The following is a 57,671-nucleotide window of genomic DNA, read 5'->3' on the forward strand; positions in this document are numbered from 1 at the left end:
TGCGTCGCGTCTCGGGCGAGCAGCTGTCAAACATCCAAGTCTTGGCACGGTTGAACTGCCATTCGCATGCCCATTTCCATCGCAGCAACAACCCCGTGAGCCACAGGGCAAGCAGTCCGCTCGCAAACAGCAACCCGTATTTCGGGTGAGCCTGCGCCCACGCGATATGTGCTCCCATCCACTCGTTAATTTTCTCGTATATATCAGTAACCATAGCGCAATGATTTAGCGGGGGTCAAATGCAAAAATAGTACTTTACACCCAATCAACCAACACTTTACGCAAAAAACATCTTATCGAAGGCTCACTTTATGCCATAAAACAGTATTTTTGCAGAAAAAGGAAAGGCAAGTTCAGTATAACACCCGTGAGTTGCGCAACTCGTTTCTGTAAAGTAGGCGGTGTTCCTGTCTCCACCCCGGATGTGGCACACCAAGCGACGGTTACTTCTTGCGACTTTGCCTGATTACAGTGGCAGACCCTGTTGCAGTGAATGATGAAAGATTCTCTCCGATACAAGACAGTCCTTTGGATGGTGTGGGTGCAGATTGCGCTCCTGCCTGTAAAATTTGCATTGCAGGTGCTATACAATGTCGGGAGACTCCATATAATAGCCGAGGATGGCTACTACGTGCACCAAGTCGCCGAAACGCGATTAAAAATCGCGTCCGCCGACCGGGGTTAATGCATAACGGAGAAGCGACTTGACACAGTTGAGTTGACTAACCCTTGAGTGACTAACCCTCTTTTTATTTAACTCGGTCACGATTTTTACGAACGCTACGTTTAATATCTGTTGCTGTTCGCGTTGAAACAATAATCGGCTTTTTTCTAACTAAATTTCTGATGTTGGAATATTTATATCTGCTATCGTGTAGCGATTTTGTAGAAATATATTGTAGAAAAGAAAACCAAGAATAACTCCAATGGACATCCAAAGAGCTATGTAACAAACTCGGTTCTTCCGTTTATCAACTGCCGACATCTTCTTTTTCATTCGTACTCGCTTTGCGAAACTGTTTAAGGCGTGCGTTGAGCAATTCGCAAAGCTCTTTTCCGTTCGTGTCCAGATTCTGAACCGTTATAAATGCAATGGCTCCATTTTGATGAAAACTAAATATCATCAGCGCCTGCATCCATCGTGACGAATGCTCCATCTTATCAATCATCGGAGCCGTTTTATAATCGATAGCCACCATCTTTACCCCACGACTTTTTATCATTCTAAACCTCCGTAAATTAGCAAAATGCAAAGTGTGGTATACACCTTTAAGCAGGAGATAATGTTCCAATCGGTCGTCATAAATTCTCAACAAAGGAATACGGAAAATTTTACTATACAGCGTAACGAGAAAGAGAAACAAGCCACCCCCTCCGAAAAAAAGAATGGCCAACCAGCCGAATAACACCTTCTTCACCGGGTCGGCAGACGGATTGTCCTGTATCCAATAGCCTATCACAGCAAAAGCCATACAGCCAATGACAAACAACAGGCTCTTCCACAAGCTGGGGTAAATGTTTATCGGTACGGCATATTCGTTCTCGGATCGTTTCATAAGCGTCTGGGTATTATAATTGCACATAGCAGTTTCACGGTATTACAACCGATATACAAAGTTACTAAAAAAAATGAGTTTAGCAGATTGTCATAGCGGCATTTCTGTTGGCTGCTCATAAGTAGGTGTTCAAAATTAATTGCCATCAAATTGTGCGCTATTTCTGAGATGCATGCCACAGTCCGAAGAGAGAGCGTAGCGGGCTACGCGACCGATGAGACTTTGGCATGCGGCCCGAAAGAGCACACAAGATGGTGGCAAAGATATAGAGGACACCTGCAAGGTCTATTGTATCGGTTAATTTTGAACAGCTACTTATTATAATTATAATACCTCACCAAATTGTGTGTTCTTGCCCGGAATGTGGCTGTAATGTTTTCATATTTACATATCAATTGTTCAGTATTTCTTAATCTTTATTTATATTAAAAATACCAAAGTCTGTTTTCCCGTTAGCTTATTTATATTAATTTTGTAGACAAAACTAAAACGCTTACAATTATCATGATTTGTCAATGACATGCCTTCTGTCGTGAAGGCGATGCATATAACTGTTGTTTGGGCAGGTTGTGTTAGTGTTGATTGTATCTTGGTAGAGTGGAATAAAACAAAACAAAAAATAAGTATAGATGAATAAAAAAGTGAAATGGGGGCTTGTGGCCTTTATTGTTTGTGCTTTGGTATGCTGGGGAATATATTCGCAGATGCCGAAACAAAATTCCGAATTGTCCCAGGCAGATAAGGTTGAAGCGGGCAGTAAGGGCAAGAAAAAGGTTCTCAACGTCAACGGAATGAGGGTTAAAAAGGGAGTGCTGTCTGATGAAATAATGGTGACAGGAACGCTTCTGCCAGACGAGGAGGTTGATTTATCGTTTGAGACTTCCGGACAAGTTGTCGAGATTATGTTCAAGGAAGGAGCCCATGTAAAAAAAGGCCAATTGTTGGCCAGGGTTAATGACAAGGTGCTGAGGGCAGAGCTGCGCCGTTTGTCGTCACAATTGAAACTTGCAAACGACCGCGTTTACAGACAGCGCACGCTGCTCCAGCATGATGCGGTGAGCCAGGAGGCCTATGAGCAGGTCAAGACCGAGTTGGCAACGCTTAAGGCAGAGATTGATGCAGTCAAGGCACAGATAGAGCAGACAGAATTGCGTGCGCCTTTCGATGGTGTGATAGGCCTGCGTCAGATAAGCGTGGGTGCTTATGCTTCTCCTACGACCGTTGTCAGCAAGCTGACCAGATATGTTCCCCTCAAGGTCGAATTTGCCGTTCCAGAGCGCTATGCCAAGGACATGAAGCCGGGCATCTCGTTGAATTTCACGGTCGACGGCTTCTTGCAGACCTTCCCTGCCAAGGTCTATGCAAAAGAGTCTGTGATAGACATGAATACCCATACCCTTACTGTCAGGGCCTTGTATGCCAATGCCAACGGTTTGCTTTCACCAGGCCGTTATGCCAGCATCAACCTCAAGAAGCAGGAAATAAAAGACGCTATAGCCATACCTGCAGAGGCAGTAGTGCCAGAGATGGGTAAAGACAAGGTGTATCTCTACAAGTCTGGCAAGGCCCAGCCTGTCGAACTGAAGCTGGGTTTGCGTACGGAAGACAGGGTACAGGTGCTTTCCGGATTGGAAGTGGGCGACACACTGATAACATCAGGAACATTGCAGTTGCGTACCGACCTGCCGGTCGTGCTCGACAGGGTCGACTAAATATAAGGGTGTCAGTATTATGAATATTTCAGAGTTAAGTATACGAAGGCCGGTGCTTGCCACCGTGATGACCGTAATCATCTTGCTTTTTGGCGTCATAGGTTATTTTTATCTTGGTGTACGCGAGTATCCTTCGGTAGACAACCCGATAATCTCGGTTCAATGTTCTTATGCCGGAGCCAATGCAGACGTCATAGAGAACCAGATAACCGAGCCGCTTGAACAAAACATAAACGGCATACCTGGCATACGGTCGCTTACCAGCGTGAGCCAGCAAGGCAGCAGCCGCATAACGGTAGAGTTTGATCTGTCGGTTGATTTGGAGACGGCTGCAAATGACGTGCGCGATAAGGTCTCGAGGGCGCAGAGGTATTTGCCTCGCGACTGTGACCCGCCAACTGTTTCGAAGGCAGACGCCGATGCATCTCCGATTCTAATGGTGGCATTGCAGAGCGAGAAGCGCCCTTTGTTGGAGTTGAGCGAGATAGCAGACTTGACCGTCAAGGAGCAGTTGCAGACCATCCCCGATGTCAGCAGCGTTTCCATCTGGGGTGAGAAGAAGTATTCTATGCGCTTGTGGCTCGACCCGATAAAAATGGCCGGGTATGGCATAACGCCCATGGATGTGAAAAATGCGGTAGACAACGAGAACGTAGAACTGCCGTCGGGTAGCATCGAGGGAAATACCATCGAGCTGGAAATACGCACTATGGGCCTTATGAACACGGCCAAGATGTTTGACGACCTTATCATTAAGCATGAGGGCAACCAGATTATCAGGTTCAGTGACATAGGGCGGGCAGAGCTTGGCGCTGCCGACATCAAGAGCTACATGAAGATGAATGGGGTGCCGATGGTTGGCGTTGTGGTTATCCCACAGCCGGGAGCAAACCACATAGACATTGCCGATGCGGTTTACGAGCGCATGGAGAAGATGAAAAAAGACCTGCCCGATGACGTGCATTATAGTTATGGCTTTGACAACACCAAGTTCATACGTGCTTCTATCAGCGAGGTTGAAAAGACGGTCTACGAGGCTTTCGTGCTCGTGATCATCATCATCTTCCTGTTTTTGCGCGATTGGCGCGTCACTCTCATTCCGTGCATCGTCATACCTGTATCGCTGATAGGCTCGTTCTTTGTCATGTATCTGATGGGCTTTTCTATCAATGTCTTGACCATGCTTGCTGTGGTGCTTGCCGTCGGACTGGTTGTCGACGATGCCATTGTGATGACCGAGAACATATACATACGCATAGAGCGTGGCATGCCCCCCATGCAGGCAGGCATAGAAGGCGCCAAAGAGATATTCTTTGCCGTGGTGTCCACCACGATAACCTTGGTGGCCGTGTTCTTCCCGATAGTGTTCATGGAGGGCACTACGGGGCGCCTGTTCCGTGAGTTCAGCATGGTCATCTCTGGTTCAATAATCATCTCTGCCTTTGCGGCCCTGACGTTTACGCCTATGCTGGCCACCAAGATGCTTAAGCAGCAGAAGCGCAAGAATGCGTTTTACCGCATGACCGAGCCGTTTTTCGACGGCATGAACAACGCCTACTCGCGCTCGTTGGACTTTGTCTTGCGCCACCGCGTGTGGGTTATTCCTGTGATGGCGGTTATGATTGGGCTCATTTTCTTCTTGTGGGGGAAGATACCTTCGGAGATGGCCCCGCTGGAAGACCGTTCGATGATAACCATCAACACAAGGGGGGCCGATGGCGTTACTTACGAGTATTTGCGTGATTACACCGAAGACATCAACCAGGTGGTCGACTCTATCGTGCCCGACGCGCAAGCCGTAGTGGCCCGTGTGTCCGACGGTAGCGGCAACATACAGGTCATGCTCAAAGACATGGCCGAGCGTGACTATACGCAGATGGAGGTGGCGGAGAAGCTCTCGAAGGCCGTGCAGAAAAAGACCAAGGCCAGGGCGTTTGTCCAGCAGCAATCGTCTTTTGGCGGACGCAGGTCGAAGATGCCTATCCAATATGTGCTCCAGGCCACCAACATAGAGAAACTTGAGAAGGTGCTGCCCGAGTTTATGGAGAAAGTATACGAGAATCCGACTTTCCAAATGGCAGATGTCGACTTGAAGTTCAGCAAGCCCGAGGCGCGAATACACATCAACCGCGACAAGGCCAACGTCATGGACGTGAGCACCCGTGACTTGGCAGAGACGCTGCAGTACGGCCTGAGCGGCCAGCGCATGGGCTATTTCTACATGAACGGCAAGCAGTATGAGATATTGGGCGAAATAAACAGGCAACAGCGCAACAAGCCTGCCGACCTAAGGTCGATATATCTGAGGAGCAGCGACGGGCGCATGATACAGATGGACAACCTCATCGAACTGGAATACAGCACTGCACCCTCTAAGCTCTACCGTTACAACCGTTTCGTCTCGGCAACCATTTCTGCCGGCCTTGCCGACGGCAAGACCATAGGCGAGGGGCTTGACGAGATGGACAAGATTGCGGCTGATGTGCTCGACGACACATTCAGGACATCGTTGGCCGGAGATTCCAAGGACTTCCGCGAGAGTGCCTCGAGCCTGATGTTTGCTTTCATACTGGCTTTGGTGCTCATCTACCTGATACTCGCGGCCCAGTTTGAAAGTTTCAAAGACCCCATGGTCATAATGCTCACTGTGCCGTTGGCCATCACCGGGGCTCTGATATTCATGTATTTCGGCGACATAACGATGAACATATTCAGCCAGATAGGTATAATCATGCTGATTGGCCTTGTGGCCAAGAACGGCATCCTCATCGTTGAGTTTGCCAACCAGAAGCAGCATGGCGGAATAGACAAGATGCAGGCCGTGCGTGAGGCGGCCTTGCAGCGACTGAGGCCAATCCTCATGACGAGCGCCGCCACTGTGTTGGGCCTGGTTCCGCTGGCTTTTGCCACGGGCGAGGGGTGCAACCAGCGCATTGCCATGGGTGTGGCCGTGGTGGGCGGAATGCTTGTGTCTACATTCCTGACAATGTATGTCGTGCCGGCTGTATATAGCTACATCTCAACCAACCAGAGTGCTAAAAACAAGAAAAAATGAAGAACAAGATAGTAATTGCATTGATGTTGTGTATGTCCGTGCCGGTTGTTGCCCAGCAGAAAGAGGGCTCAAAACAGGCCACGGTAACATTGCAGGATTGCATAGCAAGGGGATTGGAAAACAATTTCTCCATACGCATGGTCAAGAACAGGCAGCAGGTGAGCGACAACAACGCCACCCCTGCAAACGCAGGGCTGCTGCCCACCGTCGACCTGAGTGCGTCGTATGGCGGCGACTTCCACACTTCGCGGTCTACATCGCGTGCCACCGGGATTGCCACGACTGAAAAAAATGCTTACGACGGCACCCTCGACGTAGGGGTAGACCTAAACTGGACTGTGTTCGACGGCTTCAGCGTGTGGACCAATTACAAGCAACTGCAGCTGATGAAGCAGCAGGGTGAGCTCGAGACGCGGATGACTGTCGAGGACTATGTGGCATCTGTCATCACGGAATACTATAATTTCATTCAGCAGAAAATACGCCTTGAGAATTTCCGCAAGAACATGGAGCTGTCGCGTGAGCGTTTCCGCAACGTGCAGATAAGCTACAGCATCGGAACGTATTCGCTTGCCGACTACCTGCAGGCCAAGGTGTATTTCAATGCCGACAGCGCACAGTATATGAAGCAACTCGAGGCATTGAACACTTCGAGAATCAATCTCAACGAACTGTTGTCGAACGATGACGTCACGGCTTTCATAAATGTGCATGACACTCTTATCGACGTCAATCCCAACCTGCAATACGAAGACTTGTGGAGGTCGACGCTGGCCACCAACTCCTCGCTGCTGCTGGCCGACAACAATTCGGCTGTTGTGCAGGCTGAATACAAGAAAGTGATGTCGCGCGACTACCCCTATGTCAACCTGAATGTGGGCTATGGGTATACCATGAACCGCTACGAGCTGGCCGCAACGAAGAAGCGCGACAACTGGGGGCTCAGTGCCGGCGTCACCGTTGGCTTCAACATCTTCGACGGAAAACGCCGAATGCAGAAAAACAACGCACAGCTCGACATTGAGTATGCCAACCTCGAGCGCGAAAACCTCAAGCTGTCGCTGAAGGCTTCGCTCAACAATTACTGGCAGGCTTACAAAAACAACTTGCAGATATTGCAGAAAGAGCGTGAAAACCACGAGACGGCCGTTGCCAACTATGGCCTGTCGTATTACATATTCTCTGAGGGGCAGCTCTCGGGCTTTGAGCTCCGTGAGGCCCAGAACAGCCTTCTCGAGTCTGAAGAAAGCATACTTACCGCTGAGTATGACACCAAGATGTGTGAAGTGTCGCTAATGTTGCTCAGCGGCAAGGTGATGGAATACCTCGCAGGCAACTGACCTGCCTGCTGTGCCTACTGTATATTTGGGGTTTGTGTGGGGTGGATGCCTGTGGGCCGTCGCGGCCTTGCCGGGCGTCCGCCCTTCTTTTTTCGCGTGCCCCGAAAGCGGCTGCGCCTCATGGCTTCAGGGCGCCATGCCCGCCGGTGGCCCGTGGCGGCGTTTTTGTGTGCATGCGCCGGCAATGCTTCATGGGGCGGATGGTTTTCGCAAATATTTCATAATGTTAGCTTTAGAGCGCTTTATTTTATTCTGCTCACGGGGCCATTCTCGGATTTTTTGCCTACTTTTGCATCTAAAAATTTACGGTTGATGAATAGATTGGTTTTGTTTGTTGTTTTGCTGCTGTCGTTAGGCGCGAGAGCCCAGGATGCCTTTGAGCAATGTGAAGACACATGTGCCCATATCCACGGCATAGACTTGAGCCATTACCAGGGCGAGGTGTTCTGGGAGACGGTGGGGCAGAACACAAAGATGGCATACGTCTACCTGAAGGCAACCGAGGGGGGCGACTGGATAGACAAGAGATATGAGAGCAACATTGTGCTCGCCCACCAGTACGGCCTGAAGGTTGGAAGCTACCATTTCTACCGCCCAAAGACCGACCAGGCGCAGCAACTTGAGAACTTCAAGGTGCAATGCAGGCCGGGAGAGCAAGACCTCATACCGATGATAGACATTGAGACAACGAGCGGGCTGTCTACCGATGAGTTCTGTGACTCGCTATTCAAGTTTCTCGAACTTGTCGAGAAGGCCTACAAGCAGAAACCGCTGTTGTATACATTCACCAATTTCTACAACCGCCACCTTGTGGGCAAGATTGACGATTACCAGTTGATGATTGCCCAGTATACCGACGAAGAGCCGGTGCTTGCCGATGAGCGCGACATCACCATGTGGCAGTATACGGGCAAGGGGCGCATCGTCGGCGTCAGCGGATATATAGACAAGAGCCGGTTCATGGGGCAGCACGGGCTGCGGGAAATACGCTACAGGCACTGACCGACAGCGATAGTAAGAGTGATAACATAAAAAATATTCAATCAGTAATGGCAATTATTAAGTGTCCGGAGTGCGGCCACCAGGTCAGCGACCACGCAAAGACCTGTCCGAACTGCGGTATTGAGATTGAGGGCAACATAAAAAAATGCCCGGAGTGTGGAGAGATTGTGTTCAAGGAAGCTGACAGCTGTCAGGCTTGCCATCATCAGTTTGCCGGCCACGCCGTGGCCCCGGCCGGCAGTCAGGCTGATGGTTCGGAGGTGGTGCAGGTGGTGGCGCAGTATGAGTCTGACGGCCGTGAAGACGCCGGCAGGCCGCGTGGTTCCAATGGACGGGGCCGACGGGTGACCACCATCGTGGCCGTAGCGTTTGTCATAGCCCTGCTCGTGGTGTTCGGGGGCATGTATTTCTATCAGAACACGCAAGAGAAGAACGAGATAGAGGCTTACCAAAACGCCATGGCAAGCGACGAGCCGGCAGTGTTGGCCAACTTCCTCGACATATATACCGACGCCCCCGCCGCACACCGCGATTCGGTGTCGGCCAGGCTCGACAACCTGAAGAGGGTTGACACCGAGTGGGACAACGCCGTTGCCAGTGGTTCGAAGGCTGCAATAGAGCGTTATGTCAAGATGCATCCCAACAGCGTTCACCTGGTTGAGGCCAAGTTGAAGATTGACTCTCTCGACTGGGTTGCCGCCACCGAGGACAATACCGTCGAGGCATACAAGGCCTATATGGAGAACCACGCTGAGGGGCTCTATGTCTACGAGGCGCAGAAACGCTTTGAGGAACTTGACGCCCAGCAGGTTACCGACAAGGACAAGCAAGACGTTAGCAGTCTTTTCTCCGGGTATTTCACGGCGTTGGCAGCCAACGATGAAGACGGTGTGACCGCGTGTCTGGCAAACATAATGACCAGTTTCCTGCATAAGGCCGATGCCACCAAGGTGGATGTGATAGAATACATGAAGCGCATGCACTCTCAGGCCGACATCACGCGGATGTCGTTCAGGATGAATAACGACTGGAAGATAGAGAAGATTCCGGCGGCCGACGGTGCTTACGGCTATAGCGTCACGTTCTCTGTTGACCAAAAGTTGGAGCACACCGACCCGGCCAACAATGCGTTTACCACTCTGAAGGTAGAGGCGAAGGTGTCGCCCGACATGAAGATTTCAGAGCTTAACATGAAGAAGATTGTGCAGTGACGGTTTTTTCGGGCCGTCAGCCCAATGGCCCTTGTGGCTTGTCGTCCCCCGGTGTGGCCTGGCGTTTCTGCCGGCCGCACCGGGGGATGCCTTTTGTTGGGCTTGCCAGTGTGGCTGCGGCATAGACAGAAATGGCTTTCATGTATAGACGTGCCGCGCTTTATTCCGTGTTGTTGTGGCGTTGCTGTGGTACGTTTCCAGCCGTACCGGTGGCGGCCTGAGCCATTGGCGCGTGTTGCTCAGGCCTGATGGTGCCATTTTTCGCGGCCTGATGTGGGGCGGGGCTGTGGTGGGCCGGTTGGCACGACTTGGGTCGGGGCGCGTGCCCGCGTCAGTCCCGGCATGTCGGCATTGCCCCGTCGGCCACTATGTGTTGTTGCGTGACAGTTGTTTCCATGGTTTTCCTGTTGGTGCCAGGACTATACTTCCAAGCCTGTTTGCCTGTCTTGTGCTTTGCTGTTGAGGCTTCGCGTAATCTGTTGGCAGCCAGACGGTTGGGCTTTTGTGCTGTTTGGCGTTGCCGTATGGGCCGTTCGGTATGCCGTTTCGGCCTGTTTTGAGTTCCCAAACGGCCCGTTCTGTGGTGGCGAATAAATCGCAGTGACAGTTAGTGCCGCTTTTGACGGCAATCCCCAATATGCCGTCGGAGCCACAAAGCGGTTCAATTGTGTTGTTGTTATGGCAGTCCTTAGGCTTAGCCGGAGTCGTTGCCGGCAGTTAGGGGGCAGGGCGATAGCCATGCTTCCGCCTGTGTGATGCCGGTGTATTGCCGTCATTACATGTATGTCAGAGCGGGCACCCGGAGCCAAGCGGACGTTTTGGGTGAAATATGCTGTGGTGGCCTTTGTGCATCACGGTTGCACAAACCAGTGTGAAGATGCCGGGGGCAGGGGCGTGCGCACGCTTGAAAGCCGCCCGGCGCATGCCGTCCGGATGTTTGCCATGCCACTGCTTTGCAGCCTTGCAGCCATGACAAACATCCCAACCATTGGTCATTGGGCCGGTGTGGCGTGTGGCCTTTGGCATTGTTTGCATGCAGTGTGCATGCAAACAATGGGTTTATGAATTTTTTAATGTGCGCCTGTTGTTGGCCGGCACCACAATGGCGCGCGAGCATCCGGGAGCCTTGCGGCCGTTGTTTTTTCGTGCCCGACGGGCCTGGTCGCGCAGGGCGCATCCCTTGCAACCGTGGCACGGGTCGCCGGCATTCCTGATTGCCGTGTAAGCGCGCCAACCGAGGTAGGCCGTGGCGCACGATATTATGATGGCTACTATTATTGTTTGCATAGGAAAAATCGTTTGTATTCTGATTCAAAATTTGGGGTCAGCACACCTTTCCCCATGGCTTCGGCTATCTCGTCGGCCGACCAGAAGCGCCCGCCGTCCAGTTCGTTGGCGTCGGGTGTTACCGGGCCGTCGTACAGTGTGCGGAAAACATGCACCAGTTCGCGTTCCACATCGCTCTCAAAGGTGTAGCGACCGAGGAACACGGGGGCGAATCCTGTTATCCCGAGTTCTTCGGCCACCTCGCGCACCAAGGCGTTCTCGATGCTCTCGCCGTAGCCTACATGCCCGCCGGTGGCAGTGTCCCATTTTCCCGGCTGCACGTCTTTCCATTGAGGTCGCTTCTGCAGGTACAGTTCGCCCCGGCTGTTGAACACGTGCAGGTGTACCACAGGGTGTAGGGGCCTGAGTTTGCCGTGGGCCTCCTTCCTTGTTGTCTTGCCGGTCACCTCGCCCTGTTCGTTTACCACGGGCAGCATCTCACTGTAGTCGGTAGTGTCCATACGTTGCTTGTCAGTTTCTGGTCAGCCTCTTTAGCAAGGCCTTGTTGATGGCGTGTATCCTCTTGCTTTGTTTCTCAAGGTCTTCCCTTACGTTGTTGAGATTGTTGAAGAAGTCAGAGAACACGTTGAGTATCACGTTTGGCAACCTCTCGCCTTCGGTGGCGTCGGGGTTGGTTATCATTTTTATTCCCCGTTCCTCAATGTGCACGTCAATGTCAGTTCCTGTCATTATTGGGTCGCCGTCATAGTGTATAGCGCCCGGTTGGCTTCTGTGAATGTGTATGCGCTTTGCCTTGAACGTCTTTATCTTTGAGTTTTTGTCGAGCGTCCCGTTAAACATGTCGATGCTTATTTGCGGAGCGTCGAATGCCGTAAACGGTTCCATTATGATTACGTCCATCAGCCCGTCGGTCATGGTGGCCTTCGGCGCTATGTATGCATTGTTGCCGTATTGCGACGCGTTGGCACATGCAATGAGGAACGCTTTGTGCCTCGTTGCCTGCGTGTCGTCTTCCACTTCGTAGATTTCGGGTTTGTACTTCAAGCCCTCCTTGAGCACGTTCTCCATGTATGTTATCGGGCCCCGCTTGCCTGCCTCAGCAAATTTCTGGCTTATGAATGCGTCAAACCCCATGCCGCATGTGCAGAAAAAGGGCATGCTGTTTATCATACCGTAATCAAGCGCCTCGATGTTGCACCTGTTTATTATCGCAATGGCTTTCTTTATGTCCATGGGTATGCTCAGGTGGCGGGCCAGGCCGTTGCCCGAACCGCACGGCACTATGCCGAGCGCCGTGTCCGAATGCACCAGTGAGCGGGCCACCTCGTTCACAGTGCCGTCTCCGCCTACGGCCACTGCTATGTCGGTCTTCTCCGCCACGCAACGGCTGGCAATCTCGGCCGCGTGGCCGGCGTATTCTGTGAATATGACTTGGCTGTTGAACGCGCCCTTGTCAATGGACTCCCCTATTATGCGTGGAATCTCATTCTTTCCGTGCGTTCCTGAGCGCGGGTTGACTATGAATACTATCTCTTTCTTCTGAACCATCTCTATGCAAAGTTACATATTTACCTTGTAATAATACTGCTTCGCGGTATAAAAAATCACTAAATACTGGTTTTTTTTACTCAAAACAGGCATTCATTGATAAAAAATATGTAATTTTGCAGCCTGTGTAAAAAAGAAAGAATTCATAACCAAAGATGGGACAATTACAAGAAAGGTACAAGAATTATCGTGAGCCCCAGAAGTTTATGGCGGCAGGCGTGTATCCTTATTTCCGCGCAATAACCAGCAAGCAGGGCACGGAAGTTGAGATGGAAGGGCATAAGGTTCTTATGTTCGGCTCAAATGCTTATACAGGCCTTACCGGCGACCAGCGAATAATCGACGCAGCCAAGGATGCGCTCGACAAGTATGGCTCAGGGTGTGCGGGAAGCCGTTTCCTCAATGGCACCCTCGATTTGCACATACAGCTGGAAAAGGAGCTGGCCGAGTTTGAGGGCAAAGATGACTGCCTGTGCCTGTCGACCGGTTTCTCTGTCAATGCCGGTGTCATTCCTGCTGTAGTAGGCCGTGGAGATTATATAATATGTGACGATCGTGACCATGCGAGCATTGTAGATGGCCGTCGCTTGTCGTTTGCCAAGCAGCTGCATTATAAGCATAATGACATGGAAGATCTTGAGAATCTGCTCAAGACCTTGCCATACGAGGCTGTGAAGCTGATTGTTGTTGACGGCGTGTTCTCAATGGAAGGCGACCTTTGCAAATTGCCTGAGATTGTTGAGCTTAAGCATAAGTACAACTGTTCGGTGATGGTTGACGAGGCTCATGGCCTTGGCGTGTTTGGCAAAGAGGGTCGGGGAGTGTGCGATTATTTCGGGCTTACCGATGAGGTTGACCTCATTATGGGCACTTTCTCCAAGTCGCTTGCAAGCATCGGGGGCTTCATCGCCTCTGACAGTGACACGATAAACTTCCTCAGGCATACTTGCCGCACTTATATATTCAGCGCGTCCAATACGCCGGCTGCAACTGCCGCCGCCCTCGAAGCCTTGCACATACTCAAGCAGGAGCCCGAGAGGATTGAGGCATTGTGGAAGGTCACTAATTACGCTCTGCGCCGTTTCCGTGAGGAAGGCTTTGAAATAGGTGACACAGAGAGTCCTATCATTCCTTTGTATGTGCACGATGTAGACAAGACTTTCCTTGTTACTAAGCTGGCATTCGACGCCGGCGTGTTCATCAATCCTGTCATTCCGCCGGCTTGCGCACCGCAAGATACGCTGGTGAGGTTTGCCTTGATGGCTACGCATACGGAAGAACAGGTTGAACGCGGCGTCCAGGCTTTGGCTAAAATCTTTAGGGAACAAAATATAATAAAATAAATTACCCGATAATTTGCGTATTAAAGAAAATATATATACCTTTGCACTCGCAAAAGCAAATGCATTGTTTTAGTAACTAAGGTGTTCGGGGTGTAGCGCAGCCCGGTAGCGCTCCTGGTTTGGGACCAGGCGGCCGCAGGTTCGAATCCTGTCGCCCCGACATTCTAAGATAGGTGGAAGTTTAGCATGGCTTCCACCTTATTTATATATCGTTATCCCAAGTCCCAGGTGCTTTTTATGTTTTCTTTGTTATGTTTTGTTGCAAGTTTCTTTATTGGGCGGCGGATGTTATTTATAATGATGGCGACGTGGCAGTGTGCTTAACCGTGTGCCGCGGCCTCGGTGGATTGTTCATACCGGGCGGTGGAAGGAGCATTGCCAGTGTCTTCAAGTCAGGTTTTGTTATTCCATCGGCATTCTGTCGTTAATTAAACCTTAAATTGAAGCTGGCCTGTATGCTTGGCTTTGTTTATCAATATGGATTAAACGTAAATCCTGTTTAGCCTGTTTCTTGTTTCGCAGAATACAATCTCATTGCCTTGACGTACATTTTTGGTCATATCATGACATGCGTTTTTCGTTGTGTCGGTATCTGGTTGGATTCTCCCAACAACAGGTGCTGTGTTTTGTTAACGTATTTGTTGATTTCTCGTATTTGCCCACTTCAATTAAAGAAGCGTTGCGCTTGATTCACTAAGTTTTACAAAAATTTCCATAGAAATGAAGTTTTTGCTTGTTTTGTTTTCCCATTTGAGAAAATAATACTATTTTTGTGGGCGGAAACAGAAACACATATATTGAACAATCATCATAAAAATTATTGAGATGGCTAAAGTTGTAACATTAGGCGAGATTATGCTCCGCCTGTCTTCTCCTGGTCAGAAGAGATTCGTACAGAGTGATGTTTTTGATGTCGTTTATGGTGGAGGCGAGGCCAATGTGGCAGTAAGCTGCGCCAACTATGGTCATGATGCGTATTTCGTGTCCAAGTTGCCGAAGCATGAGATAGGCCAGTGCGCAGTCAATGCCTTGCGCCGTTATGGTGTCCACACAGATTTTATAGCTCGCGGGGGCAACCGTGTCGGAATCTACTATCTTGAGACAGGAGCATCAATGCGCCCCTCAAAGGTGATATACGACCGTGCCGGCAGCTCTATTGCCGAGGCCGATCCTCAGGACTTTGATTTCGATAAGATTATGGAAGGGGCCGATTGGTTCCATTGGAGCGGCATAACCCCGGCCATCAGCGACAAGGCCGCTGAGCTAACCAAGCTTGCATGCGAGGCTGCCAAGCGCCATGGTGTGACCGTTTCTGTTGACCTTAATTTCCGCAAGAAGCTTTGGACGTCGGAAAAAGCCCAAAGCATCATGAAACCATTGATGAAGTATGTTGATGTTTGCATTGGCAATGAGGAAGACGCCCAGTTGTGTCTTGGCTTCAAGCCAGACGCAGATGTCGAGGGCGGAAAGACCGATGCCGAGGGCTACTACGGCATTTTCAAGGGCATGATGCAAGAGTTTGGCTTCAAGTATGTCGTTTCTACATTGCGTGAATCGCTGTCTGCCACACACAACGGATGGAAGGCTCTGATTTACAACGGCAAGGAGTTCTATCAGAGCAAGCACTATGACATTATGCCAATAATCGACCGTGTCGGTGGTGGTGACTCTTTCTCGGGTGGTCTCATCCACGGTTTGCTTACCTACCCTGACAACCAAGGCAAGGCATTGGAGTTTGCCGTGGCTGCATCGGCCTTGAAGCATACCATACCCGGCGACTTCAACATGGTCAGCAAGGAAGAGGTTGAGGCACTTGCAGGTGGCGATGCCAGTGGCCGTGTTCAGCGTTAATGGATTAAGAAGTTTCAAAACTATATAGAAATGGCAAGATTTGATAAGATGGCAGTTCTGGCAAAGATGGGCCAGACAGGCATGGTGCCGGTGTTTTACCACAAAGATGCCGAGGTGGCAAAGAAGGTGATAAAGGCTTGCTACGATGGTGGTGTACGTGCTTTTGAGTTTACCAACCGTGGTGACTTTGCCCAGGACGTATTTGCCGAAGTGGTGAAGTATGCGGCTGTTGAGTGCCCAGAGCTTGCTCTCGGTGTCGGTTCGGTTGTCGACCCGGCCACTGCCGCACTTTACATCCAGCTTGGAGCTTGCTTCGTGGTAGGCCCGTTGTTCAACCCGGAAGTGTCGAAGATATGCAACCGCCGCCTGATTCCTTATACCCCCGGTTGCGGCAGCGTGTCGGAGATCGGTGCCGCCCAGGAGACCGGATGCGACCTTTGCAAGGTGTTCCCCGGCGACGTGCTCGGGCCGAAGCTCGTTAAAGGTTTGCTCGCGCCCATGCCATGGTCGAAGCTGATGGTAACGGGAGGCGTGTCGCCCGACGAAGCCAACCTGACATCGTGGATAGAAGCAGGTGTGTTCTGCGTTGGCATGGGGTCAAAGTTGTTCCCGAAAGACGTGGTGGCTGCCGGCAATTGGCAGGCCATAACAGACAAGTGCGTGGAGGCTCTTGGTTATATTGCTAAGGCACGCGCATAATATTGTTACGACAAAAGGCTCCGTGTGGCTGTTGTGCCTATGGAGCCTTTTGCTTTTCTCAGCTTGTTCATGTGTCGATAGGCAGCAGGTAGACAGGCTGAATGATGCTTCTTATGCCTATCACTATCGAAATCTTGATTCAGCAGAGGTATACGCACGCAGGGCATACGGCTTGTCTGGCAAGTATGGCGACGGCAAGGCCGAAGCCATTAACAACCTGGCTTTTGTCCATATCATGCGCATGGAGTATGCCGAGGCGACAGAATTGCTCGACGGAGTAGAGAAGTGTACCGACAACCAGGTAGAACTGCTTGTCTCCGACGTGTTGCGTATGCGTATACGCCAGCGAAAGTCAGACAACCGAAGCTTTTATGACAGCAGGGAGAGTGCCAGGGCGCGGCTGCTCAGAATCAACGAAGAGCGAGGCCAGTTGGATTCGCGCCTGCAGCGCCGTTTGCTGTATGCCGAGGTAGAGTATGCCATAGTCAGTTCGGCATATTACTATTATGTAGGCTTGGACAGCCTTGCTGCCAATGCCTTGCTATACGTGGATGCAGACGAGGTGATGCACAACGACACTGCCCAATACCTGAACTACCTGTACAACATAGGTTCGGGCGGAATCATTGTGGAGCCAACGGCAGAGCAGACTCGCAGCAAGGAGTTCGACTGCCTTTGGGAGTGCTACGTCATAGCGTCGCAGAACGGTTATGATTTCTTTGTGGCAAATTCGCTCGAAGCAATGTCGGAGCTGATGTTGGAGTCGGAGTCAAATGCCGACTCGCCGTCGGTAGGACAGTTGTTTGCCGAATATATTGGGTCTGACGACGACATAATGCCTGTTGAACTGGCCGAAGAGTCGCAGCGGTTGTTTGCTTCTTACGGAGATGTTTACCAGGTTGCGGGGGCTTATCGTACCATGGCATCGTGCTATATTGCCGATGACGACTACCAGTCGGCACTGTCCTGCCTTGAGGCATCGTTGGCCAACCAGCAAATACAGCAGGCGCCCGACCTCGTGGCGAGCATCCGCGAGCAGCTGAGCATAGTATATTCTGGCCTCGACGACAAGCCGGCAAGCGACTACAACCGCAACATCTACCTCGATTTGCAGGAGCAGACCAGGCAAGACCGGTATATGGAGTCGCGTGCCGGCATGTTAAGTCAAACGGTAGAGCAGCTAAATGTGATGATTGTTGCGGTAATCTTTGCCATTGCGCTGCTGCTGGTAATGCTATGGCTGTTTGACCATATGTATCGCAGAAAGAAGGCCCGTGGCAGTATTGACGAACTGTTGGTGCCATTGCGTGAGTGGCATGAGCGCCAGTCGGTGCAGATGGAGGAACTGCGCCGAAAGCGTGAGGCCATCGACGAGGAGAAGCAAGTGTGCCTGCTGCGCAGGAAAGAGTATGCCCGCCAGAACATAGAGAACCGTGCAAAGCTGTCGCTCGTAGGTGCCGTAGTGCCGTTCATAGACCGCATAATCAACGAGCTCGACCATCTGTCAAGCCGATGCGAGCCATTGCCCGTGCGTGAGGGGCGCTACACTTACGTGGCCGAGCTGGCCGACAAGATAAATGAATACAACGATGTGCTTACCCATTGGATACAGTTGCGGCGCGGACAGTTGAGCCTGCACATTGAAAGCTTTTCGCTGATGCCACTGTTCGCCTTGGTGGGCAAGAGCCGCACGGCCTTTGCCATGAACGGCATAGAGCTTTGCGTGAAGGATACCGATCTCGTGGTCAAGGCCGACAAGACACTCACCCTCTTCATGGTCAACACGCTGGCCGACAACGCCCGCAAGTTCACCGGGCGTGGGGGAAGGGTCGTCATTGAGGCCGCCGACCGCGGCAACCTTGTCGAAGTGTCGGTCAAGGATAACGGTTGCGGCATTGCCGAAGACAAGTTGGGGCATATATTCGACTATAAGCTGCATGAAGGCCATGGCTTCGGGCTCATGAATTGTTGGGGAATAATGGAGAAATACCGTAAGGTAAGCCAGGCCTTCCACGACTGCACTATCAAGGCCGAGAGTGAACCCGGGCGCGGGAGCCGTTTCTCCTTCCTGCTGCCCAAGGGCAAGCTGCGCCAGTTGTGCGTTCTGGCCGCCCTCTTGCCGACCGCCGTTGCCGGTGTCTGGGCCATCGGCCACCACGCCGGTAGGCCAGGTCCGAGGGCGGGGTCAGAGTTGTCTGTGGCTGCCGCATTTGCCGACAGCGCATACTTTTCAAACATCAGGGGCGACTACGCAATGGCCCTTGGCTACGCAGACTCTTGCATAAGCCACATAAACCGGCACTACAGCCAGGTAAGGCCCGACGGCAGTCAGTGGATGCAACTGGTCGGGGCAACCCATGGGCTGCCGGCAGAGATATGCTGGTACCGTGACAGCGTGCCCACCAATTACAACATTATACTCGACATACGCAACGAGAGTGCCGTGGCTTCGCTGGCGTTGCACGACTGGGAGGCTTACCATTTCAACAACCGGTCTTACACTCAGCTCTTCAAGGAAATGTCTGCCGACAGCACGCTTGCCGATTACTGCCGCATAATGTCGCAGTCGAAGGTCAACAAGACTATTGCCGTAATACTGCTGTCAATATTGCTTGCGATGATATTGCCGGCCTATTACTTCATGTACTACAGGCACAGGCTTTACTACCGCTTCTGCGTAGAGCGCATAAAGTCTATAAATGAAATACTGCTCGGCGACTCCGACACGGCCGAGAAGCTAAGCCGTATGGAGTCGCTCGTCAGGGAGTCGTATCCCGACAGCCTCCAAGCCATTGTCAGCAAGATACAGGATGCCTTGACAAAGTCTATCGAGACGGGTGAGAAGTGGCGCGCCGACATAGAACTGGCCGACGACGAGCTGCACCGCATTGAATACGAGGCAGACAATGTTTACGTGGCCAACTCGGTGCTTGACAATTGCCTCTCGACGCTGAAACACGAGACCATGTATTACCCGAGCCGCATAAGCGCGCTGGTGGCCGGGCGCGATGCCAACCTTGAAGTGATGCGCGAGCTCGTGGCCTACTATCGCGAGATATACTCTACGCTCAGCCTGCAGGCCATGCGGCAGCTGGCCCACACCGGCCTGTCCATCGGGTCGGTGAGCGTGAGGCAGCTGCTCGGCCCGTCGGTTGCCGATGTCTGCGTGCTCGGCGACGCCGGGGCACTCGAGTATATGTTCGAGATACTGCGCCGCCAGCAGGGCTTTGCTGGTGTCAGAGTCGGCGAAGATGCTGCCGACGGCCGCTACGTGGTGTTCGTAGTCAGCATATCCGGCGTCGAGCCCGGCAAGGTTGGGGCCATGTTCACACCTTCGGTAGACAACATCCCCTACCTGGTGTGCCGGCAGATAGTGAGGGAGCATTCCGAGGCCACAGGCCGCAGGCGATGCGGCATGGCGGCCTTCCCTGCAGAGGGTGGGGCCGCCATCGAAATCACACTGCCCAGGCGTTGAGCCAAGCAGGCGCTGGCGCTGCTGCACTTTTGTGCCACCATGTTGCAGGTGGCGCGGTTGAAAATAGGCTACACAGCAGGTTGCATTGGCAGAGCCGGCAATGGCCGGTGGGCGGGAAGGGCCGTTTGGCACGCCAAGACGGGCCGTATGGCGCCCTCATACGGGCGCTTTTGCAATGCAGGATGCCCCGTTTGGCAAATGGCTGTGGCCCAGACCGATAGGCATCGAGGTCGATATGGCGAATAATTTTTACATAAATGCCGGGCGCCAAGGCCTTTGGTGGCATAGCCGGCGCACAATTATCAACAAGTAATATAAATACGAAGATGGACAGATTTAGTGTTATAATAGTAGAAGACGTGCCGTTGGAGCTCAAGGGCACCGAGGGAATACTGCGTACCGACATACCCGAGGCCGACGTCATAGGCACGGCCGACAGCGAACCCGGCTACTGGCAGTTGGTGAAAAGGCAGCAGCCCGACTTGGTGTTGCTCGACCTGGGGCTCAACGGCTCTACCACCATAGGTGTGGAGATATGCCGCCGCACGAAAGAACTGTACCGCAACGTGAAGATACTCATATTTACAGGCGAGATACTCAACGAGAAACTGTGGGTCGACGTGCTCGACGCAGGGGCCGACGGCATCATACTCAAGAGCGGTGAACTGCTCACACGGTCCGATGTGCGCAGCGTCATGGAGGGCAAGCGGCTGGTGTTCAACGAGCCAATATTGCAGCGGATAGTTGAGCGTTTCAAGGAGACGGTCAGCAAGCAGGTGGCAAAGCAGGAGGCCGTGGTAGACTGCGAGATTGACGAGTACGACGAGCGCTTCCTGCGACATTTGGCTTTGGGCTACACCAAGGAGCAGATAGCGGGCCTTAGGCGCATGCCTTTTGGGGTGAAGAGCTTGGAAAAACGCCAGAACGACTTGGTGCAACGGCTCTTTCCCAACGGCAACGGCGGTGCCAATGTCAATGCCACGCGCCTGGTGGTCAGGGCCATCGAACTGGGCATTATCGACATCGACAACCTGCACCCCGATGAAGACTAAGGTGTTGCCATACGCGGCCTTGGCCCTGTTCGTGGCCGAGATGCTGCTCTGCCTAGTCTCGTGGATTGTCAGCGTGCTGCTGCCCGAGAGCGGCGTGCGCAGCGCATTCAGCGGCGAAGGGCTAAGGTGGCTGATGGGGCATTATGCCGAATTCCTGGCCTCGCCGCTCCTGGCGTGGCTCTTGCTACTGTCGATGGCTTACGGTACTTGCCGCGGCAGCGGCATCGGACGGCTGTTGGTGCCGGGCCGTGCCATCCGTTACCGCGAGCGCATAGCCGTAGTCACGGCTTTGTGCACGGCCGTGGTCTATCTGGGTGTCGTCGCTTTGCTGTCGTTGATACCCCATGCCGTGCTCCTGAGCGCCACCGGGCGGCTCTTCCCTTCTCCGTTCGCTTCGGCCCTGGTTCCGTTGGCTTGCTTCGGCACAATACTTGTCTCGGTGGTCTATGGCGTGGTGTCGGGGGCGTTTGTATCGGTGTCTGGCGTCTACAGGTCGTTGGTTTTGGGTATAAGCAAAGCCTCCGGGTTGTTCCTGTTCTATTTGTTGTTAATCCAATTGTATTATACACTGTGCTTTGCCTTCCTGCAAAACACCAACTATTGGGTATTGTGGATGTGAGCGTTTTGCCCTAACTTTGCAACCGTAAAAAGGAACATTAACCAATAGACAGAATAGAGATGAATAAGACAATTGTTATTTACGGCTCGTCTACCGGCACGTGCCAGTCTATCGCAGAGAAGATAGCAAGCAAGCTCAAGGTAGAGGCCATCGACGTGCAGACGCTGGATGCGGGCGTGGTCGATTCATACGACAACCTGATAATAGGCACGTCGACATGGGGTGCGGGCGAACTCCAGGACGATTGGTACGATGGTCTGAAATTGCTTCAAGGCGCCAACCTCTCGGGCAAGACCATCGCAATATTTGGTTGCGGCGATTGCGAGTCGTATGGCGATACATTCGTTAGTGCCATGGGCGAGTTGTATAATGGCTTGAAGGGCAGCGGTGCCGCCTTCATCGGGCGTGTGCCCACCGCCGGCTACAATTTTTCAGACAGCGAGGCGGTGGTCGACGGCGAGTTTGTGGGCCTTGCCCTCGACGACGTCAACGAAGAAGACAAGACCGACGAGCGCATTGACGCATGGATAGAAAGCATAAAAGATAAACTCTGATCTCCCTACTTTGAGATTCATAAAGTATTTGTTTAGTTTTAATGATATGGAGACAGGCTGTGAAGTCTGTCTCCGTTGTTTTCGTTAAATTATCCCCCAAGGCGATTTTCTGCCCTTAAAGGTCACCACATTGCGATATTATTATTACTTTTGTAAACCGAAACAGTGTGTAAATTTAACTGACAAGATATGCAAAACATTTGTATCGTAGCAGGTGCCCGCCCTAATTTCATAAAGGTGGCACCCATCATGTGGGCAATAAACAACGCCAGGCAGAATGGCCTTGACATCAGTTTCAAGCTCGTGTACACAGGCCGCAGCGATGACCCCACGCTCGAGCAGACGTTGTTCGCCGACCTTCAAATATCGCAGCCCGATGTGTATCTCGGAGTGGATTGCGACAGCCTCAACGAGCTCACGGGCCGGGTAATGGCCGAGTTTGAGCGGTATCTTGCCGCCAACAAGACCGATGTGGTGATAGTGGTCGACGATTTGGCCTCTACCATGGCCGTTGCCATTGTTACAAAGAAGTGTGGCGTCAGGCTTGCCCACCTCGTGGCAGGCACGCGTTCGTTTGACATCAACATGCCAAAAGAAATCAACAGGCTTGTCATCGATGGTCTGAGCGACTACCTCTTTACCGCCGGGGCCGGCTCGAGCAGCATAGTGACGCGCGAGGGAGCCGCCATGTCGCAGATTTACATGGTGGGAAACATACTCATGGACACGCTCCGCTTCAACCATTCACGCTTGCGCCGGCCAGCTGTCATAGACAGCCTGGGCATATCCGAAGGCCGGTATTTGCTGTTCACGCTGAACCGCAAGGCATTGCTTTCCGATGAAGGCAAGTTGAAACGCATGCTCGTTGCCATGGTCGATGCGGCCGGAGAGGTGCCTGTTGTTGCACCTCTGCGCAAGCCGGCGTCTGATGTTGTGGCTGGGTTTGGGCTGCCGTCAGGGTCGTTCTTTGCCATCGAGCCGTTGCCATACCTTGAGTTCGGCTATCTCTCGGCCCATGCCATGGGCATCGTAACCGACTCGGGCAATGTGGCGGAAGAGGCAACTTTCAACAACATACCGTGCGCAACGCTCAACAGTTACACCGAGCACATCGAGACGGTGAGCCAGGGTTCAAACGTGCTTGTGGGCGAAGATGCCGTCAGGCTGGGCCAGGCCGTCGGCGAAATGGTGGCCGGCAAGTGGAAGAAATGCTCACTGCCAGACCGTTGGGACGGCAGGACGGCCGAGCGCATAGTGAGGATTCTGGCAGAGATGAAATAGTGGGCGGCTGCCATGGCGGTCCGTCCTGAGCCGCCCTGCCATGCCGGCAGGGCGGCTCCTTTGTACGTTCAAATATGCTGTCGCGGCTAATGTTTTGCCCATATCATTTCATTATGTGGAATAAAATGCTTAACTTTGCCACCGCAATAGGTTCACTATAGACTGTGATTAAAATGGGAACAGGGTGTGAATCCCCGACAGTCCCGCTGCTGTGATTTGTCCTTATTGGTTACAAACAACAATGTCACTGACTGCATCTAAGCCAATCGGGAAGACGTTTGTGTCTGGACATTAAGTCAGAAGACCTGCCATTGCGGAGTTGTTCTTCATCAATGCCTCGCGGAAAAGGCTTGTGAAGAGAATCAATTATTTCCTTTTGTTGGGATGAGAATATACGTGTTGGCATTTATGAGTGCCGCCATATCTTGCTGCTATTCGCAGGAACACGCACATGGGAGGCTCGACAGCGTCCAGCATGTGCGTGAAGTGGTGGTCGTGTCAAAGCCTTCCGGGCGCGATGTCATACCCGCCCAGCGCCTCAACGGAGAGCAACTGGAGCGGCTTGGCAGCTATTCGGTGGCCGATGCCATGAGATATTTCTCCGGCATACAGATTAAAGACTATGGCGGGGTGGGCGGAATAAAGACCATAAACGTGAGGAGCATGGGCAGCAGTCACCTCGGGGTGTATTACGACGGGGTGGAGTTGGGCAATGCGCAGAACGGCCAGGTAGACCTCGGACAGTTCTCTTTGGACAACGTCGAGGAGATTGCGCTGTACAACGGGCAGAAGAGTGCCATCTTCCAACCGGCCAGTGACTTCGGCAATGCAGGCTCCGTGTACATACGCACAAAGGCCCCTAGCTTTGCCGCCGGCAAGCCCTACAACCTCAAGACGAAGGTAAAGTACGGGTCGAGCGGCGAAGTGTGGAGCTTCTCGTCGCTCTACGAGCAGCGCCTGTCGAGTGCCGTCAGCTCGTCGGTGAGCGTCGGGGCACTGACGGCGACGGGCAAATACAAGTTCCGTTACAGGCGCAGCAACACCGACGGGACAACGGCCTACGACACCACTGCCGTGCGCCAGAACGGCGACATGTGGGCCATCAGGGCCGAGGCCAACCTGTATGGGGTGATCAATGGCGGCAACTGGATGTTCAAGGCCTACACATACAACTCGGAAAGAGGCATACCCGGCGCCATTGTAAACAACGTATGGCGGCGCGGGGAGCGCCAGTGGGACCACAACACCTTCTTTCAGGGTAGCCTGCGGAAGGAATTCTCTGAGCGGTTCAGTTCGCGCCTGACGGCAAAATACGCTTATTATGATACGCACTATGTAAACAACGACACTACGACCATGCTCATAGACAACTATTACAAGCAGCAGGAGGCGTATGTGTCGCTGGCCAATGTGTATGAGATACTGAAGGGTTGGAGCGCTTCGGTGAGCTATGATTTCAAGTGGAACAAGCTCAATTCCGACCTGCGCAACTTTGTTTTCCCCCGCCGATACTCACATTACGTATCTGTGGCAACGGCCTACGACGGCAAGGTGGTGAAGGTGCAGGGCAGCCTGCTGGGCACGTTTGTGAAAGACAACGCCACAAACCAGGCCGGGCGTTCGGCCGTCAGCATGGTCACCCCGGCTGCGTTCGTTAGCGTTTACCCCTTTTCTTCGCCTGCGTTCGCATTGCGGGCGTTTGCAAAGAAAAGTTTCCGCATGCCCACGTTCAACGAACTCTACTATACCGAAGTGGGCAACGCGTCGCTCAAGCCCGAGACGGCAATACAGTACAACCTTGGCTTTGTGCTCTCAACAGACTCGGGGCCATCGTGGCTTGGCAGCCTCAGCTTGCAGGCCGACGGATATTACAACACCGTCCACGACAAGGTAGTGGCCTATCCCAAGGGCCAGCAGTTCCGGTGGACTATGCTAAACCTCGGGCGGGTTCATATAGCGGGAGTCGACGTGCAGGCTCAGGCCGACATCCGGCCGGCGCGCCATCTGGGCCTGTCTGCCCGTTTGCAGTACACATTCCAGCAAGCGCGCGACGTCACTTCGCCATCGCTGTCATATTACGAAGACCAGATTCCATATATACCAAGGCACAGCGGGTCGGCCATAATAGCCTTGAGCTACAAGGGGTTCGACTTTAATTACAGTTTCATTTACGTTGGCGAGCGTTACAGCCAGCAGGAAAACATACCCGTAAACCATGTCCAGCCATGGTATACAAGCGACTTGGGGCTGACTTACAGGGTGCGTATCGGCAAGGTGGAGGCAAGGTTTGCTGTAGAGGTAAACAACCTGTTCAGCCAGGATTATGACGTGATACTCAACTATCCGATGCCAAAGCGCAATTATGCGGCGTCGGTTGAAATAACTATCTAATGTGGAATAAAGCATATAAATCTGTGATGAAGAAGGCAATATTCATTCTTATGGCCGCCCTGGCGGTTGCTGCATGCCGCGAAGACGAGCTCGTCATACCCTCCGACACACAAGACACCGGGGGCAGCTCTGTGGGTGGCAGCATCGTGGGCATGTATGTGCTTTGCGAGGGAAACATGGGAACGAACAAGGCATCGGTTGACTATCTCGACTTGTCGGGCAACGGGTCGAATGTGGTTTACCATCGAAACATATACCCGGAGCGCAATCCCACCGAGGTCAAGGAGCTGGGTGACGTAGGCAATGACATCAAGGTGAACGGCAACAGGGTGTGGATGGTCATCAACTGCTCAAACATGGTGGTGGTGGCCACGGCCGACTCTTGCCGCAAGGTGGCGAAAATAGACATACCGAATTGCCGCTATGTCACCTTCGACGGGGCTTTCGCCTATGTCAGTTCGTATGTGGGCCCTGTCGAGGTGGGCGGAACCGAGCACCTCGGGCGGGTTTACAAGGTTGATACGGCAAGCTACAAAAAGGTCGATTCGGTCACCGTGGGCTACCAGCCCGAGGAGATGGCCGTGCTCGGAGGCAAGCTCTATGTGGCCAACAGTGGCGGTTACCTGCTCGACCACCGCGAGAAGACGGTCAGCGTGGTCGACTTGGCTTCGTTCACCGAGGAGGGCAAGATTGAGGTTGCGCCCAACTTGCACCGCCTCAGGGCCGACAGGCACGGGCGTTTGTGGGCAACGTCGCGTGGCGACTACTGGACAGAGCCGTCGCGCCTGTTCCGTCTGACGCTCGATGCCGCTGGAACGTCGGCCTCTGTCGACACGCTCGACATACCAGTGTCTGACCTTTGCATCGTCGGCGACTCGCTTTACTATATCGGTGTAGAGTGGAGCTATGAGACCTCGAGCAACAAGATAGGGCATGGCATAGTCGATGTGGCCAGGGCCGAGCCGCTGGCTTCGTCGCTCACTTCGGCCCCGGAGTTTTCGGAGATAACCCTGCCTTATGGCATAATCGTCAACCCCGAAGACCGCGACTTTTATGTAATGGATGCAAAAGACTACCTGTCGAGCGGACAGCTCTATCACTTCCGTGCCGACGGCACGTTTGAGTGGCGTGTGTGGACAGGCGACATACCCGGTCATGCTGCATTTGTATATAAGTGAAAACCAGCGCGGCCGGCCTGCGGCCATTGTCAATATTGATTTCCGTCTTGGCCTGGCCATGCAATGCGCTGGCAGACAGCGAGTTGCAATATGGGCTGTTTCGCAACCTGAAACAGGCCGTTTCATACGGCCAAACGGCCCTTGTCTCACTGCCGTACGGCGCTTTTGGCAATCCCGGCAGTTTGCAGGGGCGGCCCGGTTGGCGCCATGTAAACCAATTTCATCGGTTATGCCACCGCTTGGCTTATTTTTAATCATTTTAGTATATGGTGTAATATAAACAGTATATGGAGAAAAAATTACTATTATTATCTATGGTTGCGGCAGCGGCTTCCGTGTCTTACGGACAGCGCATGGATGCCGTAACAGAGCACAGCAAGTATATCAAGGCTGTTGACGAGTATGTGCCTGCACCCGGACAGTTTGTCAACACCATGCCGAAGTATGAAGAAGGCGACGACGCAGCGGCAATGGTTGCAAAGTGTACCGAGGCCATTGCGGGCAACAAGCGCGGCATGGTATGCCTTGGGGCTTACGGAGGCTATGTCACGTTTCACTTCGACCACAGCATTGCCAACGTAAGCGGGCAGAGAGACATTTACATCAGCGGCAATGCCATTGGCAGCGGAGCCGAGCCGGGCATAGTGATGGTGTCTAAGGATGCCAACCACAACGGGTTGCCCGACGACGAGTGGTATGAGCTGGCGGGCAGTGCCGACGTCGACAGTGTGGGCAAGGTGGTGTACGGATATGAGATAACCTATTCGCTCGATGCCATGAACAACGTGCCATGGACAGACAACCAGGGCAACAGCGGCACCGTTGACAGGAACGCGTTCCACCGGCAGGAATACTTCCCTTTGTGGCTTGAAAGCCCTCTCGTGTTCAGTGGCACACTGCTGCCCGACAACGCTTACAACCGTGCTTCGGGGGCGTCGGAGTTTTGGGTGCGCGATGCCTTGCGCTACGGATATGTAGACAATGTGGCCAACACCGACTCTGCAGGCTGCAGTTTCGACATCGACTGGGCAGTAGACGCCGGGCGCAATTCGGTGAGCATAGATTTCGTTGATTTCGTCCGCGTGTATACCGGGGTCAACCAAGTGTGTGGATGGACTGGCGAAACGTCTACCGAGGTGACCGGGGCAGAAGACCTGCACCTGCAGGCATCGCTCGACGCCATCATGGCTTCGCCGCTTCAGACTGCCACATTCGAGGAAATGGCCCTCGGAACAGACGGATATTGGAACGGCTCAGACACTACGGGCGTAAAGACCGACGGCGGTTACGGGTCGGTGGCTTATGCCAACAGCGTCGTAAGCGGTTCTTTCCGGTTCAACAACACTTATAATGTGACATGGAGCTCCTGGTCGGGCTTTGCCGTTTCCAACAAGACATCGGTTGTGTTCAATGGTTACGACGACCAGTATAACAGTGCCGTAGGCCACGGCTATGACGGCTCGGACAACTATGCGGTGGCATATCCCTACGGCGAGGTCGTAGAGGTTTTGAACCGCCCCGAAGGCGAGGTGCTGAGCGGATTTTATGTGACCAACACTGCCAACAACGTCAAGGCTTACCTTGAAGGCGACGGCATGACCGGTAAGTTTGAGGCCGGCGACTGGTGCAAGCTCACCATAACGGGCTATCATGCCGACGGCAGCACGGCCGAGGTAGAGGTTTATCTTGCCGACTACCGTGCCGAGTCGGAAGCCGCCCGCGGCTACTTGGACTACTGGCAGTGGGTAGACCTGACCTCGCTGGGCAAGGTCACTTCGCTTGGCTTTGCTGTAAGCAGCTCGCATAACAATGAATATGGAATGACCACCCCGGGTTATTTCTGCATGGATAATTTAGGCGGCACGCCCGATGAGACGTCGTCTGTCGCCGACAAGGCTGTAAGCCGGCCGTCGAATGCCGTCGAGACTGAGCGCTACACCATGGGCGGGCAGCGAGTGTCGTCGCCAGTGCCGGGTGTGAACATAGTGAAGATGTCTGATGGCACCGTACGTAAGGTATTTGTAAAATAAATGAGAATACTACAACTTTTTGCGGCACTTATGTGTCTTGTAGGCTTTGCTGCTTGTGGCGACGGTACCAAACCGTCGTCACAAGCAGCTGGCGACACTGTCGATTTCAAGTATGCCAGACTGTTGCATGCTGTCAGGCACGATGGCTATACGGAGGTAAGCATATCCGACCCGTGGCACAAGGGAAAGGTGTTGCATAGGTATGTCCTTGTGCCTCGGGGTGGCAGTGTGCCCGGCAATGTGCCTGAAGGCACGGTGGTGCGTGTTCCCCTGCAACGGGTGATACCGTTTTCGGTTGTCCACGCCGGCCTGGTCATGGACTTGGGCCGTACGGAGACCATCGTAGGCCTGGCCGACGTGCAGTATGTTCGCAATCCGATGCTGCGGCGTCTGTGCAGCGAAGGCAAGGTGGCCGACGTCGGCAGCTCGATGAGTCCGGCTGTGGAGCGGATAATGGACGCCGCCCCCGATGCCGTGCTGGTGTCGCCGTTTGAGAACTCCGGCGGCTATGGTCGCCTTGAGGAGACCGGCGTTCCCGTCATCGAATGCGCCGAGTATATGGAGCCAACAGCCTTGGGGCGGGCAGAGTGGATGAGGTTTTTCGGCATGCTTATGGGGCGGGAGGCTTCTGCCGACTCGCTGTTTGCCGTGGTCGACAGCAGCTACGGTGCGTTGAAGGCCATGGCTGCATCGGCGCAAACCCACCCGACGGTGCTGATGGACAAGAAGACCGGTTCGGTGTGGTATGTGCCGGGTGGGCGCAGCACCCTCGGTGGCATGATTGCCGACGCAGGCGGCGTCTATCCGTTTGGCCAAAATGCCGATGCCGGCAGTCTGGCTTTGCCTTTTGAGACCGTGCTCGAGAAGGCCGGAGAGGCTGATGTGTGGGCCTTCAGGTACAGCGGAAACCGTCCGGCAACCTATTCTTCCCTGAAGTCGGAGTTTCATGGTTACGGTCAGCTTAAGGCTGTGGGCACCCACAAATGCTTTGGCTGCAACGTCGATGAGACACCGTTTTACGAGGAGACGCCTTTCCGGCCGGATTTCCTCCTGGCAGATTTCATTCAGATGTTCCACCCGGAGCTGGCGGGCCTGCATGGCCTGCGTTATTTCCATCCCGTGGCGGAGTAAACTTCATAAAGCGCGCATTATGGTCAAGGGTGTGGCTCGCTGTTTGTGGATGCTGCCGCTGGCGGCTCTGCTTTTCGTGTTGAACTTGGTTTACGGGGCGGTAGACATACCGGCAGGCGAGGTCGTCTCGGTGTTGCTCGGCCATCCTGCCGCCAAGCCGAGCTGGGCGTTCATAGTGCTCGAGTCGAGGTTGCCACAGGCTATTACGGCCATGTTGTCCGGCGGGGCGCTGGCCGTTAGCGGCTTGATGCTTCAGACGGCGTTCCGCAATCCGTTGGCCGACCCGTCCATCTTCGGCATCAGCAGCGGTGCCGGGGTGGGGGTGGCGTTGGCGCTGCTGCTCTTCGGCGGCACAGTCACGGTGGGTTCTTATTCCACTACTGGCTTTGTTGCCGTGGTCATGGCTGCATTTGCCGGTGCAATGGCCGTGATGGCCATAGTGTTTCTGTTCTCTATCGTAGTGCGCAACAATGTCATGCTGCTTATAATAGGCATTATGGTGGGCTACCTTGCCTCGTCGGTCACTTCACTGCTCAACTTTTTCGCGACAGAAGAGGGGGTTAAGTCGTATGTCGTATGGGGCATGGGCGACTTCAGCGGAGTGTCGATGCGCCAGCTGCCGGCGTTTGCAACGATAATCATTGCCGGCATGGTTGGTGCGGTTCTGCTTATCAAACCGCTCAATCTATTGCTCCTCGGCGAAGGCTATGCAAGGAACCTTGGCGTTAGTGTCGTGCGAGTGCGCAATTGGCTTTTGGTCATCACAGGTTTGCTCACGGCTGTAGTTACAGCGTGTTGCGGGCCCGTTTCGTTCATAGGCCTGGCGGTTCCGCACATCGCCCGCCTGCTTATACCTGTGTCAGACCACCGCATACTGTTGCCCTCTACCGTCTTGATGGGGGCGGTGGTGGCCTTGGCGTGCAACTTGTTTTGCGTGCTTCCCGGAGGCGGGGGCATCATACCGCTCAACGCCGTTACCCCAATCATCGGCTCACCGGTGATTATATATATAATAATGAGGAATCGGAGCTGATGTAAACGTTTGCTTGCAAATATTCCGTTTGTTAATCTTCTGTTTGACATTTTATTGTTATCTTTGCCGAAACATTGTTTTAGGGACGTTTTCACATGCCTTGGCATGGCCTTGGTTCCTAAGTCTCTGCAGTGAGGCAGAGAGCTTGCTTTGGCAACATTTCTATTAATTAATATGAAGAGAATAACATTTGTTCTTTGGGCTTTGATGGCTATCATGCCGTTGGCCGCAGCGGACAATTCACGCATTGTCCAGAATTTCAACTTTGATTGGCGCTTCCATGCCGGTGATGTTGCGGATGCACAGAACGTGTCATTCGATGATGGCGGATGGCAAAGCGTCGTTGTGCCGCACGACTTCCAGATCAGTCAGCCGTGGGTTGCACCCGCAAAGGGTGAGAAAGCCGACAACAGCGACATTGCCAGCAATGTAAAGAGCAGGCTAAGTTCGCGTGGCTTCAAGGAGATGGGCATAGGATGGTACCGCAAGACGTTCACTCCCGATGAGGCGTGGAAGGGAAAGCGCATACTGCTCGACTTCGAAGGGATAATGCTCGTGGGCGACGTTTATCTTAACGGCGAGCGGGTTGGCGGAACGGAATATGGTTACCTTGGCTTTGACATCGATGTTTCCAAGTTGTTGAAGTTTGGCCAGCCCAACGTTGTCGCAGTGAAGGCGAACACGCAAAACCCGGAAAATTCACGTTGGTACACGGGCGGCGGGCTGTTCCGCGATGTGAACCTGATTGTCACCGACCCGCAGCAGCACTTCACGAGGCACCCTCTTTATATTACTACACCTAAGGTGAGCGAGGCCCAGGCCACGGTGATGGTGCAGGCAGAGATGGCTTGCTACCTCCGCGTGAAGGACTTTAAGGTGAACACAAAGATTGTCGACGGCGACGGCAACACCGTATCCGATGTGACAAATGACATTCCTTACAACCGAGGGCAGAAGGTGAATGAGTACATCGTTGACAGCGTCACCATCAATTCACCAAGGCTCTGGAGCTGCGAGACGCCTCACTTGTATAAGGCCATAGTCTCTATTTTAAGGCCGGATGGTACCATCGCCGACCAAGTATGCGAGAATTTCGGGGTTCGTTGGTTTGAGTATTCACCGGAGTTTGGCTTCAAGCTCAATGGCAAGAAGGTGCTTTTCAAGGGCAACGCCAACCACCACACTCTCGGCGCGCTCGGTGCCGCGGCCTATCCGCGTGCCATGGAGAAGCGCATACAGTTGCTTAAGCAGTTTGGCTTCAACCATATCCGTACGTCGCACAACCCATACAGCAAGTCGTTCCTTGACCTTTGCGACAAGTATGGCATGCTCGTGGTCGACGAACTGTATGACAAATGGCTCACGCAATATGCCGGCGGGCGTACAGAATGGCTTAACTTGTGGCAGCACGACGTGCCCGAGTTCGTGCGCCGTGACCGCAACCATCCGTCTGTCGTGATGTGGAGCCTTGGCAATGAGCTTCAGCAGTACTGGTCGTTGCCGTTTGCCGACTGGGGGGTTACGCCCTACAGGCTGCAGCGCGAGTTGCTCCGTAGGTATGACAATACGCGTCCCGTGACTGTTGCCATGCATCCGCGGGGTCGCAACTTGAAGACCGACTCGCTGCCGGCTCCGCTCGCCTTGGAGACAGACATTGCTTCGTATAATTACAGATACATGTATTTCCCGGGCGACAGCCGCCGGTTCCCCAACATGATTTTCTATCAGAGCGAGGCCAATACGGCAATGATGGGCCCGAACTTCTTTGAGATGGACCTCGACAAAGTGGTCGGACTGGCTTATTGGGGCATGATAGACTACTTGGGAGAGTCCAATGGTTGGCCGGCAAAAGGTTGGGTGCAGGGGGCATTCGACGTATCGCTGGAGCCAAAGCCCATTGCCTATTTGCTTTGGAGCATGTTCAAACCAGGCGACCCTGTGGTTCATATCGGCATAATAGATGGTGACGACAACACTGTTTGGAACGACGTAAAGGTTGGGTCGCAGCGCATGTCTGATCACTGGAACCGCAAGCCCGGCAGCTCATTGTCGTTGTATACATACACCAACGCAGACGAAGTGGAACTGTTGGTCAATGGCAAAAGCATAGGCGTAAAGAAGAATACAACCAATCCGAAGGGCCGCAACAAGATTAAATGGGACAACGTTAAGTATGAGCCCGGTTACATTGAGGCTGTGGCAAAGAAGGGCGGAAAGGTTGTGGCACGCCATAAGATAGAGACCACCACGGATGTCGTTGCCCTTCAGGCAACGCCCGACAATGAGGCATGGAAGGCCGACGGACAGGATTTGCAGCATGTCAGGATATGTGCGGTCGACAAGAAAGGCCGCCGTGTTCAGGGGGCACAGAACGACATAACGTTTACTGTTGAAGGCCCGGCTGAAATCGTTGGCGTTATAAACGGCGACATGAACAGCGAAGAACTGACTGTAGGAAACAAGCGCCGTTTGTACAAAGGCACTGCAACAGTGATATTGCGGTCGACAAGAGAGCCCGGTAAAGTGACATTGGTTGCCACAACCGACGGACTGAAGAAGGTCAAGCAGGTTTACAAGACCAACTGATTTGCTTTAGGACGCCTTACGGCTTAAGCCGTTTTTCAAGTCTTACTATAGTATAAAAACAGGCCCGACATCCTGTAGTAGCTTTAAAATTGGATAAATTACAAGATTAAATTGTAATTTATCCAATTTTGTTTTGCCATGTAAAATAAATGATATACCTTTGTGTCAACATAAGGAAAACAATGATGGTTGCGAAAGATAAAGAAGCATATAAGAGGCTTGAAGACTGTGGCCTCAGGCCGTCGGTCCAGCGATTGCTGATAATGGACTACTTGCTCAGCCACCATACACATCCTACAGTGGAAGAAGTTTACCGTGACTTGTGCAAGAAGTGCCCTACGTTGAGCAAGACAACGGTATACAATACACTGCGCTTGTTTTCTGAAAAAAGGGCCGCCCAGATGATAACCATTGACGATCATCGGGTATGCTACGATGGGGTCATAGTTCCCCATGCGCACTTTTATTGCAAGCAATGCGGCAAGATATCAGACATGGAGCACATGGCGGTGCCCCAGTTGCCTTCTGGCGAAAGCCTCGATGGCAATGTTGTAAGCGAAGTTCAGTTGTATTATAAGGGCTTGTGTGCAGAATGTGCCAAGTCTGAATAGTAAATAAACCAAAGTATTAATCATTAAACAATCAAATGCGTTATGAGAAAGAAGTTTGTATGTACAGTGTGTGGTTACATCCACGAAGGCGATGAGGCCCCTGAGCAGTGCCCGGTATGCAAGGCCCCGGCAAGCAAGTTCAAGGAAGTTGTGAAGGAACTCAAAGGCACAAAGACCGAGAAGAACCTGATGGAAGCATTTGCCGGTGAGTCGATGGCGCGCAACAAGTACACCTATTTCGCTTCGAAGGCTAAGAAAGACGGGTTTGTTCAGATGGCAGCCATCTTCGAAGAGACAGCCAACAACGAAAAGGAGCATGCCAAGTTGTGGTACAAGTACCTGCACGGCGGTTCAATAGCTGGCACAGAAGCCAACCTTGAGGATGCTGCAAACGGCGAGAACTATGAGTGGACCGACATGTATTCACGCATGGCCAAGGAAGCCCGCGAAGAGGGATTCATAGAGATTGCAGAGAAGTTTGAAGGCGTTGCAGCCATAGAGAAGGAGCACGAGGAGCGCTATCGCAAGCTGTTGAAGAACCTGCGCGACAAGAAAGTGTTCTCTAAGGACGGCGATGCAGTATGGCAGTGCGCAAATTGCGGCCATATCGTGGTAGGCAAGCAGGCTCCCGAGATATGCCCTGTGTGCAGCCACCCGCAGAGCTATTTCCAGGTGCGTGCAGAGAACTATTGATGAGTTAGGCATGTAATGGCGGTACAAGAGCAATTTGCCAAGTAGACATGGCAGTTGCTTCCGCTGTTCAATATAAATCGGCCCTTTTAGCTGTTTAGTCGGTTAGAAGGGTCGATTTTACACGTATTATATGTTGGTTTCTCTGTTTTTATGTTTACCTTTGCACGTGTTTTTAACTAACAGGATATAAAATCATGGTAAATCGGTTTATTTTGAACGAAGTGTCCTACTTCGGCCCGGGTGCACGCAAGGAGCTTGCCGGTGTGGTTAAGCGTCTTGGTTTCACAAAGGCATTGGTTGTAACAGACAAGGGGCTCATGAAATTTGGAGTGGCCAAGATGGTCCTTGATGAGCTTGACGCCAACTCGATTCCTTACGAAATCTTTGATGATGTGAAGCCAAATCCTACGGTTACCAACGTCAAGAACGGCATTGACGCTTGCAAGAATGCTGGTGCCGACTTCATTGTGGCCATTGGTGGCGGCTCGGCCATGGATACAGCCAAAGGCATAGGAATAGTATGCAACAACCCCGAGTTTTCCGACATCGTGTCGCTCGAAGGAGTTGCCGACACTAAGAAGAAGAGCCTGCCTATCATAGCGTTGCCCACAACCGCCGGAACAGCGGCTGAGACAACCATCAACTATGTCATCATCGACGAGGCCAACCACAAAAAGATGGTGTGCGTCGATCCTAACGACATACCCGCAGTGGCCATTGTCGATGCCGAACTGATGTACTCGCTGCCTAAGTCTCTTACCGCAGCCACCGGAATGGACGCCATGACTCATGCCATTGAGGGCTACATCACAAAGGCCGCGTGGGAGATGAGCGACATGTTTGAGATAAAGGCGATAGAGATGATATACAAATACCTGCCTATAGCAGTCAACGAGCCACAAAACCCCGAGGGACGCAATGGAATGGCCGTTGCCCAGTATATTGCAGGCATGGCCTTCTCTAACGTGGGCCTTGGCGTAGACCACGGTATGGCCCATCCGTTGAGTGCGCTTCACGATGTGCCCCACGGTGTGGCATGCGCAATGCTGCTGCCGGTGGTGATGAGGTTTAACGCCCCTGCCGCAAAGGAGAAGTATGTGGAGATTGCAAAGGCTTGCGGTGTCTACAAGGACGGAATGGACGTCGACGCCGCCGTCGATGCAGCCTGCAAGGCCATTGAAGACCTGTCGAAACTGGTGGGCATACCTCAGCATCTCACCGAACTTGGCATAACGGAGCAGGACATCCCTGCCCTGGCAGAGCAGGCTATTGCCGATGTCTGCACGCCGGGCAACCCGCGCGAGGTGACTAAAGAAGACATCATCGGGCTTTACAAGCAAATACTATAAGATAGATTGTTCAACGTGTTTCATTGTGTTTCGGGGGGCGAAACTTTGTTTTGCTTCTCGAAACATTTCTTTTATGATGTGTCGAACAGCACTTCTTGTTTTTCTGGTTGCTGCGTTTTTGTTCGTTAAGTCATAATATTTGACTGAAAAAGTTGTCTGCCTTGCGTTGCCGGGCATAGTTTTTGCAGCTATGGCATATGAAAACAAGGAGGAAAAAATTATGGCATTTATAGATTACTACAAGATTCTCGGCGTTGACCGGAATATCCCACAGAAGGATGTTAAGCGCGCATACCTCAAGCGCGCCAAGCAGTTTCATCCCGACTTGCATCCGGATGACCCTAAGGCTAAGGCTAAATTTCAGGCCCTCAACGAAGCTTACGACGTGATAGGCGACCCTGAAAAGCGGAAGAAATACGACCAGTATGGCGAGCAATGGCGCAACGCCGATGCGTACAACGCAGCCGGCGGCGGCTCGTACCAGTATTCTGGCGACGGCTCGGCGTTTGATGGCTTCGACTTCAGCAGCTTTGGCGGAATGGGCGGAGGTGGCTTCAGTTCGTTTTTCGAGCAGCTGTTTGGCGGCAAGGGACGCCAGCGCACTCATGGCTTTGGCGACTTCGGCGGTACGCGGCAGCATACCGGCGAGATGAACGCCAACGTGAACATCGACTTGTACACAGCCTTGCTTGGCGGCGAAATAATAATACAGTTGAAAGACGGAGCCAAGATAAAGTTGAAAGTGAAGCCCGAGACCCAGAACGGAACCAAGGTAAGGTTGCGTGGAAAGGGGTATGACAGGGGCGACGGCACGTTTGGTGACTTGATAATAACATACAACGTGAAGTTGCCGACCGGCCTCAACGAGCGCCAGAAGGATTTGTTGCGCCAGATGCGCACGGCGTGAGCTGAGTGCCGGTGGTGATCCGCCGCCACCTCATAGGGCATCGACATTGGTTCCGGGCCTCCTCAATGGCATGACTCTAAGAGTGCCTTTGTGGGGGCCCGGTCTGATTTTGGGCTTTGGGCACCCGCCAGCCGGCGTGCATGCCAAGCATTGATTTTTATTTACAACGGGCGTCACCGTTTTACCACGATAATGATGCTGCAGTGTCATCAGGCCCGTTTCGAATTGCCAAATGGCCTGTTTTACTACTCAATACGGCCTGTTTTGCATGTCAAAACAAGCCATTTTGTAAGAGCCTGTTATAGTGGTTGTTGCGCATCTTTGTTCAAGTTGTCATAAAGTGTTACACAATCGATGTGTCCGTCTTCTGTGTCACAGCATTCTGGCAAATGCACGCCGGTAAGTGACCGTGTTTCGGTCGGGGGCGGACATGGCCCGATGGGCCAAACCAAACAAAAGGCGAAGCCGACCGGCGGAACATAATATATGTTATATTAAAAATGATAATTTTATTTTGTTGCCTAAAAAAAATATATTAACTTTGCGGCTCACACACATCAATTAAGAAAATTAGACAATGGCAAAGAAATTCGCCGAGCATACAGGCTTGAACCTGACTCAGGTAAACAAGGATATACTTGAGAAATGGGATGAGAACGACGTTTTCCATAAGTCCGTCGATGAACGTGAAGGATGTCCGCAATTCATATTTTTCGAAGGCCCGCCTTCGGCTAACGGACATCCGGGCATCCATCATGTCTTGGCGCGTTCAATCAAAGATACCTTCAACCGATACAAGACCATGAAGGGCTACCAGGTTCATCGCAAGGCCGGGTGGGACACACACGGACTGCCCGTTGAGCTTGGCGTTGAAAAGGAGCTTGGGATAACCAAGGCTGACATCGACAACAAGCAATCCGACAAATACATCTCTGTAGAGGACTATAACCACAAGTGCCGCGAGAATGTCATGAAGTTTACTGCCGAGTGGCGTCGCCTGACGGAAGAGATGGGATACTTCGTTGACCTCGACAATCCATACATAACTTACGACAACAAGTACATGGAGACCCTTTGGTGGCTGCTCAAGCAGCTGCACAACAAGGGGTTGCTTTACAAGGGATATACCATACAGCCGTATTCTCCGGCAGCAGGCACCGGGCTCAGCTCGCACGAGCTCAACCAACCGGGGTGCTACCGCGACGTGAAAGACACCACCACGACGGCACTTTTCAAGGTGGTCAACCCACGGAATGAGTGGACGGAATGGGGAGAGGCATTCTTTGCCGCATGGACAACCACGCCGTGGACACTGCCTTCAAACACAGCATTGTGCGTAGGGCCGACATTTAAATATGTGGCCGTACAGACATACAACCCCTACAACGATGCGCCCATAACTGTCATCATGGCAGAAGAGTGCCTCGCCACCTATCTGTCGCCCGAGGGCAAGGACAGGCCGATGGAAGACTACCGCCACGGCGACAAGGTCGTTCCGTACCGTATAGTGGGCACTTATACAGGCAGTGAGCTCGTCGGCATAAAGTATGAGCAGCTCATGCCGTGGGTGAAACCCTGCCAGAAGGTTGGCGAGCACGCCCCCGCCTTTGTCAACGACTATGCTTCCGAGCATCCGGACAAGGTCTTTGAGAGCGAAAACGGCAAGGAGCGCTACGTAGAGCTTGGCGATATGGCCTTCCGCGTGATAGCTGGCGATTATGTCACAACAGAGGACGGAACCGGCATTGTGCACATCGCGCCGACCTTTGGAGCCGACGACGCCCATGTGGCCGCAGCCGCTCACATACCGGCCCTCTTCCTTATCAACAAGAAAGGGGAGACACGCCCTATGGTCGATTTGGAAGGCAAATATTACAATATCGACGAACTTGATGCCAACTTTGTGGGCAACTGTGTTGATATCGAGGCTTACAGACACCATGCAGGCGACTATGTCAAGAATGCTTACAAGCCGGAGTTCAACGTCGGAGGCAAGTATGACGAGAAGGCCGCGAGCAAGGCCGAAGACCTGAACATCGTGATATGCATGGAGATGAAACAGGCCGGGACAGCTTTCCGCATCGAGAAGCAGGTGCATAATTACCCGCATTGCTGGCGTACGGACAAGCCTATACTTTACTATCCGCTCGATAGCTGGTTCATACGCTCAACAGCCGGCAAGGAGCGCATGGTGGAACTGAACAAGACCATCAACTGGCAGCCGGAGTCAACCGGCACGGGACGCTTTGGCAACTGGCTTGAGAACCTGAACGACTGGAACTTGTCGCGCTCTCGCTTCTGGGGCACCCCGCTGCCTATATGGCGTGATGAGGATGGCGAGGAGAAATGCATCGGGAGTTTGCAGGAACTGTATGACGAGATGGAGCTGGCCGTCGAGGCCGGCGTTATGACGTCGAATCCGTTTAAGGACAACGGTTTTGTGCCCGGCGACTATTCAAAGGAAAACTACGACCGCATTGACATCCATCGTCCTTACGTCGACAATATTGTGCTGGTGAGCAGCACCGGCAAGCCGATGAAGCGCGAGAGCGACCTTATCGACGTGTGGTTCGATTCCGGTTCGATGCCTTATGCACAAATACATTATCCTTTTGAGAATAAGGAATTGATTGATAAGAAGTTGGCTTTCCCTGCCGATTTCATCAATGAGGGCGTAGACCAGACCCGCGGATGGTTCTTCACATTGCATGCCATAGCCACCCTCGTGTTTGACAGTGTGGCATTCAAGAATGTTATTTCCACCGGTCTTGTTCTCGATGCCAAAGGCAACAAGATGAGCAAGCACGTCGGCAACGTGATCAATCCTTTCGAGATGATTGAGAAATATGGCGCCGACCCGGTGAGGTTCTATATGATGACCAATTCGGAACCGTGGGATAACCTCAAGTTTTCGCCCGAGGGCGTCGACGAGGTTCGCCGTAAGTTCTTTGGCACATTGTATAATACGTACTCTTTCTTCAGCCTGTATGCCAACGTGGATGGCTTCGATTATTCGCAGCCCGACGTAGATTTGTGCGACCGTCCTGAGATTGACAGATGGATATTGTCGGTGTTGCATTCACTGATAAAGAATGTTACGGCAGAGCTCGACGGCTACGACCCGACCAAGGCCGGCCGAATGATCGACTCATTCGTTAATGACGATTTGTCCAACTGGTTTGTACGCCTCAACCGCAAGCGTTTCTGGGGCAAGGAGATGAGCCGTGACAAGCTGTCCGCTTACCAGACACTGTACACTTGCCTTGAAACCTTGGCAAGGTTGCTGGCCCCGTTTGCTCCGTTCTATGCCGACCAGTTGTATCTTGACTTGATAGCAGTGACAAAGCGCGACAACGTTTGCTCTGTCCATCTGGCAAGGTTCCCCGAGGCCGACGAGCGCTTCATCGACAAGGAACTGGAAGCCCGCATGGGTCTGGCACAGAAGATTACGTCGATGGTATTGGCCTTGCGGCGTAAGGTGAACATAAAAGTGCGCCAGCCACTGCAGGAGATTATGATACCGGCGGTGGACAATGAGCAGCGCAAACACATCGAGGCGGTCAAGGATTTGATTCTCAACGAAGTCAATGTAAAGGACTTGAAGTTTGCAGAAGGCTCGAGTGTGCTTGTCAAGAAGGTTAAGTGCAATTTCCGGACAATGGGCAAGAAATACGGAAAGCTCATGAAAGACATTGCTGCAGCCATGGGCACATTGAGCCAGGACGACATAGCCCGCCTTGAGAGCGAAGGGTCTCTTGAACTGTCGGTGGCCGGCCAGAGCGTCAATATCGACGTTGCCGACGTCGAGGTCATTAGCGAAGACATCCCGGGCTGGCTCGTCAGCAACGATGGCAATGTCACCGTTGCCCTCGAGGTTGAGCTTACAGACGAGTTGCGCAACGAAGGATTGGCCCGCGAACTCATCAACCGCATCCAGAATCTCCGCAAAGACAACGGCCTGGAAATTACCGACCGAATCAATGTGTTCATATCTCCAGACACCAGGATAGAGGCCTCGGTAGGCGAGTATTCCGATTACATCAGGACACAGGTGCTGGCAGACGGCATAACATTGGCGCCCAATGACGGTGCTGAGTTCGACCTCGACGACCTTAAAGCCAATATAAAGGTGGAGAAAGTTTAGATTCTTAACAAACATAACAATACTATTATGGCAGAGAAGACACGTTATAGCGACGAAGAGCTTGAAGAGTTCCGGGCTATCATTAACGACAAGCTTGCATTGGCTCGCCGCGACTATGAGCAGATGATGAGCGTGCTTATGAATCAGGATGGAAACGATGTGGACGACACTTCCCCAACATACAAGATACTTGAAGAGGGCAGTGCCACCCAGACAAAGGAAGAGCTCATCCAGCTGGCCAGCAGGCAGCAGAAGTTCATACAGGGCTTGGAGGCAGCGCTTGTACGTATTGAAAACAAGACTTACGGTGTCGACAGGATTACAGGCAAGCTCATCCCCAAGGAACGCTTGCGTGCTGTGCCCCATGCAACACTTAGTGTCGAGTCGAAGCAGAACCGTAAGAAATGAGTGAAAATAAAGGTGTATTGACGAAAGGAAGAATGGCTATACTTATCATTATAGCCATTCTTTTAGTTGACCAGGTCTTGAAAATCTGGGTCAAAACCCACATGACACTTCATGAGACCATCACGATAACCGATTGGTTCAAGATTTGTTTCATCGAGAACAACGGCATGGCGTATGGCATGGAGATAGGCAGCAAGGTCGCCCTTTCGTTGTTTCGGATTGTAGCCATATCGTTCATAGGTTATTATCTGTATCTTCAGGTTAGGCAGCATGCCCGCACCGGTTATGTCGTTTGCCTTGCCATGATAATGGCGGGGGCAATCGGCAATATCATCGACTGCATGTTTTACGGCTTGATTTTCAATGCATCATCAGTGGATTACACCTCTTACTTCGTGCCATTCGGTTCGGGTTACGCATCGTTCCTTACCGGAAAGGTGGTCGACATGTTTTATTTTCCGCTGATAGTTTCCACGTGGCCTCAGTGGATGCCGATGGTTGGTGGAGAGGATTTCGTGTTTTTCAGCCCCGTGTTCAACGTTGCCGACGCAAGCATCAGCGTGGGTGTGGTATGGCTGCTCCTGTTTTATCGCCGTGAAATCAGCCACATTTCGTTAAAGCCTAAGGATGTAAATAGATGAAGACCAGCCGTGAACATGCATCCCGTAAGCCGTTGGCGCATTTAGCCATGTGCTTGTTGCTGACGGTTTTAGTGCTGTCGTGCAAGCCCACAGTGCCTGATGAGTATATCCAGCCCGACGAGATGGAAGACATCTTGTACGATTACTATATCACGCAGGCAATGGCCGGGCAAGGTCTGAGCTATGACAAGAACTCTTATAACAAAAACGTTTATTATTACGCTGTGCTCAAGAAGCATGGCGTCACCGAGGCCGAGTTTGACTCGTCGTTGGTATATTATTATTCCAACGCCGACCGCTTGTATGGCATTTACGTCCAGTTGTCGGAGCGTATAGGCAACGAAGCCATGAGCCTTGGGGCCTCGGTCGGCGATATAAACAAGTATTCAAAGCTCAAGGCAGACGGAGATACGGCCGACATATGGCGCGAGTCACCGTCGGCCGTGCTCATGCCAGTGGCGCCGTATAACAGGCTTTCCTTCGAGTTGAAGGCCGATTCGACATTCAAGCGCGGCGATTCGTTTCTGTTTAATTTCATGACCGACTTCCTCTACCAGTCGGGCACGAAAGACGGCGTGGCCTACATTGCCGTGCATTACGACAATGACAGCACTGCGGCATATTCATGCCACGTGGGTGTTTCGGGCATATCACAGTTGCGGGTTCCGGGAGACCGTAACCACGGCATAAAGTCCATGAAAGGTTTTATTTACCTAAACAGGGGTGACGACAACTCGCATACGCTCAAGCTGATGTTCATCAGCCAGATTCAGTTGGTGCGCTTCCACCCGGAAGAAGTGTCTGTGGCCACCGTGGCCACAGACAGTGTGCGGGCCAGTCGCGACACTATGCAGGTGAGGGCAGTGCCAAACGGCGCCAAGCTGGCCGACACTATGCCCAAGAGGCCAGCCCTGCTGAAAGCCCAACCACTCAGAGCGCGATGACAGGAAGACGCAGACGCATAGCGGTGCACAAGGCAATCACCGATGCAGGCGAGCTTGGGTTGTGCGCGATAGAGCTTGCAGGAGGCGAGGTGGTTGGCTGCTATGAGATTGACGGAGAGCTGGCATACACCGAATGGCTTGGCGGGACGGCCGTCATAAAGACCGACGCACATGGCGTGTTGAGAGCATATTACAACGGAAAACCAATAGAATAAGTATATGGATAGAATAAAGACAAGATTGGCCATCATGAATTTCCTCGAGTTTGCAGTGTGGGGCGCCTACCTTACCTGCATGGGTAATTATCTTGGCCGGGCAGGCATGGGAGCCGAGATTTCGTGGTTCTATGCCATTCAGGGAATCGTGTCAATCTTCATGCCTACGATAATGGGCATCGTGGCCGACAAATACATTCAGCCTCAGCGTCTGCTTGGGCTGTGCCATTTGTTTGCCGGTGTGAGCATGATAGCCCTGTTTTTCATCGGGCGAAACGACGTCATGCCCGACAAGGCCACGTTCATAGCAGTCTATTCATTGAGCGTTGCTTTCTATATGCCCACCTTGGCATTGTCGAACACAACGGCTTTCAGCATACTGAAGTCGCACGGCCTGGATACGGTCAAGGACTTCCCGCCAATCAGAGTCTTGGGTACAGTCGGCTTCATTGTCGTTATGTGGTTTGTGAATTGCGCAGCCATTGATGCCGACGGATTCCATTTCACCCTCGACGAGAATCCCGGCAAGTTCCAGTACACATATATGCAGTTTCTCGTATCCGGCTTGCTGAGCGTTGTCTTGTTCCTTTATTGCATGACATTGCCGCAATGCCCCATAGAGAAAAAGCCATCGCGCTCGGTGGCCGAGATGCTCGGCATCGACGCGTTCCGCCTGTTCAAGGACAGGCGCATGGCTCTTTTCTTCATCTTCTCAATGCTCTTGGGCATGTCATTGCAGATAACCAACGGCTATGCGACACCATTCATAACCAGTTTCAAGGGCATACCAGAGATGGCCGGCACCTTTGGCGCCAACAATGCCACCATGCTCGTTTCGCTTTCTCAGGTTGCCGAGGCGTTAGGCATACTGCTCATACCGTTTTTCCTTAAGCGTTACGGCATAAAGATAGTCATGCTCATAGCCATGGTGGCATGGGTATTGCGTTTCGGCTTTTTCGGCCTTGGCGACCCGTCGTTCCCCGGCGTCATGCTGTTCATACTGTCATGCCTCGTCTATGGGGTGGCATTTGACTTCTTCAATGTGTCAGGCGGACTGTATGTCGACAGCGAATGCCCGCCCGACATGAGGGCTTCGGGCCAGGGTTTGTTTATGCTTATGACCAACGGGCTGGGCGCTACCATAGGCACCCTGTCTGCCGGCGCCATAATAAACCGCTATTGTTCTTGGACGCCCGACGGCTATCTGGTGGGCGACTGGCAGACATGCTGGTTCATCTTTGCCGGCTATGCCCTTGTGGTCTGCGTCATGTTCGCATTGGTGTTCCACCCCGAAAGCAATAAGACGGCCCGATGAACAAGGTGCGTTTGGTTTATTGCGGCATATCCGAGGTGGTTGGTGGCAAAGGCATGGCCGTGGTTCAGTTGGCCGACGCAGGCAAGCACAGGGCCCTGAGCGTGGTTTGCGACGGCATGATGAAGTATCAGATCGGTTTGCGTCAAGCCTTGCCGGGTGTGTCTGAGCGCCTGTTGCCCGAAGTGCTTGTGTCGATGTTACGCGACAATGTGGGAATGGGCAAGTTTGAGATTTGCGTTTACAACCTGGCAGACGGTGAGTACAAGACTGTGGTTCAGGACACCGAGACGCTGCAGGAATACCCGATACGGATAAGCGACGCCATACTGCTGTCGTTGGTTGGCGACATACCCATGATGATGGAGGAAAGCCTTTTCATCGTGCAGAGCATGCCCTATGCGGGCCACGCAGACAGGTTGGCCATACCGATAAACACTCTTGACACGAAAAAGTTGGCCATAGAGCTGCAGAAGGCCATTTCGGAAGAAGACTACCGGTTGGCTTCGCAGATACAAGACGAGCTTAACCGCCGGAAAGAGACCGGCATTGACGTAGAGTGACAATATGAAAGAGACAAGATATTTTTATGTGCCCGACGCTGCCTCTGCCACCGAGTTGCCGGCTGACGAGGCATCCCACGCCGTGCGCGTTTTGCGCATGAAGCCCGGCGACGAAATGGTGCTGATGGATGGGGTGGGCACTTTCTTCAAGGCAGAGGTGGCTGTGGCGTCGCCCCATCATTGTGTATACAGGGTGTTGGAAGAGATGCCTCAGCTCCCGCAATGGCATGGGCGTTACCACATAGCGATGGCCCCGACAAAACTGATGGACCGCACTGAATGGATGCTGGAGAAGGTGACGGAGATTGGGGTCGACGAGGTGTCGTTGCTAAACTGCGACAATTCGGAGCGCAGGGTGGCAAAGCCGGCCAGGCTCGAAAAGATTCTTGTGTCGGCCATGAAGCAGAGCCGCAAGGCATGGAAGCCGGTGTTGAACGACATGGCAGCGTTTCGCAAATTCGTTTCTGAGCCTCGTGGCGGCATGAAGTTCATAGCCCACTGCTACGAGGAGATTCCGCGCACTTACTTGTACGACGAGCTTTGCGGTCGCGATGTGTCGGAAGCTGTGACCGTGCTCATAGGGCCCGAGGGCGATTTCACTCCCGACGAGGTGCGCATGGCTGTCGATGCGGGATATGTTTCGGTGAATCTCGGACAGAGCCGTCTGCGCACAGAGACAGCCGCCATGGTGGCCGTGATGATGATGCATCTTTCTGCGGGCGAATGAGCGTTGCCGTTGAACAGCGTTGCCGCGGTCCGTTTTCGATGCAGGCAGAGTGGCCAACAACAGCCATACAAGCCGTTTGGGTCGGCAATACGGGCTGTTTGGCACTCCGATTCGGCCCATATTGAGACACGAAACGGGCCGTTTTGCAAGCTGTTGTAAATCAGCATGATGCGCCATCGCCCCGAAAACATTAATTGAAAATTAAGACATTAAGGTATGAAATACATTTTGGTTCTTGTTGCCATTGTGCTCTCCACTTTCGATGCAGCGGCACAACGACAGGACATGAGAGACGTCTTTAAGCATATGCCCGATTCCGTTTTGGGATATTTGTCGGAGAACAATCGTCTTGACATGATAGACTTCATCGATTCCAAGATGCAGGCAAAAGTAGAGAATGGCCTTGGTGGCACGTCGAGGCTCGACACAATAACCACCGACTACCTGAGATTGACGCTCACTCCGGCATCCACGGTCGAGATGCGCCTTTTGCCTTGCGCTCCAGGCAATGGCGGGGCCGACAGCACATTGGTGTGCCTCGTAGCCACCTACGGCGACAGCATCAGGGAGAGCGTGGTCAGTTATTATACCACCCGATGGAAAGCGGTGGATGGTTTGCCCGACCCGTTGCAATCAGATAAGGTAAATAATTGCTTATCAACAGATTCGCTCGTGTCGGATGGCTTTCCGGCCGTGTCGGCAAGTGTTTGCAAAGAGGCAGAATTGTCGCCCTCAAGCAACTCCATGACAATAAAAATGACCATCCCGGTGTTCCTCACAGACCGTAAGATTGAGGTAAAACCACTTGATAAGTCAATAACGCTTAATTGGGATGGAACATCATTTAAATAGTGTTAAGGCATGGGGAACCATTGAAGTAAACGTTTGTTTATGTTGAAAAAGATACTTATCTTTGCAATGTGTTTTTCATGGTATTAGATTATTAAGGTTATAGACGATTAGTTGTCGTGAGACAATTAATCGTTTTTTATTGCCTTCTCATGAACTCCGAACACGTTATGGCCGTTGCAATCGCAACGTTTAGGCTTTCTGCCGTGTCGGTTTTGCAGAAGTTGGGTATTAGCAGTTTTTCGCTGACACAGGTGCGTATGTCCTCGGAGATGCCGTTGCCTTCGTTCCCCATTACAATGAAACCATGCCTCCCGAGGCTTGCCTTGTATATGCTCTCGCCATCGAGCAGCGTGCCGTAGATGGGCACCCGGCCTGCATATTGCCTTAGCAGTGCGCCAAGGTCGGTGTAGATGATGTTCACCCGGGCCAGGCTTCCCATGGTAGCCTGCACAACTTTGGGATTGTAGGCGTCGGCTGTGGTTTGGCTGCAAACGATGTCGTCGATGCCAAACCAGTCGGCCAGCCTGATGATGGTGCCAAGGTTTCCAGGGTCTTGCACCCCGTCGAGAGCCAGCGTCAGCTTGTTTTCCGGGTCGAGCGCCCCGGTTCCCTTTTCCTCCGGAATGGGGAATAGCCCGATGACCTGTTGCGGGTGTTGCAGGAAACTGACCTTCGAGAGTTCCTCTTCGCTTATCCTGACTATGTTTGCCCTTGTCTGCGCCACTGGGCATACCCATTCGTCGGTGGCCAGTATCTTGTAGGGGGCAATCCGTTTCATCATGTCTCCCACTGCTTTGTGGCCTTCGGCAACAAACATGTTGTGGCGTTTGCGGTATTTCTTTTGTTCGAGCGAGCGTATGAGCTTAACCAAGTTCTTTTCCAACATAATTGTCAGCTTTACAAAAAATAAACAAATAATTTCAGCAAAGTTACGATAAATGTTTTAACTTTGCAACTCCAATCGTTTTTTTAATGCGCTGTAAGGTACACATATATTATATTCTTCTGTTTGCCGCTCTATGCTCATGCTCAGAGACAAAGTATGTCGCTGAAGGAAGTTATCTGCTTGACAAGGTTGAGGTAGAGGTCGACGGCAATCATGGCAGCATCGATATGGGCAAGATGAAGGCGCGAGTAAGGCAGAACGGAAACTCAAGATGGTTTTCCACTGTAAAGATACCTTTGGCTACATATTCGTTGTCCGGGCGCGACACCACAAAGTGGATAAACCGTGTGCTCAAGTCGATGGGCGAGCCGCCGGTCATTTTCGATTCGCTTCGCACGGCCCGTTCGGCTGCCGACCTAAAGGCGGAGCTCAACAACGAAGGCTACCTTGGCGCATCCGTTGAAGTGGCAACGAAGAAAAAACGCAAGAAGATAGACGTCACATACATATTGCACACCGGGCAGCCTTATTACATAAAGGGCATCAGGTATGTGGTCGAAGACCCCGTGGTGTCGCAATTGCTTTGTCTTGAAGACAGCGTTAACCAAGGCCTTAAGCCCGGCATGCAGTTTAGGGTCGAGAGCCTTGACAACGAAAGGAAGCGCATCACAGACATGCTTGTGGACAATGGCTTTTACAAGTTCAACAAGGATTACATCACTTATGAGGCTGATACAGTGGGCGGCGCCAACTCGATAGATCTCACGCTGGTGCTGCATCCCTATAGGGGGACGGCCGGAACAGACTCTTTGCACCCTCGGTATAAGGTGCGCAGTGTGAACTTTTACAGTGGCAACGCAGACGGTGAGCGCATACGCCTGCGCCAGTCGGTGCTGGAAAACAATACTTTCATACGCACAGGAGAATATTACTCAGCGGCAGACTTGCAGAAGACTTACGGGCATTTCGGGCGACTTCAGGCCGTGAAGTATACAAACATTGGGTTTCGCGAGAATGCAGACAGCCTGTTGCTCGATTGCGACATCCAGGTGAGCACCAACAAGCCGAGCACCATAAGCTTTCAGCCCGAAGGGACCAACACGGCGGGTGACTTGGGCGCCGCGGCCTCTTTGACTTACCAGAACCGAAATCTGTTCCGTGGCTCCGAGGTGTTGAGCGTTGAGTTGCGCGGGGCTTACGAAGCCATACGGGGCTTGGAGGGCTATGCCAACGAGAATTTCGAAGAGTATAGCGTTGAGACGCGCCTGCTGTTCCCGCGGTTCATAGCCCCCTTCCTGTCGGGAAACTTTACCCGCCGCACAACGGCCACGTCTGAAGTGTCATTCCTCTACGACCTGCAAAACCGGCCCGAATACCACCGCCGAGTCCTTTCCGTTGCGTGGCGGTACAAGTGGAGCGACGCCAACCACCACGACCGGTACCAGATTGACCTCATTGATCTCAACTATGTCTTCATGCCTTGGATATCAGACACGTTCCGGCGCGACTACCTCGAGGATGAAAGCAACAGGAACGCGATACTTAGGTATAACTATGAAGACCTGTTCATAATGCGCTTCGGGCTTGGGTATACATACAATAACGGGCTTTATGCCATTAAGGCTAACATAGAAAGCGCTGGCAATGTGCTGGGGCTGGGGGCTAAGGCCTTCGGGTTTTCTAAGAACGAACAGGGCCAATACAAGTTGTTCAACATCGCTTACGCACAATATGTAAAGGGCGATTTCGACTTCACCCGCAACATTCGGTTTGACTACAACAACTCGTTGGTGTGGCATTTTGGCTTTGGCATAGCCTATCCTTACGGCAACAGCACCATCCTTCCGTTTGAGAAGCGCTACTTTTCGGGTGGTGCCAATAGCGTGAGGGGGTGGAGTGTGCGAAGCCTGGGGCCGGGCCGGTTTGTCGGGCGCGACGGTAACATCGACTTCATCAACCAGACCGGTGACATGAAGATAGACATAAACATGGAGTACAGGGCCCATCTGTTCTGGAAACTGAATGGGGCTTTGTTCATTGACGCAGGCAATATATGGACTTTGCGCAACTATGACGACCAGCCGGGAGGGCAATTCAAGATAGACGAGTTTTGGAAGCAGATAGCTGTAAGCTATGGCTTGGGGTTGCGATTGAACTTTGATTACTTCATACTTCGCTTCGATTTTGGAATGAAAGCGATAAACCCAGCTTACGAGGGCAAGGATCATTATCCTATAGCCTATCCCAAGTTAAGCCGCGACCTCACCTTTCATTTCGCAGTGGGCCTGCCATTCTGATGAGGCATTTGCCTTCTTTGCATATAAAGTCAAGCCTGTAGTGTGCCTCGTCGACGGTGTGCCCGGGCTTTCCAATCGTATCGAGCACCAAGGCGTTGTTTACCTTTATAAGCGCAGTGCCGGTGGAGTCGCTATTGTTGAAGCTTATGTCGACGATGCTTACCGTTGCGTCAGACTCTTTGGATCGCATAGCCTCAATGTCGCTTTCTTGTATGTTAGATGCCACATAGCTAATCCACTTCCGGCTGTCGTCAGTGCAGTAGCTTGCCGCTCCCTTAAGGTCAAAGTTGAAATATGCCTCGGAGAACCCAAGCACATCGTGTTCAATCATTTCCTTTTCGTCTCCCGAGATACCGCTGCATGATAGCTGCAGCCCCGCAGCAATGGCCATCGCCACGACTGCCTTTGCCTTGTCAAAATATGAAGTCATAGTGCAAATATACGCATTTTTTATGGTTTATTTGACTGTAGGCGTCGAGAAAAACATCTTTAAGGGAAAGTTTGTAAATTAATTTGGCCATTACAGCGTTTTTGATTAATTTTGCATTTGATATGGCTGTGTCTCTGACTGTATGCTGTAAGCAATCGCACACTTGATTGTATGGCGATGGTTGCAAAGGCGTGAGGTGGGCAATACGGCGCAGTTTGTTTGATGACACATTCATGATAATCTGTATTAAATTGATTGGAAATGCTGAAATTCATATCCTTTGGTAGTGGTAGCAGTGGCAATTGCTATTATTTGTTTACCCCTACCGATGGCTTGGTTATTGACGTCGGGCTCGGGCTTCGCACCCTGAAGAAACATTTCAGGGAATATGGGCTTAGTCTTGCAAACATACATAATATAATTGTGACACACGACCATGCCGACCACATAAAGTCTGTCGGTGCCATGAGCATCGACCTTAAGGTGCCGGTGTATGCCACAAAGAAAGTGCATGAGGGCATAGAGCGCAACTATTGCGTGCAGAAGAAAGTGCCTCGCGGCATGGTGCGTTGCCTGGAGAAAGGCCAGACGGTCAAGATAGGCGAGTTTGAGGTAACCCCTTTCGAAGTGCCCCACGACAGCTTGGACAACGTTGGCTACCGTATCGTTTATGGCGACACCGTGTTTTGCATCATAACAGATGCAGGGCGTGTCACAGAAGAGATGAAAACCCAGATTGGCGATGCCAACTATATTGTGATGGAAGCCAATTATGACGACGACATGCTAATGGGTGGGCCATACCCTCAGTACTTGAAGCACAGGATATCGAGCGGCACCGGCCATCTGAGCAATGGCAACTGCGCATGTGCCCTTGCTGAAAATGCCACCGAGAAGTTGCGCGCCGTATGGCTTTGCCATCTGAGTGAGGAAAACAACCACCCGGAGCTGGCGCGGAAGACTGTGGAGACAGCTTTGAAGAACAGCCCGTGCCATGCGGCAGCCGAGGCCGAACTCGTGGTGCTGAAGCGAAAGACACCGACCGGGATTTACGAACTTGAACTGTAAAAGCATAGAATATGACTAATGAAATACAACAGATACTGGATAGGCTGGGGATGGCCCGGCTAAACCAGATGCAGCTTGACACCTACCGGGAGGTGACCGGTACCGATGCCGACGTGGTGGTAGTGTCGCCAACAGGTTCGGGAAAGACGCTTGCATACATGCTCCCGTTGGCCGGTATGATAGATGTGTCGTCCGACGCGGTGCAGGCTGTGGTCATAGTGCCCAACCGAGAGCTGGCGTTGCAGTCGGCTGAAGTAATGGGCCGTTTCGGCCTGCACATACGTACGGTGTGCTGCTATGGCGGCCGCCCGGCCATGGACGAGCACCGCGTCATAAGGCAGGTGGCGCCCCATGTGGTGTTTGGCACACCGGGACGTCTCAACGATCATTTTGACAAAGGCAACCTCTCGCCGTACACTGCGCGCTTCCTTGTGATTGACGAGTTTGACAAATGCCTTGAAATGGGCTTCCATAATGAGATGGCAAAGCTGCTAAAAAGGCTCTCGGGGGTGAGGAGGCGATTCCTGTTGTCGGCCACAGACGCCGACAGGATACCCGACTTCGTAAACGCGCGCCACGTGGCGAAGGTTGATTATTCCGAGGGAGGGATATCTTCGCGCGTAGAGCAGTATTGTCTCAAGAGCGCCGACAAGGACAAGTTGGAGGCCTTGGGCAACCTGCTGTGCACGATTGGGCGGCAGAGCAGCATGGTATTCCTGAATTACCGCGACAGCGTTGAGCGCGTGGCGTCTTATTTGCGCGGCCGGGGCTTTGGCGTGAGCGCGTTCCACGGAGGATTGGAACAGTCCGAGCGTGAGGCCGCCTTGTACAGGTTTGGCAATGGGAGTGCAAATGTGCTTGTGTCAACCGACTTGGCATCGAGAGGGTTGGACATTCCCGATGTCGACAATATCATACACTACCACATGCCGCTTACCAGGGAGTCGTACATACACAGGGTTGGCCGTACGGCCCGTTGGGATGCTACGGGAAAGTCTTTTTTCATTCTTTCGCCCGACGAGAGCTTGCCCGATTTTGTGGAAAAAGAGTGCTCACCTATTACGTTGCCCGAGCAAATGCCCGGCGTGCCACAGCCCAAGATGGAGACATTATATATAGGGAAAGGCAAGAAAGACAAGATAAGCAAGGGAGACATCGTCGGGTTCCTTTGCAAGAAAGGCGGATTGGACAGCAGCGCCATCGGTAGGATTGACGTCAAGGAGCGCTACTGCTATGTGGCCGTCAGCCGTGAAAAGGTGGGCCAAGTGCTCTCAATGGCCGGTGGAGAAAAGATTAAAGGCATCAAGACTATAGTCGAGGTGGTCAGGTAAGCCCCTGCCCGCAGCATGTTTTACCCAGGCCAGGCCGTGCGGTCTAGCCTGGGTTTGTTGTAATATATTATTACCATGCCGGCCTGTTGGCATAACAGCTTGTGCCACAATGCGTTGTGTTTCGGGTCATTTTATGCTGCCATACGGCCCGTTTCGTCTGCACGTTCGTGCCGTTTGGTCTATCAAAGTGGCCTGTTTGAGGATTTAAGGCCAGATTTTTGACATTGTGCATAAGCACGTTGTAAATATTAATTTTTGTATGCGCACACAGTCGCTACAGCAGGGTGAGAGGTTACAAAGACACTAATAAAAAGCTCGCAGTATGTTAATATTCTTCTGAAATAATTTTGCCGAATGAAATAAAAAGCGTATCTTCGCACACAGATAGAAATCAAAGTAGTCATTAACTAAAAAACTATCAGCAACATGAAGAAGTACAACTTTAATGCCGGTCCGTCAATACTTCCGAGGGAAGTTATTGAGAATACAGCTAAGCAATGTCTCGATTTCAACGGCTCTGGTCTGTCGCTCATGGAGATAAGCCATAGGGCAAAGGATTTCCAGCCTGTAGTAGACGAGGCTGTAGCACTTATCAAGGAGTTGCTCCAGATACCTGAGGGCTATTCCGTTTTGTTCTTGGGCGGTGGCGCTTCATTGGAGTTCTGCATGGTGCCTTACAACTTCCTCATTAAGAAAGCTGCCTACCTCAATACAGGCACTTGGTCGAAGAAGGCCATAAAAGAGGCGAAGCTTTTCGGTGAGGTGGTCGAGGTGGCCTCGTCGGCAGAGAGTAACTTTACCTACATTCCGAAAGGTTGGTCGTGTCCTACCGACGTTGACTATCTGCACGTGACTACGAACAACACTATCTTCGGCACCGAGATACGCACAGATCTCGATGTTCCGGTGCCGATGATAGCCGATATGTCTTCAGATATATTTAGCCGTCCGGTGGATGTAAGCAAGTATGACTGCATCTATGCCGGCGCACAGAAGAACCTGGCAATGGCCGGCGTGACACTTGTCATCGTTAAGGACGAGAAGTTGGGCCGCGCTCCGCGCCAGATACCTACAATGCTTGATTACCGTACACACGTTGAGAAGGGGTCGATGTTCAACACTCCGCCCGTGGTGCCGATATATTGCGCTCTCGAAACCCTGCGCTGGTTGAAGAACAACGGAGGCCTCGAGGCGATGGACAAGCTCGCACACGAGAGGGCAGAAATATTGTATGGCGAGATAGACAGGAACAAGCTGTTCCGCGGAACGGTTAAGGAGGAAGACCGCTCGCTTATGAACATCTGCTTCGTTATGAACGATGAGTATGCCGAACTCGAGAAGCCGTTCTTGGAGTATGCCATGTCAAAGGGCATGGTAGGCATCAAGGGCCACCGCAGTGTGGGCGGATTCCGTGCAAGCTGCTACAACGCACAGACCATAGAGGGCGTCAATGCGCTTGTGCAGTGCATGAAGGAGTTTGAGGCAAGCCATTGACTCACCGGCCCGATACGGGCAATATAAAATATGTGGAGTCGCGGCAGGACATGGCATGGGATATGTGACTGTTGCGGCTCCACTATAGTTTAATTTCAAAACACAAATGCTATGAAGGTACTGGTAGCAACAGAGAAGCCTTTTGCAGCTGAGGCAGTGAAAGGCATCAAGGAAGAAATTGAAAGTGCAGGCAACGAGTGTGTGTTGTTGGAAAAGTATGCTGACGTGTCTCAGCTGTTGGATGCTGTCAAGGATGCCGACGCTATGATTGTGCGCTCCGACAAGGTTACGCCGGCTGTAATCGATGCCGCCGGGAAATTGAAGATTGTGGTCAGGGCCGGTGCTGGTTATGATTCAATTGACACTGCATACGCTAAGCAAAAGAATATAGTGGTGGAGAACACTCCCGGACAGAACTCGAATGCTGTTGCGGAGCTTGTTTTTGGACTGTTGGTCTATGCAGTCCGCAATTTCTATAACGGGAAGTCGGGCACCGAATTGCTTGGCAAGAAGTTGGGAATACTGGCGTTTGGCAATGTCGGGCGCAACGTGGCGCGCATAGCCAAGGGCTTCGGCATGGACATTTATGCTTATGATGCCTATTGCCCCAAGTCTGCAATTGAAGACGCAGGCGTGAAGGCTGTTGACAGCCAGGAGGCGTTGTTTGAGCTGTGCGACATCGTTTCGCTCCATATCCCGGCTACGGCTGAGACAAAGGGCAGCATAAACCATGACCTTGTAGGCAAGATGAGGAAGGGGGGCATTGTGGTCAACACAGCCCGTAAGGAAGTGATCGACGAGGCCGGATTGCTGAAACTTATGGAAGAGCGCCCCGACTTGAAGTACATTACAGACATAAAGCCTGATGCAGATGCAGACTTTGCAAAGTTTGAGGGCCGCTATTTCAGCACGCCGAAAAAGATGGGTGCCCAGACAGCCGAGGCAAACACCAATGCCGGCATCGCTGCTGCACGCCAGATAAATGCATTCTTTGCGACAGGTGACACCCGTTTCCAGGTAAATAAATAGCAGGCTTATGGCAACGATAAAACCATTCAGGGGATTGCGCCCTCCCAAGGAACTTGTTGAGAAAGTAGAGTCGCGTCCGTATGATGTGCTCAATTCAGAAGAGGCTAGGGCAGAGGCCGGCGACAACGCAATGAGCCTTTACCACATTATTAAGCCCGAAATCGATTTTGAACCCGGCACGAGTGAATACGACCCTCGTGTTTACAGCAAGGCCACCGAGAACTTCGAGGCATTCCAACGCAACGGATGGCTTGTGCAGGACAAGGACGAGCACTATTACATTTATGCCCAGACTATGAACGGCAAGACCCAATACGGGCTTGTGGTCGGGGCTTATGTAGACGATTACCTCAACGGTGTGATAAAGAAACATGAGCTTACACGGCGTGACAAAGAGGAAGACCGGATGAAGCATGTGCGTGCGACAAACGCCAACATGGAGCCCGTGTTCTTTGCATACCCCGACAACGAGGTGCTCGACAATCTGATTAACCGATATGCTGCCACCGAGCCGGAGTATGATTTCATTGCTCCCATTGACGGCTTCCGCCATCAGTTCTGGGTAATTAGCGACCCTGCCGACATGCAAGCCATTACGGCGGAGTTTGCCAAGATGCCGTCGTTGTATATTGCCGACGGTCATCACAGGTCGGCAGCTGCGGCATTGGTCGGTGCAGAGAAAGCTCGCCAGAATCCCAACCACAGGGGCGATGAGGAGTACAATTACTTCATGGCTGTGTGCTTCCAGGCATCGCAGCTTACCATTCTTGACTATAACCGCGTGGTAAAAGACTTGAATGGGCTTACTGCAGATGAGTTCCTCAAGGCTTTGTCTGTAGATTTCGTAGTTGAAGACAAAGGCACCGACGCCTACCGTCCGTCTCGATTGCATGAGTTTTCGCTTTACCTTGACGGCCACTGGTTCAGTCTTGTGGCCAAGCCGGGTACGTTCGACGATGCCGACCCGATAGGGGTGCTCGACGTTGACATATCAAGCCGTCTCATACTCGACAAAATCCTTGGCATAAAGGATTTGAGAAGCGACAAGCGTATCGACTTTGTCGGTGGCCTGCGTGGCCTCGATGAGCTGAAACGCCGTGTAGACAGCGGTGAGATGCGGATAGCGTTGGCGTTGTATCCTGTGTCAATGAAGCAGATAATGGACATTGCCGACAGTGGAAAAATAATGCCCCCGAAAGCAACATGGTTTGAGCCAAAGCTTCGTTCGGGGCTGGTTGTACATAAATTGTCGTGATGATAGATGAGTATCTGACAATCGACGATGCGAAAATAGGCGAGGGATATTACTCCGAGAAGCGGAGTAAGTTCCTCGCTTTCGCCCATCATGTGTCCGACGTTGACGAGGTCAAAGGCATCATAGAGCAATATCGTAAAAAATATTTTGATGCCCGGCATGTTTGTTATGCCTATATGCTGGGTGCGGAGCGGCTGCAGTTCAGGGCCAATGACGACGGAGAGCCAAGCGGGACAGGCGGTAAGCCGATACTGGGCCAGATTAACAGCAATGAACTGACCGACGTTCTTGTTGTCGTCATCAGGTATTACGGAGGGGTGAACCTGGGAACCGGCGGACTGATAGTGGCATACCGCACGGCCGCCGCCGCCGCAATTGCAGATTCAACCATAGTTACCAGGCAGGTTGAAGAGCTGGTAAAATTCAGTTTCCCGTATGTGATGATGAACTCAGTCATGCGCATTGTAAAAGAGATGTCGCCAAGGATAATTTCCCAGACATACGACAACACTTGTGAGATGACATTTTCCATCCGCAATTCGGAGGCGGCGGTGCTTCGTGAAAAATTGGATAAATTATCC

At 52.3% G+C, this 57,671-nt stretch carries 46 protein-coding genes, 1 tRNA gene and 1 riboswitch (2 of these 48 running past the window's edge); of the genes, 40 read left to right on the top strand and 7 right to left on the bottom strand.

The annotated features are described in order from the left end of the window. Positions 1-214, bottom strand: the 5' portion of a protein-coding gene (locus tag M3089_RS09615; protein WP_249083724.1) for an Imm17 family immunity protein. Its footprint begins 68 nt before the window's first position; 214 of the gene's 282 nt are visible here — the first part of the coding sequence; its start codon is at positions 212-214; its stop codon lies beyond the left edge, outside the window. 757 nt (positions 215-971) lie between these two features. Next, positions 972-1,556, bottom strand: coding sequence for an STM3941 family protein (locus M3089_RS09620; protein ID WP_249083727.1), 585 nt, complete (start codon positions 1,554-1,556; stop codon positions 972-974). 629 nt (positions 1,557-2,185) lie between these two features. On the opposite strand from M3089_RS09620, the gene M3089_RS09625 reads away from it, so the two are divergent. The 5 genes from M3089_RS09625 (at position 2,186) to M3089_RS09645 (ending at position 9,876) form a co-directional block, all read left to right on the top strand. Then, on the top strand, positions 2,186-3,268 hold the full coding sequence (locus tag M3089_RS09625; RefSeq protein WP_249083729.1) for an efflux RND transporter periplasmic adaptor subunit: 1,083 nt from the start codon (positions 2,186-2,188) through the stop codon (positions 3,266-3,268). Positions 3,269-3,287: 19 nt separating this feature from the next. Continuing rightward, a complete protein-coding gene (locus M3089_RS09630) occupies positions 3,288-6,323 on the top strand; it encodes an efflux RND transporter permease subunit (protein ID WP_205109643.1) in 3,036 nt (1,011 codons plus the stop codon). Then, complete coding sequence (locus M3089_RS09635) at positions 6,320-7,663, top strand: TolC family protein (protein ID WP_249083731.1); 1,344 nt, start codon at positions 6,320-6,322, stop codon at positions 7,661-7,663. The genes M3089_RS09630 and M3089_RS09635 overlap by 4 nt, the downstream gene beginning before the upstream one ends. Positions 7,664-7,975: 312 nt before the next feature. After that, the gene (locus M3089_RS09640) at positions 7,976-8,665 is read left to right on the top strand and encodes a glycoside hydrolase family 25 protein (RefSeq protein WP_249083732.1); all 690 of its coding nucleotides are present in this window, start codon (positions 7,976-7,978) and stop codon (positions 8,663-8,665) included. Positions 8,666-8,712: 47 nt separating this feature from the next. Further along, positions 8,713-9,876: a zinc ribbon domain-containing protein gene (locus M3089_RS09645; protein ID WP_205109649.1), complete on the top strand. Its 1,164-nt coding sequence runs from the start codon at positions 8,713-8,715 to the stop codon at positions 9,874-9,876. Between the two features lie 1,059 nt (positions 9,877-10,935). Here M3089_RS09645 and M3089_RS09650 read toward each other — a convergent pair. Genes M3089_RS09650 through M3089_RS09660 form a run of 3 tightly spaced genes read right to left on the bottom strand, consistent with a single transcriptional unit; the run spans position 10,936 to position 12,711 of the window. Further along, positions 10,936-11,163, bottom strand: coding sequence for a FeoB-associated Cys-rich membrane protein (locus tag M3089_RS09650; RefSeq protein ID WP_249083733.1), 228 nt, complete (start codon positions 11,161-11,163; stop codon positions 10,936-10,938). Next, a complete protein-coding gene (locus M3089_RS09655) occupies positions 11,151-11,663 on the bottom strand; it encodes an NUDIX hydrolase (RefSeq protein WP_249083735.1) in 513 nt (170 codons plus the stop codon). Before M3089_RS09655 ends, M3089_RS09650 begins: the two co-directional genes overlap by 13 nt. A 10-nt stretch (positions 11,664-11,673) precedes the next feature. Then, on the bottom strand, positions 11,674-12,711 hold the full coding sequence (locus tag M3089_RS09660) for a diacylglycerol/lipid kinase family protein (RefSeq protein WP_249083738.1): 1,038 nt from the start codon (positions 12,709-12,711) through the stop codon (positions 11,674-11,676). 155 nt (positions 12,712-12,866) lie between these two features. Between M3089_RS09660 and spt the strand changes: the two genes are divergently transcribed. The 28 genes from spt (at position 12,867) to M3089_RS09800 (ending at position 47,300) form a co-directional block, all read left to right on the top strand. After that, a complete protein-coding gene (spt, locus tag M3089_RS09665; RefSeq protein ID WP_249083740.1) occupies positions 12,867-14,054 on the top strand; it encodes a serine palmitoyltransferase in 1,188 nt (395 codons plus the stop codon). Positions 14,055-14,140: 86 nt separating this feature from the next. Next, positions 14,141-14,214, top strand: a tRNA-Pro gene (locus M3089_RS09670). Positions 14,215-14,879: 665 nt separating this feature from the next. Continuing rightward, positions 14,880-15,905 carry a sugar kinase gene (locus M3089_RS09675; RefSeq protein ID WP_205109658.1) on the top strand — a complete coding sequence of 342 codons (1,026 nt, stop codon included), beginning with the start codon at positions 14,880-14,882 and terminating at the stop codon, positions 15,903-15,905. 30 nt (positions 15,906-15,935) lie between these two features. Beyond that, entirely contained in the window at positions 15,936-16,604 is a 669-nt protein-coding gene (locus M3089_RS09680) for a bifunctional 4-hydroxy-2-oxoglutarate aldolase/2-dehydro-3-deoxy-phosphogluconate aldolase (RefSeq protein WP_205109660.1), read from the top strand. 22 nt (positions 16,605-16,626) lie between these two features. After that, complete coding sequence (locus M3089_RS09685; RefSeq protein WP_249083742.1) at positions 16,627-20,079, top strand: ATP-binding protein; 3,453 nt, start codon at positions 16,627-16,629, stop codon at positions 20,077-20,079. A 326-nt stretch (positions 20,080-20,405) separates the two neighbouring features. Further along, the gene (locus tag M3089_RS09690) at positions 20,406-21,131 is read left to right on the top strand and encodes a DUF5932 domain-containing protein (protein WP_205109664.1); all 726 of its coding nucleotides are present in this window, start codon (positions 20,406-20,408) and stop codon (positions 21,129-21,131) included. Beyond that, complete coding sequence (locus tag M3089_RS09695; RefSeq protein ID WP_249083744.1) at positions 21,121-21,750, top strand: AbgT family transporter; 630 nt, start codon at positions 21,121-21,123, stop codon at positions 21,748-21,750. The genes M3089_RS09690 and M3089_RS09695 overlap by 11 nt, the downstream gene beginning before the upstream one ends. Before the next feature lie 59 nt (positions 21,751-21,809). Beyond that, positions 21,810-22,304, top strand: coding sequence for a flavodoxin FldA (fldA, locus tag M3089_RS09700; RefSeq protein WP_205109668.1), 495 nt, complete (start codon positions 21,810-21,812; stop codon positions 22,302-22,304). A 189-nt stretch (positions 22,305-22,493) separates the two neighbouring features. Further along, complete coding sequence (locus M3089_RS09705) at positions 22,494-23,585, top strand: UDP-N-acetyl glucosamine 2-epimerase (protein ID WP_249083746.1); 1,092 nt, start codon at positions 22,494-22,496, stop codon at positions 23,583-23,585. 130 nt (positions 23,586-23,715) lie between these two features. Beyond that, positions 23,716-23,912: riboswitch (cobalamin riboswitch) on the top strand. 81 nt (positions 23,913-23,993) lie between these two features. Further along, the gene (locus M3089_RS09710) at positions 23,994-25,976 is read left to right on the top strand and encodes a TonB-dependent receptor plug domain-containing protein (RefSeq protein WP_249083748.1); all 1,983 of its coding nucleotides are present in this window, start codon (positions 23,994-23,996) and stop codon (positions 25,974-25,976) included. A 26-nt stretch (positions 25,977-26,002) separates the two neighbouring features. Continuing rightward, positions 26,003-27,154 (top strand): YncE family protein, encoded by a 1,152-nt coding sequence (locus M3089_RS09715; RefSeq protein ID WP_249083750.1) that lies wholly within the window; start codon positions 26,003-26,005, stop codon positions 27,152-27,154. Between the two features lie 287 nt (positions 27,155-27,441). Then, entirely contained in the window at positions 27,442-29,184 is a 1,743-nt protein-coding gene (locus M3089_RS09720) for a DUF4465 domain-containing protein (RefSeq protein WP_249083752.1), read from the top strand. After that, positions 29,185-30,315 carry an ABC transporter substrate-binding protein gene (locus M3089_RS09725; protein ID WP_249083754.1) on the top strand — a complete coding sequence of 377 codons (1,131 nt, stop codon included), beginning with the start codon at positions 29,185-29,187 and terminating at the stop codon, positions 30,313-30,315. A 19-nt stretch (positions 30,316-30,334) separates the two neighbouring features. Further along, the gene (locus tag M3089_RS09730) at positions 30,335-31,348 is read left to right on the top strand and encodes an iron ABC transporter permease (RefSeq protein ID WP_205109679.1); all 1,014 of its coding nucleotides are present in this window, start codon (positions 30,335-30,337) and stop codon (positions 31,346-31,348) included. Positions 31,349-31,522: 174 nt separating this feature from the next. Then, positions 31,523-33,934 carry a glycoside hydrolase family 2 TIM barrel-domain containing protein gene (locus M3089_RS09735; RefSeq protein ID WP_249083756.1) on the top strand — a complete coding sequence of 804 codons (2,412 nt, stop codon included), beginning with the start codon at positions 31,523-31,525 and terminating at the stop codon, positions 33,932-33,934. A gap of 149 nt (positions 33,935-34,083) precedes the next feature. Further along, complete coding sequence (locus M3089_RS09740) at positions 34,084-34,545, top strand: Fur family transcriptional regulator (protein ID WP_249083758.1); 462 nt, start codon at positions 34,084-34,086, stop codon at positions 34,543-34,545. 42 nt (positions 34,546-34,587) lie between these two features. Next, positions 34,588-35,238, top strand: coding sequence for a rubrerythrin (gene rbr / locus M3089_RS09745; protein ID WP_205109684.1), 651 nt, complete (start codon positions 34,588-34,590; stop codon positions 35,236-35,238). A 194-nt stretch (positions 35,239-35,432) separates the two neighbouring features. Beyond that, on the top strand, positions 35,433-36,587 hold the full coding sequence (gene fucO, locus M3089_RS09750; RefSeq protein ID WP_205109686.1) for a lactaldehyde reductase: 1,155 nt from the start codon (positions 35,433-35,435) through the stop codon (positions 36,585-36,587). A 220-nt stretch (positions 36,588-36,807) separates the two neighbouring features. Continuing rightward, positions 36,808-37,494 (top strand): DnaJ domain-containing protein, encoded by a 687-nt coding sequence (locus tag M3089_RS09755; RefSeq protein ID WP_249083760.1) that lies wholly within the window; start codon positions 36,808-36,810, stop codon positions 37,492-37,494. A 577-nt stretch (positions 37,495-38,071) separates the two neighbouring features. Continuing rightward, positions 38,072-41,638 (top strand): isoleucine--tRNA ligase, encoded by a 3,567-nt coding sequence (gene ileS, locus M3089_RS09760; protein WP_249083762.1) that lies wholly within the window; start codon positions 38,072-38,074, stop codon positions 41,636-41,638. Positions 41,639-41,665: 27 nt separating this feature from the next. Continuing rightward, positions 41,666-42,046, top strand: a complete 381-nt coding sequence (locus M3089_RS09765; protein ID WP_205109691.1) for a TraR/DksA family transcriptional regulator — start codon at positions 41,666-41,668, stop codon at positions 42,044-42,046. Continuing rightward, on the top strand, positions 42,043-42,687 hold the full coding sequence (locus M3089_RS09770; protein ID WP_249083763.1) for a lipoprotein signal peptidase: 645 nt from the start codon (positions 42,043-42,045) through the stop codon (positions 42,685-42,687). The genes M3089_RS09765 and M3089_RS09770 overlap by 4 nt, the downstream gene beginning before the upstream one ends. 56 nt (positions 42,688-42,743) lie before the next feature. Then, positions 42,744-43,631, top strand: coding sequence for a DUF4296 domain-containing protein (locus M3089_RS09775; protein WP_249083764.1), 888 nt, complete (start codon positions 42,744-42,746; stop codon positions 43,629-43,631). After that, positions 43,628-43,846, top strand: a complete 219-nt coding sequence (locus M3089_RS09780) for a hypothetical protein (protein WP_249083765.1) — start codon at positions 43,628-43,630, stop codon at positions 43,844-43,846. The genes M3089_RS09775 and M3089_RS09780 overlap by 4 nt, the downstream gene beginning before the upstream one ends. 4 nt (positions 43,847-43,850) lie before the next feature. Beyond that, positions 43,851-45,161 carry an MFS transporter gene (locus M3089_RS09785; protein WP_249083767.1) on the top strand — a complete coding sequence of 437 codons (1,311 nt, stop codon included), beginning with the start codon at positions 43,851-43,853 and terminating at the stop codon, positions 45,159-45,161. After that, positions 45,158-45,721: an excinuclease ABC subunit B gene (locus tag M3089_RS09790; RefSeq protein WP_249083768.1), complete on the top strand. Its 564-nt coding sequence runs from the start codon at positions 45,158-45,160 to the stop codon at positions 45,719-45,721. The genes M3089_RS09785 and M3089_RS09790 overlap by 4 nt, the downstream gene beginning before the upstream one ends. Before the next feature lie 4 nt (positions 45,722-45,725). Then, the gene (locus tag M3089_RS09795; protein ID WP_249083769.1) at positions 45,726-46,448 is read left to right on the top strand and encodes a 16S rRNA (uracil(1498)-N(3))-methyltransferase; all 723 of its coding nucleotides are present in this window, start codon (positions 45,726-45,728) and stop codon (positions 46,446-46,448) included. Positions 46,449-46,664: 216 nt separating this feature from the next. Then, positions 46,665-47,300 carry a DUF3256 family protein gene (locus M3089_RS09800; protein WP_249083770.1) on the top strand — a complete coding sequence of 212 codons (636 nt, stop codon included), beginning with the start codon at positions 46,665-46,667 and terminating at the stop codon, positions 47,298-47,300. A 136-nt stretch (positions 47,301-47,436) separates the two neighbouring features. Here the strand turns inward: M3089_RS09800 and M3089_RS09805 are convergent, their stop codons facing one another. Next, the gene (locus M3089_RS09805; RefSeq protein ID WP_249083771.1) at positions 47,437-48,186 is read right to left on the bottom strand and encodes an RNA methyltransferase; all 750 of its coding nucleotides are present in this window, start codon (positions 48,184-48,186) and stop codon (positions 47,437-47,439) included. A gap of 86 nt (positions 48,187-48,272) precedes the next feature. On the opposite strand from M3089_RS09805, the gene tamL reads away from it, so the two are divergent. Beyond that, a complete protein-coding gene (gene tamL / locus M3089_RS09810; RefSeq protein WP_249083772.1) occupies positions 48,273-50,483 on the top strand; it encodes a translocation and assembly module lipoprotein TamL in 2,211 nt (736 codons plus the stop codon). Here the strand turns inward: tamL and M3089_RS09815 are convergent. Then, a complete protein-coding gene (locus tag M3089_RS09815) occupies positions 50,449-50,913 on the bottom strand; it encodes a hypothetical protein (RefSeq protein WP_205109707.1) in 465 nt (154 codons plus the stop codon). The two genes, tamL and M3089_RS09815, sit on opposite strands and share 35 nt — an antisense overlap. Positions 50,914-51,174: 261 nt before the next feature. Between M3089_RS09815 and M3089_RS09820 the strand changes: the two genes are divergently transcribed. The 6 genes from M3089_RS09820 to M3089_RS09845 form a co-directional block, all read left to right on the top strand. Then, positions 51,175-51,981, top strand: coding sequence for an MBL fold metallo-hydrolase (locus M3089_RS09820; protein WP_249083773.1), 807 nt, complete (start codon positions 51,175-51,177; stop codon positions 51,979-51,981). An 11-nt stretch (positions 51,982-51,992) separates the two neighbouring features. Further along, entirely contained in the window at positions 51,993-53,312 is a 1,320-nt protein-coding gene (locus M3089_RS09825; protein WP_249083777.1) for a DEAD/DEAH box helicase, read from the top strand. Between the two features lie 426 nt (positions 53,313-53,738). Beyond that, on the top strand, positions 53,739-54,806 hold the full coding sequence (gene serC, locus M3089_RS09830) for a 3-phosphoserine/phosphohydroxythreonine transaminase (RefSeq protein WP_205109713.1): 1,068 nt from the start codon (positions 53,739-53,741) through the stop codon (positions 54,804-54,806). A gap of 111 nt (positions 54,807-54,917) precedes the next feature. Beyond that, positions 54,918-55,835 (top strand): 3-phosphoglycerate dehydrogenase, encoded by a 918-nt coding sequence (locus tag M3089_RS09835; RefSeq protein WP_205109715.1) that lies wholly within the window; start codon positions 54,918-54,920, stop codon positions 55,833-55,835. 7 nt (positions 55,836-55,842) lie between these two features. Further along, positions 55,843-57,090 carry a DUF1015 domain-containing protein gene (locus M3089_RS09840; protein WP_249083778.1) on the top strand — a complete coding sequence of 416 codons (1,248 nt, stop codon included), beginning with the start codon at positions 55,843-55,845 and terminating at the stop codon, positions 57,088-57,090. Beyond that, positions 57,090-57,671 carry the 5' portion of an IMPACT family protein gene (locus M3089_RS09845; protein WP_249083780.1) on the top strand. It continues 9 nt past the right edge of the window, so the window shows 582 of its 591 coding nt (coding positions 1-582); the start codon lies at positions 57,090-57,092; its stop codon lies off the right edge, out of view. The genes M3089_RS09840 and M3089_RS09845 overlap by 1 nt, the downstream gene beginning before the upstream one ends.

Source organism: Marseilla massiliensis (assembly GCF_023336985.1).
Classification (GTDB): Bacteria; Bacteroidota; Bacteroidia; order Bacteroidales; family Bacteroidaceae; genus Prevotella; species Prevotella intestinigallinarum.

Coding starts and splice junctions, on each gene's coding strand:
- M3089_RS09620 (WP_249083727.1), bottom strand. CDS start 1,556: ATGAAACGATCCGAGAACGAATATGCCGTACCGATAAACATTTACCCC.
- M3089_RS09625 (WP_249083729.1), top strand. CDS start 2,186: ATGAATAAAAAAGTGAAATGGGGGCTTGTGGCCTTTATTGTTTGTGCT.
- M3089_RS09630 (WP_205109643.1), top strand. CDS start 3,288: ATGAATATTTCAGAGTTAAGTATACGAAGGCCGGTGCTTGCCACCGTG.
- M3089_RS09635 (WP_249083731.1), top strand. CDS start 6,320: ATGAAGAACAAGATAGTAATTGCATTGATGTTGTGTATGTCCGTGCCG.
- M3089_RS09640 (WP_249083732.1), top strand. CDS start 7,976: ATGAATAGATTGGTTTTGTTTGTTGTTTTGCTGCTGTCGTTAGGCGCG.
- M3089_RS09645 (WP_205109649.1), top strand. CDS start 8,713: ATGGCAATTATTAAGTGTCCGGAGTGCGGCCACCAGGTCAGCGACCAC.
- M3089_RS09650 (WP_249083733.1), bottom strand. CDS start 11,163: ATGCAAACAATAATAGTAGCCATCATAATATCGTGCGCCACGGCCTAC.
- M3089_RS09655 (WP_249083735.1), bottom strand. CDS start 11,663: ATGGACACTACCGACTACAGTGAGATGCTGCCCGTGGTAAACGAACAG.
- M3089_RS09660 (WP_249083738.1), bottom strand. CDS start 12,711: ATGGTTCAGAAGAAAGAGATAGTATTCATAGTCAACCCGCGCTCAGGA.
- spt (WP_249083740.1), top strand. CDS start 12,867: ATGGGACAATTACAAGAAAGGTACAAGAATTATCGTGAGCCCCAGAAG.
- M3089_RS09675 (WP_205109658.1), top strand. CDS start 14,880: ATGGCTAAAGTTGTAACATTAGGCGAGATTATGCTCCGCCTGTCTTCT.
- M3089_RS09680 (WP_205109660.1), top strand. CDS start 15,936: ATGGCAAGATTTGATAAGATGGCAGTTCTGGCAAAGATGGGCCAGACA.
- M3089_RS09690 (WP_205109664.1), top strand. CDS start 20,406: ATGGACAGATTTAGTGTTATAATAGTAGAAGACGTGCCGTTGGAGCTC.
- M3089_RS09695 (WP_249083744.1), top strand. CDS start 21,121: ATGAAGACTAAGGTGTTGCCATACGCGGCCTTGGCCCTGTTCGTGGCC.
- fldA (WP_205109668.1), top strand. CDS start 21,810: ATGAATAAGACAATTGTTATTTACGGCTCGTCTACCGGCACGTGCCAG.
- M3089_RS09705 (WP_249083746.1), top strand. CDS start 22,494: ATGCAAAACATTTGTATCGTAGCAGGTGCCCGCCCTAATTTCATAAAG.
- M3089_RS09710 (WP_249083748.1), top strand. CDS start 23,994: ATGAGTGCCGCCATATCTTGCTGCTATTCGCAGGAACACGCACATGGG.
- M3089_RS09715 (WP_249083750.1), top strand. CDS start 26,003: ATGAAGAAGGCAATATTCATTCTTATGGCCGCCCTGGCGGTTGCTGCA.
- M3089_RS09720 (WP_249083752.1), top strand. CDS start 27,442: ATGGAGAAAAAATTACTATTATTATCTATGGTTGCGGCAGCGGCTTCC.
- M3089_RS09725 (WP_249083754.1), top strand. CDS start 29,185: ATGAGAATACTACAACTTTTTGCGGCACTTATGTGTCTTGTAGGCTTT.
- M3089_RS09730 (WP_205109679.1), top strand. CDS start 30,335: ATGGTCAAGGGTGTGGCTCGCTGTTTGTGGATGCTGCCGCTGGCGGCT.
- M3089_RS09735 (WP_249083756.1), top strand. CDS start 31,523: ATGAAGAGAATAACATTTGTTCTTTGGGCTTTGATGGCTATCATGCCG.
- M3089_RS09740 (WP_249083758.1), top strand. CDS start 34,084: ATGATATACCTTTGTGTCAACATAAGGAAAACAATGATGGTTGCGAAA.
- rbr (WP_205109684.1), top strand. CDS start 34,588: ATGAGAAAGAAGTTTGTATGTACAGTGTGTGGTTACATCCACGAAGGC.
- fucO (WP_205109686.1), top strand. CDS start 35,433: ATGGTAAATCGGTTTATTTTGAACGAAGTGTCCTACTTCGGCCCGGGT.
- M3089_RS09755 (WP_249083760.1), top strand. CDS start 36,808: ATGGCATTTATAGATTACTACAAGATTCTCGGCGTTGACCGGAATATC.
- ileS (WP_249083762.1), top strand. CDS start 38,072: ATGGCAAAGAAATTCGCCGAGCATACAGGCTTGAACCTGACTCAGGTA.
- M3089_RS09765 (WP_205109691.1), top strand. CDS start 41,666: ATGGCAGAGAAGACACGTTATAGCGACGAAGAGCTTGAAGAGTTCCGG.
- M3089_RS09770 (WP_249083763.1), top strand. CDS start 42,043: ATGAGTGAAAATAAAGGTGTATTGACGAAAGGAAGAATGGCTATACTT.
- M3089_RS09780 (WP_249083765.1), top strand. CDS start 43,628: ATGACAGGAAGACGCAGACGCATAGCGGTGCACAAGGCAATCACCGAT.
- M3089_RS09785 (WP_249083767.1), top strand. CDS start 43,851: ATGGATAGAATAAAGACAAGATTGGCCATCATGAATTTCCTCGAGTTT.
- M3089_RS09790 (WP_249083768.1), top strand. CDS start 45,158: ATGAACAAGGTGCGTTTGGTTTATTGCGGCATATCCGAGGTGGTTGGT.
- M3089_RS09795 (WP_249083769.1), top strand. CDS start 45,726: ATGAAAGAGACAAGATATTTTTATGTGCCCGACGCTGCCTCTGCCACC.
- M3089_RS09800 (WP_249083770.1), top strand. CDS start 46,665: ATGAAATACATTTTGGTTCTTGTTGCCATTGTGCTCTCCACTTTCGAT.
- M3089_RS09805 (WP_249083771.1), bottom strand. CDS start 48,186: ATGTTGGAAAAGAACTTGGTTAAGCTCATACGCTCGCTCGAACAAAAG.
- tamL (WP_249083772.1), top strand. CDS start 48,273: ATGCGCTGTAAGGTACACATATATTATATTCTTCTGTTTGCCGCTCTA.
- M3089_RS09815 (WP_205109707.1), bottom strand. CDS start 50,913: ATGACTTCATATTTTGACAAGGCAAAGGCAGTCGTGGCGATGGCCATT.
- M3089_RS09820 (WP_249083773.1), top strand. CDS start 51,175: ATGCTGAAATTCATATCCTTTGGTAGTGGTAGCAGTGGCAATTGCTAT.
- M3089_RS09825 (WP_249083777.1), top strand. CDS start 51,993: ATGACTAATGAAATACAACAGATACTGGATAGGCTGGGGATGGCCCGG.
- serC (WP_205109713.1), top strand. CDS start 53,739: ATGAAGAAGTACAACTTTAATGCCGGTCCGTCAATACTTCCGAGGGAA.
- M3089_RS09835 (WP_205109715.1), top strand. CDS start 54,918: ATGAAGGTACTGGTAGCAACAGAGAAGCCTTTTGCAGCTGAGGCAGTG.
- M3089_RS09840 (WP_249083778.1), top strand. CDS start 55,843: ATGGCAACGATAAAACCATTCAGGGGATTGCGCCCTCCCAAGGAACTT.